The organism is Mesorhizobium sp. M1365 (assembly GCF_040317865.1).
Lineage (GTDB): Bacteria > Pseudomonadota > Alphaproteobacteria > Rhizobiales > Rhizobiaceae > Mesorhizobium.
On record NZ_JAMYLG010000019.1, the window covers coordinates 54,434 to 96,893 of the forward strand.

The window sequence follows — 42,460 nt, forward strand, 5'->3', positions numbered from 1 at the left end:
TGACCGCTGCGCGCCGGAACCTTCCCTTGCATCGGGCGTTCGGGCGCTGTATCGCGATGCCTCATATTTAGGCAGGCGGAGGAAATACGAATAAGGGCGGGTGGCAAAACAAACATGGGCCGGGGAGGAGCATCTTACCATGTCGAACCGTAAAATCGGAATGTCCCACAGTTTGGGGCTGCGCGTCGCTGACCTCAAATCCAGAATGCAAAGTGCCCAGATTACCGAGCATGAGATCAAGACGTTTCAAAAGGTTGCCGCCATTATGGGCGGCGCCAAAGGCTCACTGCGCCTCGATGCGGACGATCTGATCGCCGCGTCTTTCCTTGTCGATCCCTTGGAAGATCTCCCGCTCTCCAGTTGAAGGCGCTGAACGCAGGTCGAAATCCTATCGGGTTTGAACCTGCGATTGCCGCCGGCGGAGCATCCGCCAGCCCAAGCCGCATGCGAGGATGACGTTGGCCAGCGCTAGACCAGAAAGCGCGGCCAACGTCCCGTGCGGGCCGAAGCGCTCCAGCAGCAATGCGCCGGCCGAGGGTGCCGCCGCCTGGGCGATCAGGCTCGGCATGGCGAGGCGGCCCATCAGTCTCGCGTAGCCGTTAGAGCCGAACAGCGCGAGCGGCAACGTCCCCCGCGCGATGGATTCCAGGCCGATGCCTGCGCCGTAGAAGCCGAGCGCCAGCGGGATGATTGGCATGCCGGCCCAGAGCGTCGAAACGCCGATCGCCACAAACGTAACCGAGGCAAACTTGGTGAAAATCGGATGGTGGTAGCGCGCGATCATCATCTCGATCGCGCGCGCCGCCACCTGTGATGGACCAACCAGCACGCCGAGCCCGACGGCTGCGGCAAGCGCCATGCCGCTGCCTTGCAGGATTGTGAGCAGATGCACCGATAGTGTCGACGAGATCACCGCTGCGAGTGTCAGGGTCGCGGCCAGAACGATCATGATCGACGGATCGGCTTGGTTGTCGAGAATGGGTGCCGCCTTCTTCACTCCCGGTTTGACTGCCGGTTGCGGCGGCTCCCGGGGCAGGATCACCAGATAGAGCGGCAGCGCAATTGCCAGCTGAAAGGCGGCGTAAACCAGGCAGGTGCCGCGCCAGCCGACCTCCCCCAGCAGCAAGGCTGAGATCGGCCAGCAGATGGTGCTCGCAAGGCCGCTGAACAGCGTCAGCATGGTGATGGCGGAGCGCGCGCCCTGGCCGTAGTGGCGGCCAAGCGTCGCGAAAGCGGCATCGTAGAGCCCTGCCCCCATGCCCAGGCCGATGACCAGCCAGGCCGCGATATAGGCCGCAAGATTAGGGGCAAGAGCCAGCCCGATCTGGCCGAGCCCGATGCATCCGGCGCTGAACGCCAGAACGTTGCGGCCGCCATGCCGCTCGATCGACGAGCCGACGCGCGGAGAGATCAATCCTGCCGTGAGCAAGCCGAGAGACAGGCCGCCGACAACCCATGCCAGCGGCCAGCCGGTATCGGAGGAGACTGCCGGCGCGATGACCGCGGGAAGATAGTAGGAAGACCCCCACGCCATGATCTGCGTCAGGCCAAGCGCGGTGATGATCGCGCCGCGGCTGCGCACGATGGCCGGCGAAGGCGGCGAAAGACTCATGCCGCGACGCTGCAGCCACAGCCGCCTTTGCCGACCGCCTTCGCCTTGGCGTCGGCGACACAGCAGGCGCTCGAAGCCGCCGGCGCCGGACCGCCGCAGCACCCCTTGTCGGCAATGCCGATCCGCGGCACGGTGCAGACGCCGGTCTCGGGCAGCACGAGCTGGACATTGTCGGCCGCCACCATGTCTCCGGCGATCGCCGCCGCGACCGAGCGGACCTGCTCATACCCGGTCAGCAGCAGGAAGGTCGGTGCGCGGCCATAGCTCTTGATGCCGACTGTGTAGAACCCTTGCTCTGGATGGCTGAGCTCACCGTGGCCGTGCGGCGGCACGTCGCCGCAGGAGTGCTCGTTGGGATCGATCAACGGTCCCAGTGCCTTGACGCTTTCCAGCCATGGATCGAGCTCGAGCCGAAGCTCACGGGTCAGCGACAGATCCGGGCGTTGCCCGGTCGCGGCGATGATGCGGTCGACCGGGCCAAGCGCCTGCAAACCGTCCCTGGTCTGGCCTTCGACGACCAGCCGGCCGTTGGCATCGCGGATCGAAACAGCCGCAAAGCCCGTCACCAGCCTGACGCCGCCGCTCTCGGCGAGTTCGCGCACTTCGGCGCCGAGTTCGCCGCGTGCCGGCAATTGGTCGGCATCACCGCCACCGTAGATGCGCACCAGGTCGGTGCCGCGCGTTGTCCAGATGAAAGCGGTGCCGGCCTCCACATTTGCCAGGCTGGCGAGATCCAGCACCGCATTGGCGGCCGAATGGCCGGAGCCGGCGACCAGCGTCGTCTTCCCACCATAAAGGCTGCGGTCGCGGCCGAGAATATCGGGGATGCCGTAGGCGATGCGGTCGGCAAATTCGGCCTCGCCTTCTGCAGGAATTCCGCCGGCGCCGAGCGGGTTCGGCATCTGCCAGGTTCCCGAAGCATCGATGACGGCACGTGCGCTGTCGCGTCTTGTACCATCGGCAGTCTCGACCGCCAGCATGAACGGCCGGTTCTCGCGTCCCTTGCTCAGCACCTTGTCGGCGCCCCAGCGCGAAATGCCGACGACCCGGGCGCCGGTTTCGATCGACGGCGACAATTGCGGAAGCTTTGCAAGCGGCTCGAGATAATCAGCGACGAGGTCGTCCGCGGTTGGGAATGCCTCGGGCTCAGGCATCCGCCAGCCATGCGCCTCGAGCAGGTTTCTAGCCGCCTGATCGACGCAATAGCGCCAGGGCGTGAACACCCGGACATGGCCCCAATCCCTGAGGTTGGATGCAACCGTATTGCCGGCTTCGTAGACTTTGACAGGAATACCTTGCGCGATGAGGTGGACCGCTGCCGCCAGACCGACCGGCCCGGCGCCGATCACCGCGACCGGGAGCTTTTCGATCATTTCCATATCTTCCATCCTTCCGGTAATTTCGAATTATGGTGCCAAAAAAATCACGCCGCCGTCTTGGCCGTCGCTTCCGCCGATGCCGGCGCACAGGTGGCGTCGGCGCAGCATTCGTCCGCGAGGTATCCGATGAGCCCATTCATGGCGGGATAGTTGGCCCGGCAGATCAGCGTCGTCGCCTGCCGCTCCTGCGTCACCAGGCCGGTGTCGACCAGCCGCTTGAGGTGATGCGACAGCGTCGAGGCGGCGATGCCGAGCCTGTCCTGGATGCGCCCGACCGGAAGCCCCTCATCGCCCGCCCGGACCAGGGTGCGGTAGAGCTGCAACCGCGTCGGGTTGCCGAGGGCTTCAAGTTGCAAGGCTGCTTTTTCGAGTCTCATGGAAATAAGCTATTTCCAGAATCGCTGCACGTCAAGCGGATTTCGACAAAAATCGAAATAGGCCGATATCTAGGCGACGCGCTTGCCGCTGGCGTCGATGACGACCTCGCCGTCCTCCTTGGTGAACGGGCCGATATCCGGATTGGGCAGGATATCGAGCACGGCTTCGGAGGGTCGGGCGAGCATGGTGCCGAGCGGCGTCACCACGATCGGCCGGTTGATCAGGATCGGATGCGCCAGCATGAAATCGAGGATCTCGTCGTCGCTCCACTTCGGGTCGCCCAGGCCAAGTTCGGCATAGGGCGTGCCCTTTTCGCGCAGCAATTGGCGCGGCGTCATGCCCATCGCTGCGATCAGCTCGACGAGCTTTTCGCGCGACGGCGGATTTTTTAGATATTCGACCACCTCAGGCTCCTCGCCGGACTGCCTGATCATGGCCAGCGTGTTGCGCGAGGTGCCGCAATCGGGGTTGTGGTAGATGGTGACGGTCATTGCGCGGCCTTCATCTGTCCGATCTGTTTTGGTTCGGCGAGCAGCCACCCTGCAAAGGCCATGGCGAGCAATCGCTTTAGACCTAAAGTTGAATCAGCCGCTTACTTCACGGGTTTGCGCCGCCCCATGCCTGCTTGCTGGCGTCGTTGTAGACGGAGCGAGGGACGCTGCCTTCGACAATTTCGCAAAGCGCCAACGTTGCAAGCATGGCGCCAGCGTTGCGGCCGGGTCTATCTCCCCGTTTATGGCAGGGCTATCGCAGATGGAAAGCGGAGGCTTTCGCTCTACGCTTTCGCTCTACGAAGGACCCACCCCTAACCCCTCCCCACAAGGGGGAGGGAGACTTCCGTCGGCGCCGACCTCGGCAAATTGCCTGCTTTTCGGCGCCAAGGGGAAGTAAAGGCACGCGGCAGCGTTCCCTCCCCCTTGTGGGGAGGGGTTAGGGGTGGGGGTCCCTTCTTCGTAAGAATCCACATGCGATTTGCCCTGCCCCTACGGGAGATGCCAAGTGGGGCGAAGGAATACGAGTTTGCAATCGTTCTGAGCAGCGACCTCGGACGAGCAGGAATTCGGATTTTCTATCGCCACGGCGTATTTTGTTCTTGCTTTGTGCCGGCAGCTATGCTACTAGTTTGGGTATGGTGCTAATTGGCTCCCAACGACCCGCCTCCGAGGCGGGTTTTTCGTTTCAGGCGTTGCAGCGTTCGGTAGGTGGGTCCGTCAAGTCCATATTCGATTGCCCTGCCGTTTACGGGGAGAAACGCCCGGCAGGGCCAGAGGGGCGGCGCCTACTTCGATAACTGGCCGTCCCCAACACCAACCTGGCGCAATCGCCCGTCCAAAGCGATTGCCCGCGCCGGCGACGGCCCACCCGGCTGATCAGCCAGGCACTATGGTGGCGACCGCATCAGCGCGGCCAAGGCCGGCAACCGCTTTTCTGACCCGCTGCAAATGCGCCTGGCGTCCGGCGGCCGAGACGCTGTCCATCCGGTAGAGCGCCAGGAATTTGGTCCGGCACAGCGGATGGCAGACGGAGCGGAAGCCGCGCAGCAGGGTCCGCCGGCCGGGCTGTCCCATGATCCACGACATCAGCGGCGTGGCGCCACATGTGGTCATTGCCATCACCCGGCGTATGTGCCGCAATTTGGGCCGCGGGCCGCGTCGTGCCGTCGGCATCTCGAAAGCGAAGCCCGGCACCAGCACACGCTCCAGCCAACCTTTCAGCATCGCCGGCAGGCCATACCACCAGGTCGGATAGATGAAGACGACCGCCTCCGCCCAGAGCAGCTCCTGCGCATGTTCGTGCACCGGTTGCAGGTTCGCCGCCTTGTCGTGGTAACCGCGCCATTCCTGCGTGCGCATGACCGGATCGAAGCCGGCCGCATAGAGGTCGAGCAGGTGGACCTGGTGTCTGCTTTCGGCAAGCGTCTCCAGCACCGTGTCGCGCACGGCGCCGCTGAAGCTGTCGGCGCAGGGATGGCAATGGACGACGAGGACCTTCATCTGGCGCTCAGACCTGTCGGTCGCGAGAGGATCGCGGGGGTGCATGCAAGCGTCGCATGCAAACAAGCCACCCGCAGACGTAGTCGATCAGCTGTTTTCATGCGAAGCCCCGCAGCCCCCATATCAAGACGCAACACCTCCGGTCGCGTCAAGGCCCGTTCGTGCGCAGACGTGGGCTTGCTGGGGCCAAAACCCTAACGGTGGATTCGGTTTTCGATCAGCATTGTTGCCCGAAAGCCTGCGCCCTAGCTTCACGGCGTGTCCAAAGCGTCAGGAGAGAAAACATGCAGACAGGAAAACTGAGCGGCAAGATCGCCTTGGTGACTGGCGCCTCCTCCGGCATCGGCGAGGCCACCGCCCTGGCGCTGGCGGCCGAGGGCGCCACGCTGGCGATTGCCGCGCGGCGCGCCGAGCGGCTGGACGATCTGGCGAAGCGGATCCGTGAGACCGGCAGCGCGGCACTGCCGATTGCCGTCGACGTCGCCGACGAAGCGCAAGCCACGGCGATGGTCGAGCGGGTCCAGCAGGAGTACGGCCGGCTCGACATGCTGCTTGCGGTTGCCGGGGTCGGCGTCGCCGCGCCGTTCCGCAACACGACGCCGGAAGAATACCGCCGGATGGTCGACGTCAACATCCTGGGCCTGCTTTATCCGATCCATGCGGCACTGCCGTCGATGCAGCGGCAAGGCGCCGGCCACATCGTCGTGGTCTCGTCCGGCACCGGCCGTTACATCCACCCTTCGGTGGTCTATTCCGGCACCAAGCACGCGGTGAGCGCGATGGCGGAATCGCTGCGCCGCGAGATCGGCAAGGATGGCATCCGCGTCACCTGCATCGAGCCTGGCGCCGTCAAGACCGAGTTCACCCAGAATATGCGTGCCGATGTGCGCCAGGCGGTCGAGCAAAGGCTGGACGACATGGAGCAGCTGGAAAGCGAGGATATCGCCGCCGCCATCCTGTATGCGGTGAGCCAGCCGCCACGGGTCAACGTCAACATCCTGACGCTCTATCCGACCGAGCAGGCGTGAGGGCCGCAAAGGTGGTACCCTGCGCCGCCCCCGCAGCCCTGCAGCGTCATCCGCCGGTCATCAGCGTGAACACAAGCTGCCGCAACTTGCCGCCCGGGCCGAAGTCGACCCGGTCGAAATCGCGGCTCGCCTGCCGTTGTGCCTGCGAGATTCCGGCGAGCCGTCTCGTCACTTCGATCCTGATCTTGCTGCAGCCACGGTCATCGGCGACGGTCAGGCCAATGGTGGCCGCCTCGATCTTGTGCACCATGTCGACGATGCTGGCGCCGTGCACCTTCTCGTGGGCGGCGAGGCCGGCTGCGAAAACCTCCCAGTTCTTCTGGATTGCGCCCGGCAGCCGCGCGGCCGGCTTCGGCAAGGTGTAGGTGATGATCAGCTTCGGTCGCGCCGACACCAGCACGCAGGCGTCGCCTTGCGGCTGGTAGTCCCTCACCCAGGTCAGCTTGAAATTGGTATGCGCGATGACGCGGCGCTCGCCGAGCAGCGGCCCGCGCCCGCCGATCGAGGCATAGAGCTCCGGCCCGGATTGCCCTGAGATGGCATAGGTCTCGACCTTCTCGACCGCCTGCCAGCCGGCATGCGCCGGCGATGTCGGCAGGAAGGCGAGCAGCAGGCAAAGGCGAACGGCTGTTTTCATGCAAGTCCTCGCAGCCGCTGCGCACGACGCAAACGATATGCAGTTCCCTTCCGTGGACATAGCCGGCGGCCGGCTATAGTGGGATGCTCGTATACAAGAATCCACAGACAACGCCATGTCGCCACGACCGAACCTTGCCCGGCAACGCCCTGCCCCCGCAGCCAATCCTCCCGGCGTCAGCCTCTGTCGCGCGCTGTCGAAGCTTGGCCTGTGCTCGCGCAAGCAGGCCGAGCTTCTGGTTGCCGAGGGGCGTGTGCGGGTCGCCGGCAAGATCGTGCGCAACGGCTCGATGCGCGTCGATCCAGGCCGCGATCGCATCGAGGTCGACGGCCGCCGCGTCGCCGCCGAGCGCAAGGTCTATCTGATGCTCAACAAGCCGCGCGGGCTGGTCACCACCCGCGACGACCCGCAGGACCGCGGCACCGTCTACGACTGCCTGGCAGGCCTCGACCTGCCTTTCGTCTCGCCGGTCGGCCGGCTCGACAAGGCGAGCGAAGGCCTGCTGTTGATGACCAACGACACGCGCTTCGCGCAGCGCCTGCTCGACCCCGCCTCGCACGTCGCCAAGACCTATCACGTGCAGATCGGTGCGCTGCCCGACGAGGCCATGCTGGCGCGGTTGCGCGCCGGCGCGACCGTCGACGGCGAATTGCTGACAGCCCGCTCGATCGAGCTGCTGCGCGGCGGCACCAGCACCGCCTGGCTGGAGATCGTGCTCGACGAGGGCCGCAACCGCCATATCCGCCGGCTGCTCGCCGCCCACGATATCGAGGTGCTGCGCCTGGTACGGATCGCGATCGGATCTCTCCAACTCGGCGACCTTGCCAAAGGCAAGGCACGCCATCTGAGGGCGGAAGAGCAGGCGCTGCTTCAGGCCTGAACTGCTGGCGGCGACTCGACAGTCAGCCAGCTGCCAGTCGAAGCCCAAGTAACGCAACAAGCAGCGCGGCGGATATCAATCTCTGTCGGTATTACATCCGTCAGCACACCACAGATCGCAGCCGGCGGCTTTGATTTTCTGCATAAAAATCTTGAGCGATTCTTGGGCGGGCATGGGAGCTGGCCAACCGACGGGACAAACAAATCGATCAAAGCCTGGCGATGGTCTCGCGTGATTCAAACCGAAATGTGAGGGGTTCATCAATCTTCATTGTCGGAAGGAGCCTTGGCTTTGCCGCACTGGGCCAGCACCTTGCCGATGGCGGCGGATGAGCCGGCAAGCGGAAAGCTGTTCTCGCCATATTTGCCCGAGGCGACCGTGACCTCGCCCTTGGAGCGCAGCAGGGCCAACAGCGGGTCGGTGCTGCTCAATTCCACGGTGAAGGTGTTGTACATTTCTTCGAGTTGAAGCGTCTTGGTCACCGCCTTGCCGCCGGCCTTGAACGCGAACGAAGCGATGCCGGGTTCCAGTTGCGGACCGCTGTCGCCCAAATCATAGCTCAGCGTCGGCTTGCCGAAACAGGCCAGCGTCAGCTGGGCGCCGCCATTCGATCCGCCGCAGACCGACGCCATCAGCACTTTGCCGCCCTCCTCTTCCTCCAGTTTCGCCGTCCAGCCGCACGGCGCGGCAAACGCCGGCTGCGCCGCTTGCAGGACGACCTGAGCGGCGACGCAACCCGCCACGACGAATTTCGCCAATCCGCTTCGCATGATCTTCCCTTCCCAAGTCATCGAACCATCGTCGGCCACGTGGCATCAAGGACTATACAAAACAAATTGTCCCGTGGCATTACCGGCGACAGGGCGCTGTAGCAATTCAGGCGATTGATTTTCGATCGAGTGGAAGCGGCACCAGCACCGCCTGGCTGGAGATCGTGCTCGACGAGGGCCGCAACCGCCACATCCGCCGGCTGCTCGCCACCCACGATATCGAGGTGCTGCGCCTGGTGCGGGTGGCGATCGGCCAATTGCAGCTCGGCGAGCTTGCCAAAGGCAAGGCACGCCATCTGAGCGCCGAAGAGCTGGCGCTGCTTCAGGCCTGAAGTGCTGGCTCCAGGGCCTTCGCACCGAACGGGTGATTGACATTAACATTCCTGTTTCATATTTTCCTTTTATGAAACCGAAATGCGACAGCGCAATTGAAGGGCTGGTCCGACGCGAAGTGGCTCGGCAGCCGGAGAGAAAAGCATGAGCACGGCGTTGCGGGCGGTCCCCAGGTTCCTGGACGAATTGGGTACGTTTGGCGGCCTCAAGGGAACCGATATTGCAAACATCACCGACGTGTCCAAGGCCACGGTTTCGAGGTGGAAGGCCGGCGACATCAAGCCCCAGCCGCGCAGCGAGCTCATTCTGTCGGACCTGCACTATATCGTCGGCCGACTGCAGGAATTCTACGAGCCAAGCGGTATCCGCACCTGGCTTTACGCTCGCCACCCGCAATTGAACGGTGAAAGGGCGATAGATCTCATTCACGACGACCGCGCCCTCGACGTGCTCAAAGTCATCGACCGGCTTGAGAACGAGGTCTTTCTGTAATTGGCGATCGCCGGGCGGATGAGACGAGACAGTCGGCTCATCGATGCTATCGAGGAAATGGTTCCGGTCGAATACTCCGGGACGGTTTGGCGTGTGGTGCGCCAGGGCCGCAGCCCGATCCAGTGCTCGAGCTCCGGCGGCCGTTGGGACGATGGAACGTTCGACGTGCTCTACACCTCGCAAGAGCGCGAAGGTGCCTTGAGCGAGATGCGATTCCACCTGACGCGGGGGCAGCCAGTGATCCCTTCGCGCGTCAGATACAATCTCTTCGAGATCGATCTTGCTTTGGACCGGACGCTCAGACTGCTCGACCTGGCAGCCTTGCAGACCCTTGGCCTCGACACCGCGCGCTACGGGCAGCTTTCGTATCAGGAAAAGCACGCCGAATATCCGAGGTCGCAAGACATCGGCGAGGCCGCGCATTTCCTCGATTATGACGGTCTGATCGTGCCCAGCGCGCGATATGATTGCCTGAACGTCGTCGCGTTTTGTGATCGGCTGCCGGCCGGAGCGATGACGATCAGAACCGATCACGGGGAAATTGCCTGGGCTAGCGGCGGCCCCGCTGCCATCCATCCCCCGCACGGGTGATGCGGCCAACGGAAGTGGCGCGCTAACATTGCCTCCAAGTGCAGAGGTCTAACGCGCAAGGGAGGATCCATGCGTATGCTCCGACTGATACCGACGCTGCTGGCGCTGCTGGCCGTCTTGCCATTGAACGCTGAAGCGACCACGAAGAAGTACCCTAAGGGCCACGGCACGAATTGCGCCGAGAAGGACCAGGCGTGCCAGAAGAAATGCCAGGCTGTGCCGATCGACTACAACAGCGTCAAATCCATCCAGGGGCGCAACGAATGTCTGAATAATTGCACCATCGGCTACGATCAGTGTCTCGGGGCACCCGCCCGAATCCAGGAACAGACAATCCAGGAGGACGCCGCGCAATAGAAGCCCGCCAGAGATGGCTCCAATGCGCAAAACATAGGTGTGATCGAATGACGGCGACAGCCCGCCGGTCGCCTTCATGTGCGGCCGCCGACTTCGTCGACATGGCGCAGCATGTCGTCGGGATCTTCATAGACGCGGAACGTGCCCGATTGGCGGAGCTTCTACGGTGCCGTAGCCGCCGCTGAGCAGGCCGACATCCAGCAGGACCGTGCGATGCGTCACCCGCCGCGCGCCGCGTCATGGATTTCGGCAAAATCCAGCCCATATTCCTAGATGTGGAGCTTTGAGCGTGAAACTCGCGCGTGCGGTCCTGCTTGCCGCGGCTTTCGTGGCTGTTGCGGCCGTTTGTCCCTCTTCAGCAACCGGAGAGGCGGACGGCCGGGAGAAAATTGTGTTGCGCGTCGAGATAGACGGCGCCATCGGTCCGGCGAGTGCCAGGCAGCTCGAGGAAGCACTGGCGGTGGCCGCGGACCGAAATGCCCAGGCTCTCATCCTGCAGATGGACACGCCCGGCGGGCTGGTCACCAGCATGCGCGAGATGATCGCCGGCATTCTCGCCTCGCCGGTTCCCGTCATCGGCTATGTCGCGCCCGCCGGCGGGCACGCGGCGAGCGCCGGAACCTACATCCTCTACGCCACCCATCTGGCGGCGATGGCGCCCGGCACCAATCTGGGCGCGGCAACGCCGATCGAGATGGGCGGGCCGCTGCCATCGTTTCCCGGCGGCAAGAACGATGGCCCGGAGGCGGACAAGGACAAGAAGAACGCACCCGCGGGCGATGCGATGATCGCCAAGGCGACGAACGATGCCGTTGCCCTGATCCGCAGCCTGGCTGAATTGCGCGGCCGCAATGCCGAATGGGGAGAAAAGGCCGTGCGCGAGGCGGCCAGCCTGTCGGCCGGCGCGGCGCTGCAGCAGCATGTCATCGACTTCGTCGCCCGTGACACCCCCGAACTGCTTCAACTGGCCGACGGCCGGACCGTCGAGATCGCCGGCAAAAAAGAGGCATTGGCGACGAAGGGGCTGCCGGTCGAAACGCTCGAACCAGGCTGGCTCATCCGGCTTCTCGCCGTCATCACGGACCCGAACATCGCCGTCATCCTGATGCTGGTCGGCGTCTATGGCCTCGTCTTCGAATTCACGAGCCCGGGCGCGGTCGCACCCGGCGTGATCGGCACGATTTGCCTTCTGCTCGGACTCTATGCGCTCAATCTCCTGCCGATCAGCTATGCCGGCCTTGCCTTGATGCTGCTTGGCATCATCTTCCTGGTCGTCGAAGCCTTGAACCCGACTGTGGTCCTTGGGCTGGGAGGCGTGGCTGCGTTTCTGCTGGGCGCAGCCATGCTGCTCAGGATCGAGGGGCCCGGCTTCGAGATGTCGTGGGCCGTTATCGGCACCGCCGCCGTCCTGACGCTCGGCCTGGCGCTGCTGACCGGCAGCTATCTGTGGGCGGCCCGCAAGAACGTTCCGCGTGTTGGCGCACAGGCCATGCAGGGGCTGCCGGCGAAGGTTCTCGACTGGCAGGGCAGCGAGGGCCACGTGCTCGCCCGGGGCGAGCGCTGGCGGGCAAAAGCCGACGAACCGCTTGCAGTGGGCGACAGCGTCGAGGTGGCCGATGTCAGGGATCTTGTGCTGACGATACGGCGCCGCAATGTGAGAAGCGATGGAGCAAGGCAATGATCATCGGTTATGTGGCCTATCTGGCAGCAGCGCTCGTCGTGGTCATGTTCCTATCCGCGGCCATTCGCATCCTGCGGGAATATGAGCGCGGCGTGGTCTTCACGCTCGGCCGCTTCACCGGGGTCAAGGGCCCCGGCCTTATCATCCTCATCCCCTTCGTGCAGCAGATGGTGAAGGTCGACCTGCGAGTGGTGGTCCAGGACGTCCCGCCGCAGGACGTGATCTCGCGCGACAACGTCTCGGTGAAGGTCAACGCAGTGCTGTATTTTCGTATCGTCGACGCCGAGCGGGCGGTGATCCAGGTTGAAGACTTCATGACCGCCACCAACCAGCTGGCACAGACCACGTTACGCTCGGTGCTCGGCAAGCATGAGCTCGATGAAATGCTGGCCGAACGTGACAAGCTCAACAGCGATATCCAGGAGATTCTCGACCAGCGCACCGATGCCTGGGGCATCAAGGTCTCCGATGTCGAGATCAAGCATGTCGACCTCAACGAGAACATGGTCCGCGCCATCGCCAAGCAGGCCGAGGCGGAACGGCTGCGGCGTGCGAAAGTGATCAATGCCGACGGCGAACAGCAGGCGGCGGCAAAGCTCGTCGAGGCCGGCAAGATGCTGGCCGAAGCACCGCAGGCCATGCAGCTACGCTATTTCGAGGCTCTCCATGACATCGCCGGTGAACGCTCGTCGACGGTCGTGTTTCCGGTGCCGATGGATCTGCTCGGTCATTTCATCAAGCAGGGTGGTGGAGGCGGAGGCGGCTGAGCGCATAATCTCCCCCCTCGAGGGGGAGATCAGCACCCTCACCTCCGCCACGGCGGGACCGGCGCAAAGCGTTTGCCGATCCAGTCGGCGAAGGCACGTGTCTTGGCGGCTTGCCCCTTGGCCGAAGGCATGACGACATAGACGGCGCCCTCGTCGGCAAGCGTCCAGTCCTCCAGCACTGGCACCAGACGGCCGTCGGCGAGCTCGCGTCCGACCAGCCAATCCGTGCTCATCATCAGTCCGACGCCTTGCACGGCGGCTTCGACCAGTACCTCGGCATCATCGGTGACCAGCGGCCCGGAGACCTCGATACTGACGCGACGGCCCGAACTGTCGGTCATCTCCCAGGCCGGAAAGGTCTGGAAACCCGAGAAGCCCAGGCAACTGTGTTCCAGCAGCGCCTCCGGCGCAGTAGGCGTGCCCCGGCGGGCGAGGTAGGACGGCGCGGCGCACAGCAGCCGCCGGCGTGTAGCGACCTTGCGCGCCACCAGCCGCGAATCCTCCAGCGCGCCGAGACGCACGGCGACATCGAAATTCTCGGCGACGAGATCGACGAAGCGGTTGGAGAACTCGGCCTCGATACGAACGTCGGGAAATTCGGCGAGAAACTGGGGCAGCAGCGGGCCGATCCACATGCGCCCGAACGAGCCGGGCAGCGCCAGCCGCAGCACGCCGCGCGGCCCGCCGCCGGCATGCGCCGACGCGACAGCCTCGGCCTCGTCGACCGCAGCCAGGATGGCGCGGACCCGGATGAGAAATTCCGAACCCGCCACGGTCAGCGACACGCTTCGTGTCGTCCGGTGCAGCAGGCGCACGCCCAACCGCTCTTCCAGCGAGGCAAGGCGCCGCGACAGGATCGTCGCGTCGCGGCCGATGCGAGCGGCCGCCCTGGTGAAGGAGCGTGCTTCGGCGATGGCCGCGAAGGCGGCCATTTCGACCAATGCTGCCGGTTCGTGCGATTGCTGCATCAGGCGCAGAGCTCAAATGTAAAACACAAGGATTATATACCAATAGCGCAGCAGCTAGTTTCACTCAATCCCGGCCCGTCAATCGGCCATCAACCGGAGTGAGACATGAAAGCGATCGAACTGACTGCCCCGAGACTGGACGCGTTTCGCGCGGCCACCGTTCCCACGCCTGAACCGCAGCGCGGCGAAGTGCTGATCCGCCTGCGCGCCGCAAGCCTCAATTTTGTCGATGTCGCGATAGCGAGCGGCAACTATCCAGGTCCGAGCTTTCCGCTCATTCCCGTCGTCGACGGCGCCGGCGAGATCGTCGGCATCGGCGAGGGCGTGTCGAGGCTCGCCATCAACGACCGCGTCATCGCCCATGCAAAACCGCGCTGGATCGGCGGCCGTCCGCGGCCTTACGAGACCAGAGAGATGCGCGGGCTGACACTGCCCGGCTCGCTCGCCGAATACGTCGCGCTGCCGGCCGATGCCGTCGTGCCGATGCCGGCGCATCTGTCCTTCGAAGCGGCAGCGACGCTGCCGATCGCCGGCACCACCGCGTGGAATGCGCTTCGCGCCGCCGATGCCGGGCCGGGGTCGGTCGTCGTCCTGCTCGGTACCGGCGGTGTCTCGATCCTGACCCTGCAGCTGGCCAAGGCAGCCGGCGCCACGGTCATCATCACCTCGTCGTCTGACGAAAAGCTGGCCCGCGCCAAGGCCTTGGGTGCGGATCATCTCATTAATTATCGTGAGACGCCGGACTGGGACGCCAAGGTGCTCGAGTTGACCGACGGGCTCGGCGCCGATCTGATCGTCGAAACCGGCGGCGCGGCGACCTTCGCCCGCTCCATCAATGCCGCGGCGCCCGGCGGCACGGTGTTCGCCATCGGCTTCGTCACCGGCGCCGAGGCCACCACGAACCTGCTGCCGATCATCATCAAGGCACTCAAGGTGGTGGGCAACAACACCGGTTCGGTATCCGACCTGCGCGACGCGGCGCGGGCCATCGGCGCCGCCCGTATCGATCCGGTCATCGACACGGTCTACAGCCAGCATCAGGCGACCGAGGCCTACGCCCATATGGCGGCCGGCGGCCGGCATTTCGGCAAGCTTGCATTCAGTCTGTCGTGGTGAGCCTGAAAAAGGCAAAGCGTTGAAGCTGCCGATCTCCCCTCTCGTGGGGAGATCGGTCGTCACCTCGGCTTTTGACAATCGCCAATGCGCCGACAGTCCCAACCTCCGCCTAAATCAGCTTCTCCAGCGTGATCGGCAGGTCCCGCACCCTTTTCCCGGTGGCGTGGAATACCGCGTTGGCGATCGCCGGCGCCACGCCGACAATGCCCAGCTCGCCGACCCCCTTGCCGCCAAGCGCCGAGGAATGCGGATCGGGAATACCGACCGAGATCACCTCGATGTCGGGAATGTCGGCATTGGTGGCGATGAGATAGTCGGCGAAATTGTCGTTGACGATGCGCCCATGCCGGCGGTCGACGATGCCCTCCTCGAGCAGCGCCTGGCCGATGCCCATGATGATGCCGCCCTTCCATTGGCTTTCGGCGAGCTTGGGATTGTAGAGCCGGCCCGAATCCAGCGCCGACACCACGCGGGAGACGCGAACCGTGCCAAAGTCCTCGTCGACACGGACTTCGATGAAATGCGCGCACCAGCTGTGGCGGGAATAGTCGCCCTCGGTGTGCGGCAGCGCCATGGCTATGGTGGTGTAGTTCTTGTAGCGGTCCTCGACCGTCGAATTGGCCGGCATGGTGTCGCCCTTCGCCTCGATATGCTCGCGCCCGACGCTTCTGAGCAGTTCGGCGATGGAAACTTCAGGGCCGTTGCCGCGCGGCGAGGCGATGCGGCCATTGGCGACGACGAGCGTGTTGGCCTGCAGCGCATGGAACGGCGAAGCCGGATCGCTGATGGCGAGCCCGATCAGCTGGTCGAGCGCGGCACTCGCCGCCTTGTGGACGGCGCCGGTCATCACCCCGGCCAGCCGCGAACCGCCGGTGACGCCGGCACGGGCATAGCGGGAATCGCCAAGTTTGACGACGACGTTTTCCGCCGGCACGCCCACCACCTCGGCGGCGGTCTGCGCCAGGATCGTGTAGGTGCCCTGCCCCATGTCGATCGATGAGCTTTCGACCTCGACCGAGCCGTCGGCGAGAATACGCACGACCGCCTCGCCATAGGCGCGCCGCACCGGATAGGTACCTGCCGCGACACCCCAGCCGATCAGCTGGTTGCCGTCGCGCATCGAACGCGGCCGGGGGTTCCGCTTCGACCAGCCAAAGGCTTCGGCGCCGGCCGCAAAGGCCTCACGCAGCTGCCGTGTCGACCACGGCTTCTTCGCATGCGGGTCCTGCTCGGCATAGTTCCTGAGCCGGATTTCCAGCGGATCGATACCGACCTCATAGGCGAGCTCGTCGATGGCGCTTTCGATGCCGAAGGCGCTCGGGTTCTCGCCCGGCGCGCGCAATGCCCCCGGCACCACCGTGTTGACCCGCACGACGTTCTGCCGCGACGAGAAATTCGGCGTCGCGTACATGACCGAGGTGACCGAGCCGAGCGGCTCGACCCACATGCCGTCGACCGAGGTCTCGTTGACGCCGCGATGCACGATCGACTGGATCTGGCCCTCCGCGTTGGCGCCGAGCGCCACGGTCTGGCGCGTCGCCGCCCGTCCGCCATAGGCGGTGAAGGTCTGCGGCCTGGTGACCGCCAGCTTCACCGGCCGTCCCAGCATTTTCGCCGCGACTGCCGCTACAGCGCCGTAGCCATAGGCAAACGCCTTGGAGCCGAAGCCGCCGCCAATATAGGGCGAGACCAGTCGTACATTCTCGAACGGCACGCCGAACCATTCGGCATAGCTCCGCGCCATGCCGTCGAGCCATTGGCTCGGCTCCCAGACCGTCAGCTGGTCGCCCTGCCACTTTGCGATCAGGCCATGCGGCTCCATCGGCGCCTGGTATTCGCGCGGCGTGTTGTAGGCGTTGCAGATCCTGACCGGAGCCGAGGCGAACGCTGTCTCCGCCTCGCCCCATTCCTTGGTCATCGCATCGACGGGGATGCCGTCGCCGGCCTTTGGATCGCTGAGGTCGACGATCGCCGGCGCCTCGTCATAGGCGATCTTGACCAGCGCCGCGGCGGCGACCGCCTGCTCGAAACTCTCGGCCACCACCGCCGCGACATGCTGGCCGCTGAAGGTGATGTCGCGCGCCAGCGGGCAATAAGCGACGTCCGGCGGCGGCGTGCCCAGCCAGTCCGTTGCGGTTCTCAGCGGCAGGATATTGTCGGGCGTCAGCACCAGCAGCACGCCGGGCGACGCCTTGGCCGCGGCCGTGTCGATCGAACGCACCCGGCCGGCGGCAATGGTGCTCTCGACCAGCACCGCATGGGTAAGCCCCTCGAGCTGCTGCTCGACGGCGTATTTGGCGGCACCGGTGATCTTGGCCGGGCCGTCGACGCGCGACAGCCGGCCGCCGACCTGGTCGGCGAGGACGGCACCGTCCGAAGCGTCGCCGCGTTTGGCATCGCCGGGTCTTGTTCTCAACTCGTGAACGGTCATGCCGTTTCTCCCATTTTGAGGATGGCGCGGGCGACGACGCGCGGCGCCAGTTCGATCTTGTAGTGGTTGGCGCCATGGTCGACGGCGCCCTCGACGGCGAGCAGGCTGGCTTGCCTGACGACCTCCGGCTCGAGCACTTTGCCTTTCAGCGCCTCTTCGACGGCAAGGGCGCGCCATGGCTTGGTGGCGACGCCGCCAAGCGCGACGCGCAGATCGCGGATCGTCCTTCCGTCGGCCTCGAATTCGATGCCGACCGCGGCACTTGCCGCGGCGAATTCATAGGACTGGCGGTCGCGGACCTTGAGATAGGTCGAGCGGCGGGCGGCCGCCGAAGCGGGAATGCCGATCGCGGTGATCATCTCGCCGGGCTCAATCGCATGCTCCCTTTCGGGCGTGCTGCCCGGCAACAGGAAAAAATCATCGACGGCGATCTGACGGTCGCCGAGATGGACAATCGCGTCGAAGGCGACGAGTGCAACCGCCAGGTCGCCGGGATAGGTGGCGACGCAGGCCTCGCTGGTGCCGAGCACGGCATGGCCGCGGGTGACGCCGCCAATCGCCGAGCAGCCGCTGCCGGGCGAGCGCTTGTTGCAGGCGGGGAAATTCGCCGGATCGCGGAAATAGGGGCAGCGTGTACGCTGCATCAGATTGCCGCCGATCGTCGCCATGTTGCGCAGCTGCGCCGATGCCGCCTGCCACAGCGCCTCCGAAACGGCAGGGAACCGGCTCTTGATACCGGCATGGTCGGCGACGGTGCTCATCCTGGCCAGCGCCCCGACCGTGGCGCCCCGGTCATCAACGGCAATCGTGTCCAGTCCTTGAGATGGGTGATGTCGACCACGGTCTCGGGTTCGGCAACGCCGCATTTCGCGAGATCGACAAGCGTCGTGCCGCCGGCGAGAAGCATGACGCCGGGAAGTGCTGCTGCCTCACGGGCTGCATCGACGGAGCCGGCGCGGAGATACGAAAAGTCTCTCATGACGCGGCCTCCATGGCCGCCTGGCGCACGGCGGCGACGATATGCGGATAGGCGCCGCAGCGGCAGAGATTGCCGGCCATGTATTCGCGGATCTCCTCATCCGAGCCGGCATGGCCTTCGCGAATGCAGGCGACCGCCGACATGATCTGGCCCGGCGTGCAATAGCCGCACTGGAAGGCATCCTGTTCGAGGAAGGCGGCCTGCACCGCATGCAGCGTGCCATCCTCCCCGGCAAGCCCTTCGATGGTGGTGATGTCCCTGCTTTCAGCCTGAGTGGCAAGCGTCAGGCAGGCCAGCACGCGCTGGCCGTCGATATGAACGGTGCAGGCGCCGCACTGGCCCTGGTCGCAGCCCTTCTTGGTGCCGGTCAGCCCGAGATGGTCGCGCAAGGCGTCGAGCAGGGTAACGCGCGGTTCGACCTCCAGCTCGTGTCGATGTCCGTTGATTCGAAGTTGGATTGGAGTTCGGGTTTTGCTTGTCATGGGGCGTCTGGCTCCAGTTGCTTGACGCGGGAGGGGATGATCTGGTGCCCGGCCGGCGAGCGGCAAGGTCAGCTTATGGCTAGGTGAAGGCTATCTTCCTCTTGGGGGAAGTGCCCGGCAGGGCAGAGGGGGTCGGTTCGACTTGGCGCGAGCTCCGGGAGGGCTGCGGCTTGGGAGGTCGAAAGACGTGACATACCCGATCCCGTGATTACATGAGAAAGGCGCTCCAGAATCGGAGGCGCCTCCGCTTATTACCTAAGGGCCTGCTCCGTCCTGTTCAAGCCCAGGATCGAAAATGATCAAAATTGGAGGAAATTGGCAGGCAGCCGGCCGTCGTGCCTGGAGACAAAAAAGCACCACCGGCCCAAGCCGGTGGTGCTCTCTGAACTGTCTGTAGGGGCAGGACAGTCCAATGATCCTGAGGGGATCGTGCTCAACATGGGCTCATTTTTGCCCCACGGCATCGGCCGAACAGATGACGAGTGCCGGCCGCGAGGAAATATCCTCCGTCGTCATCCTCCGGACGTCATCCACGGGCCGTGCACTGGAGGCGGGCAAGATGCCTCGCCTGCCGGAACGCCGGCCCAGACCCGATCCTGTGATTATATTTACTTGCGATTATATTTGTCGGAGACGTAACGAAGGTGGAAGCGTCTGCGTTCTTGAAACGGGGCCTGCCTATCCGGGTATGCTTCGGATCAGCACTGGAGAAAAAATTGGCCGCGGAGCCGCCCGTCATTTCTGGAGACAAAACCGAAGCCGCCGTTGCAAAGCCGCTGCGCGCCGACGCGCAGCGCAACCGCGATGCTCTGGTCGAGGTCGCGGCAAAAGCCTTTGCCGCGCAAGGCGTCGATGCCTCGCTGGAGGAGATTGCGCGCCAGGCCGGCGTCGGCATCGGCACGCTCTACCGGCATTTCCCAACCCGCGAGCACCTGGTCGAGGTGGTTTATCGGCGCGAAGTGGAAGGACTGTGCCAGGCGGCCGACGAACTCGCCCGCGATCATGCGCCCGACATGGCGCTCGAACAATGGATGCAGCGCTTCGTCGACTACATCGCCACCAAGCGCGGGCTGTCGACAAGCCTGCGCATCCTGCTCACGACCAACTCAACCCTGTTCTCCGACGTTTCCGGCAGGGTGACGCTCGCCTTGCGGCGGCTGATCGATGCTGCGGTCGCCGACGGCTCGATCCGCGGCGATGTCGATGCCTCCGACGTGCTGCATGCGCTGGGCGGCATCTATTCGGCCCCGGACACCAAGGACTGGCGCGATCGCTCGCGCCGATTGGTGTCGCTGCTGATGGATGGGCTGCGGTTTGGAGCGGCCAAATCCGGCCCATCCAAGGAATAACGAATGCAGTGACTGTCCTTATTTCATTTCAGCGAGATGCTCATACCGCTGAGATCGGCATTGACTTGCAGGCCTACCTGCCTGCCCGTGAGTTCGAGTTGGGCACCCTTGTCATTGGTCATGACGATCACCTGGGCTCCTTTGCCGAGCGCGCCGCCACCGCCCGCTGCACCGTACACCCCCGTCACATCCCGGGCGCGGCGTATGTGGCGCACGGTACCTTTGAAATAGGTCTTGGAGGCGCCGAAGGCGAGGCCGCCCGAGATGCCGCCGACCGAGATCGGATATCGGCGACCATGGAAGGTCAGTGTGCCCTCGCCTCCGGAGCCGCCGATAAAGAAGGCCGCCTTGTAGACGGCGAAGCGGATCGTACCGCTGTCGGCATGCGCGACGCTGGCAAAGCTAACTGCCGCCGCAGCGATGACGGCAACTGCGACTGAACGAAATCTGGACGAAATCTTCATGATGAGAACTCCTCAAGATCGCCGCATGCCCAGCCGGCCGGGCACGTCGGCGTCGTATCAAAGTCATAGCTGAACAGTCTCGCCGGTCATTGGTTCCAAGCACGCGGCCTGAATCCGGCTGCGAGAAGACCGCCACGAAACGAGGCGGATGGCGAGCGTAGTCCTGGCTGTAAGAACAGTGGCCGAATGGTGGGGATGATCGTAGGTGTTGAGGCGGAATGGTATTAGTCTGCGCTGTCTGGGGTTTCGGGAGCGCGGCAAAGCAATGGACTTCAACTCACGACATGGCTACCTGCTGATCGGTGGCCTGATCCTGGTCGGCGCCGGGCTCCTGGTCGTTTCGCTGATCGTCAATCTTCGCGTGGCGCACAGTGTGCGTGACGACGTACGCCATCGTGAAAAGCTGCTGGAATATTATCGCAATATCTTTTCGCAGCTGGGCGTGATCCTGATCGGGATTGGCGTGTCCCTGTTCATCTTCTTTTTTCAGCAGAATTATCAGGACCAGCGCAAACGCGAAACGGAGCTCCAGCAGGTTCTCGCCAAACTGGCAGCGCGTGTTGCCCGCGGCAGCGCTGTCGTGGAGGCCCTCGGCGAATTCGACGCGCTGCTGGATGATGGCGGTGCCTATGTCAGTCCGGAACACGGCGGTGACAACGCCGCTGTCAGCGCCCACGGAACGGGGCTTGCCAAGCAGGTTTCCCAGATCCTTCTGGTCGAGCGCGACGTCGATGTTCAGGGGTTCGATATTCTCAATCTGTCACGCGATTTCGAAGCATCGTTCGTCGTCAACGAGCTCAACCCAATGCTTTGGTTCAACATCGTCCGGAACGAGAGCGACATCAAATATGCCACTACCCAGATCGCCCTGGATTACAAGGACCTGCAGGATGCGATCGGCGGCGAGCCGATCGAGGTTGCGATTGCCAATCCCGAAAAGGAGCGGAAGATCAAGCAGGAGGTGCTCGACGTCTTTTATGATGCCGATCTGCTGCGCCAGCGCAGCAGGCGGTTTCTCGGCCGCGCGTGCTGGCTTTTCAGCACGGGGCGCGGCTTCGTCAAGCTTGCACCGGCCAATGAAATCGAAGCCGATGCCAGATCGCACCAGGAATGGATCGACCGGTCGAAAGGCTTCCTGACGCAGTTGAAGTCGGGAAGCGGCAATTGCTTCAAATTGCTTCAGTTCGGCCCGGCATAGGCTCCCTCACCGCCGGTGGCTAATCCCCCACGCGCCGCAGCGTGCCGAGATGATTGTCGTTGAGAAAATCAACGGTCATGGCCGACGCCTTGCCGTCGGGGCCGAGGGCAAAGCTGACAGCCGAAGGCCTGTCCGGCATCTCGGCATCGGGGAAGGTCACGAAGAGGTCGCGGTTGAAATGCTTCAGTGGATAAGACCGCGCACCGGCAGGCCCGACCTTAAGGACAAGAGCGTCTCCTTCGCCCGACACAATAGCTTCGCCGAAGAAGTCGTTGAAGTAACGGCCTGCATAGGCACTGGCCGGCTCGGCCGGACTTGCTGGAGAGGGCGGCGCGGCATAGGTGGCCTTGGCCGCCGCAATCACCGGGCCGAACATGCTCGCATAGATATCATTCCATGCCTTTATCTTATCCTTGCCCAGGGTTCCGTCGAAGACGAGATCGGCGAAGCTGTCGGACAGCCCGTCCGGCACGCCTGTCGGAAAGGCGTTGGCGATGACGACGATGCCAAGCTTCTCCTCGGGGAAGAGCATCACCAGACTGCGTGCGCCGGTGCTGAAGGCGCCCGCATGACCCCAGATCAGCCCGTGCCGGCCGAATTCGATATTCCAGCCGAGGCCGTAGAAGGCCTCGCCTCCGGAGACGGGGTTCTTGCCGCGAACCATCAAGGGAATATGTGTCTGTTCCAGCGCATCGGCGGCAATGAGTCTCTTGCCGGCATAGACCCCGTTGCCGAGCACAAGGCGCATCCATTGCGAGAGGTCGCGTGCGGTGGAGCTGACGCCGCCTGCTGGCGCCTGCGCATCCGGATAGCGCTGGACCTTCGCGGTCCAGGCGCCATCGATTTTGGCGTGGAGCTCGGCGCGGTTGGCGTGCTTGATGAAGTCCGAATGACGGGAGCTGGTCGAGGCCATTCCAAGCGGACGGTAGAGCTTCTCTTCGGCGACCTCTTCCCATGATTTACCCGTCGGCTTCGCGGCCGCGACCGCACCCTCGGTCAGTCCGAAATTGCTGTAGGAATAGCCCGCACGAAAGCTCGATGACGGCGACGCGAACCGCAGCCGGCGCAGGATCTCCGCGCGGTCATAGCCGATGTCCTCGAGGTCGTCGCCGGCGGTGCCGGGAAGCCCGCTGCGGTGCGCAAACAGGTCGCGGACCGTGAGTTCGCTGGTCGGATAGGGCTGAGCGAGCCGGAAAGCCGGATCGAGGTCGGCGATCTTGGAATCCCACGAAGCGATCCCGTCGCTGACCAGCGCCGCCACGACGGTGGCGGAGACCGGCTTGGAGAGCGAGGCAATCTGGAAGACCGTGTCAGCATCGACGATCTCCGGTTTTCCGGCTTCGCGATGCCCGAACCCCTTGAGGAAGATCACCTCGTCGCCGTGCACGACGCCGATGGCCAGACCGGGCACGCTACCATCCGCGACGACGCCTTCGGCAAGCAATTCGAGCTTCGCAATGGCCGCGGCGACCCGGTCGGGCGTAATGGTGTCGGCCGACGCCGCCTTCGGCGAAAGCACCATGATTGCGATGACGGCCAACCTCCAACGGAGGTGGTTCCGGTTTGTGAATAGCCGCACGCTCAGCCCCCTCCGCCTCACCGGCGTGCACTATTGCAGCCTGACGCAGGGGAGGCCAGCCCCAAGGATCGCTTCCATCGACGGATGTTCGCTTCGCACCAGTCGAAATTCAGACAGCCGCGCCTGAGCTACGAAGCAGCGCGCAGGCGAAGGCGCCGCCTGCTGGCGCGGGCCTTCTCCGCCACCGCGGCGGTGATCTCGACCACGCCGTCTTCACGCGGTCTGGCGTTGGTGGCCTTGTGGAGCCGCTCATAGGGCAACAGTTCCTTGACCCGGGCTTGAAGCGACGCGACTTCGGCTCGCAGATCCTCGCATTCCTGCCGCTGGACGTCGAACTGTATCTGTTCGGATGCCTGCTGCAGGGAAAGCTGCGAAAAATTCGCGCTGACCGCGGAAAGGTTCATCTTGTCGTGTTCGCTCTCCTTCGTGAGAGCGGACAATTTTTGCTCGACAATTTGCTTTTCGGCCACCGCGTCGCTCGCTTGAGCCTTGAGCCTGGCGATCTCGGTGACGGCTTCGCTGTTGTGGTTGGAGGCGGCTTCCAGCCGCGATCGAAGGTCCTCGATTTCAGAACGCAAGCCGGTCATCTCCGCGACACTGCGTGCAAGCTCGGCTTCCCTGTCACCGTCCCTGAGGCGGGCCGCTTCCGTTATTTCCGATAGCTTCGTCTGCGCCATATCGAGCGATTTCTGCAGCCGCATTTCCTCTTTCTCGCTCTTGCCAAGCGCGGCCAGCAGTTCGGAAACCTGCGCGGCGTCATTGGCATGGACGGTCGAGAGTTCGTCCAGCCTGTGCCGCGCCTCGGCCTCCCGTTTCAGCGCCTTGTCGAGATCGATCGACAGACTGACATGCTTCTCCCGCAGCATCTCGTTCTCGCGCGAGCGTCTGTTGGCCTCGACCGCTCTGGCCGAGAGCGTTTTGACAAGCTCGCCGAACTCGGCCTCGCGTTTTGCGCTCGCATTGCCTGCGACGACGAGTTCCAGCCTTGCCGCAGCCAGCGCGCCGCGAAGTGCTTCCTTGTCCTCGACCAGGCTCGCCTCGTGCTGCTGCAGGGCCTCGATAGCGCTGTCGCGCTCGCGCTGCTTTCTGGTTGCATCGTGGAGCTGTTCGGACAGCACCCTTTGCTGCGCGGTCAGGCCGGTATTTGCCAGCTCCAATTCGTTGGCGCGAAGAATGTCGCCGTGAAGCAGTTTCAGGAATTCGCCCGTCAGATGATGCGAGGTCGCGATCTCCGACAGTTTCGCATTGATCTCCCCCAGATACTCCTGCGCGTCGTGAAAGAGCCCATCGACCGCATTTAAGGCAGCCAGCCGGGTTTGCGTATGGGGGGACAGCCGTCGTGCGGTCTCGAAGGCGTCCGCATTGGCTTCGAGCTGCGAGCTGTCATCCGTTGTCGCGAGATTCTCATCCGATACCGTCTCATCCGGCACAGTGACGTCGTTCAACGGCGACTGATCGTCCACATTGAGACATTCGCTAAACGCATCCGCCAAATCGGTTTCGAGCTCCTTGAACGCTCTCTCCACTGTCTCGGCACGCTTGATCAAACCTTTGAAATTCATGACCGAATATCCCTCTCGTGCAGCGCCGGCAAGGAGCGGATTTTCAATACTTGACCCTCGCCTCCCCCGAATGCGGGTTCATCTCCTGACGTGCGCTCTGGCCGACGCACGCTAGGGACAGGCTTGGCCACTGTCCTCGTGTGTTTGAATGACGCATAGCCGTGTTCTGCCGCGCTCCATACCCGAGGCGTTGGCACCGCTCGAAAAATGCCCACTCATTTCACCCGAAACGGATATGAAGCGGCGCAAGCATGAGGATCGCCTGGTGGCTGTTGTACGGATCGGCCGAGCGCCTCGGTGCTCTGCAGCAGCTACAAGTCACACTTGGACGAGGCGCGTTACGGCCGGAAGGCCTGACCTAATAAATGATTGTGTTGAATACGTTTCGCTGATTAGCTGCTGTGCATTGACCAGGGACAAGACCGATAAATGTTGTCCCGGGAGGACCGCGATGCCGGTGCTTGAGGTTTGCCACGTCTCCAAGAATTTCGGGGCTATCCAGGCCCTGACTGACGTCAGCTTCCAGGTGGAGCGAGGCGAAGTCGTTGGTCTGATGGGGGACAACGGCGCCGGCAAGTCGACGATAGTCAAGACTGTGGCCGGGAATTTTCCTCCGAGCGACGGCGAAATTGTAGTCGAGGGCGAGGTGTGCCACTTCCACCAGCCCGTGCAGGCCCGCGCCAAGGGGATCGAAGTTGTTTATCAGGACCTGGCGCTCGCCGATAATCTGACGGCCGCGCAGAACGTCTTTCTGGGGCGCGAGATCAAGAAAGGCTTCTGGCCGATCAGGATTCTTGACAAGCAGGCGATGATCGATCGCTCGGCAGCGCTGTTCAAGGAACTCAAATCGGAAACCCGGCCGCGCGACCTCGTCAGGAAGATGTCGGGTGGGCAGCGCCAGGCGGTCGCCATCGCGCGGACCCGGCTTTCAAATGCCAAGCTGGTGCTGATGGACGAACCAACGGCCGCCATCTCCGTGCGCCAGGTGGCGGAAGTACTCGAACTGATCCGACGCCTCAAAGCACAAGGAGTCGGCGTCATGCTGATCAGTCACCGAATGCCTGACGTGTTCGCCGTGGCAGATCGCATTATCGTCCTCAGGCGGGGCTCGAAAGTTGCCGACAAGCCAGCCGACAAAACATCGCCCGAGGAAATCACTGGACTGATAACGGGGGCCATCCGTGGCGAATAGTGTTCAGGAGTCAATTGGCGTTCAGGGCTCAGTCGAAGAACATGGCCGGCCGGCCATGTCGGATTTCGTCCCGACCAAGGAAAAAACAGTTCTCCAGCGTGTGATTTCAAGTCAGCCCTTCTGGGTGACGATCGCGCTCATCGCGCTCGTCATGTTGATGACTGCGATGGAGCCGAGCTTCGGCACGTCTGAAAATGTCGCCAATGTGACGCGCAATTTCGCACCTTTCGGCATCATGGCACTTGGCATGACGATCGTCATCATCACCGGCGGTATCGATCTGTCGGTCGGCTCCGTCATGGGTCTCGTGGTCATCGTCGCCGGCCTGTTCCTCACTTGGCATTATCCCTGGTACGTCGCCTTCGCCATGGGCCTTTTCTCCGGTCTGGCCTGTGGCGCGGTCAACGGATTCTTTGTCGCCTATGTCGGGATGCCGTCCTTTGTGGTCACCCTCGGTATGCTGTCCGTCGCGCGCTCGCTGGCGGTCGTATTCTCGGCCAACCAGATGCTCTACCAGTTCGGGCCCGATGCTCCGATCGTGAAGGCAATCGGTCAGTGGAAATGGCCGCGGCATGGTCCGAACGACTGGGCACCGCATTGGATACCAGAACTGTCGTCACAATTCTGGACCATGGTGATCTTGGCCCTGATTCTCGGCTTCGTATTCAACTTCACAGCCTGGGCCCGGCATCTCTTCGCCATCGGCGGCAATGAGGAGGCGGCACGGCTCACCGGCGTTCCGGTCAACTGGATTAAATTCCAGGCCTATGTCTTCTCGGCTTTCACCGCCGCGCTCGCCTCGCTCCTGCTCCTCGGCTATAACGGCTCGGCCATCAATGCCATGGGCCAGGGCTACGAGCTGCGCGTTATCGCCGCGACAGTCATTGGCGGCGCCAGCCTCATGGGCGGCGCCGGCACGGCCTTCGGTGCGATCATCGGTTCGGCCTTCCTCGAGGTGATCAGGAATGCGCTGCTGATGGCCGGTATCGATTCAAATTGGCAGGGTGCCTTCGTCGGCGCCTTCATCGTTCTTGCGGTTCTTTTGGGCATGCAAACCGGCGGCAAATCGATTCTCGCCGCGTCGCTGGCAGTCTTGATGCCCAAAAAACGCCGCTAGAAACCCGCCGGCGGGAGGCTTGCGGGATCACACCCAGGAGGAGAACGTCACATGAAAAAACATCTGCTGACGGCCGCCGTGGCGCTTGGCGCAATGGTGCTCGCCGTTTCCGGCGCCCAGGCGAAATACACCTTCGCCCTGGTGCCGAAGAACATGAACAATCCTTTCTTCGACCAGGCACGCGACGGCTGCAAGAAAGCCGAGGCCGAATCCAATGGCGCCGTGGAGTGCATGTATATCGGCCCCGGCGAACATGGTGGTGGCGACGAGCAGGTGCAGATCGTACAGGACCTCGTGGCCAAGAAGGTGGACGGCATCGCCGTGTCGCCATCGAACGCCGCGGCGATGGCGGTTGCGCTGCAGGCCGCCAAGGAAGCCGGCATCCCGGTCCTCACCTGGGACTCCGATCTCCTGCCCGAAAACAAGGATCTCCGCGTTGCCTATATCGGCACGCACAATTACGAAATCGGCGAGAACCTCGCCAAGCTTGTAATGCAGATCAAGCCCAAAGGCGGCACGATCTGCATCCAGTCCGGCGGCGCCGCGGCGGCCAACCACAACGAGCGCATGCAGGGCATTCGCGATACGCTTTCGGGCACCAAATCGGCGGCCTCGCCCGGGGATCGGCTGACGGGCCAGAACGGCTGGACCGAAATCGAAGGCTGTCCGCTCTACACCAACGATGATTTCCCGCTTTCGGTGCAACAGTTCGAGGATATCATGGCGAAAAACCCGAACCTCGACGCATTCGTCCCAACCGGTGGCTTCCCGCAGTTCATTCCCGATGCCAACCGCGCCGCGGTCGCACCGTACAAGGACAAGATCGCCTCGAAAGCCCTGGCCCTTGTCGTTGCCGACACGCTTCCGGTACAGATCGACCAGATGAAGGAAGGTTTCTCCCTTGGCCAGGTCGGCCAGCGGCCGTTCGAGATGGGCTACAAGACGATGATGGCGCTGAAGGAAATGAAGGAGGGCAAGGCTCCGCCGGCCGACCCGACCTACACGGGCCTCGATGTCTGCACTCCGGAGACAGCCGACACTTGCGTCGCCAAATAGTGCTTTTGGGCGGGAGGAAACTCCCGCCCTTTTCACAGGGGATCTCAATGCCGGAATTGTTCTCGCTCAAGGGCCGTGTCGCATTGGTCACGGGTGCCTCGCGTGGTCTTGGTTTTGCCATGGCCAAGGCACTTGCGGAAAACGGCGCGACGGTGATCGTCAATGCGCGCGACATGGCCGCCCTTTCCGCGGCCGCCGAAAGGATCGGTGCAGAAGCCCTGCCGTTCGATGTCACCGACGCGGCGATCTCAAGGGCGTCGCTCGAAGGAATCGTCGAACGCCACGGCCGCCTCGATATTCTGGTCAACAACGCCGGCATCCAGCATCGTAAACCGCTGGTCGAATGGCAGGACGAGGATTTCAACCATGTGGTTGCCGTCAATCTGTCGGCTTGCTTCCGCATGATGCGCGACGCGGTGCGCCTGATGCTGCCAAACAAGTTCGGGCGCATAATAAACACCGGATCGGTCGCAGCGAACCTTGGCCGTCCCACCATTCACGCCTATGTGGCGGCAAAGGCGGGCCTGCACGGGCTGACACGCTCCACTGCCGCTGAGCTGGGCCGTCACGGCATCACCGTCAACGCGATCGCCCCCGGCTATTTCGCCACCGAGCTCAACACCGCACTTATGCGCGACGAGGCCTTCACCAAATGGGTCGAGGCACGAACCCCCGCGGGCCGCTGGGCCCAGCCTGAGGAGCTCGGCGGAGCCGTGGTGTTTCTCGCCTCCGACGCTGCCGCTTACGTCAACGGGCACGTGCTGGCGGTTGACGGCGGGCTATCGGTTTCCCTGTGATTTCAACCGGCGACACCGTGCCGGCAGGGCGTGCCTGCTAGCCGCCTGAAATGACGACTTGCCGCATGCGCTGCTGGCCCGGTCCCCTGCGCGGACGCCGACGCCACACGATTGGATGCCGCGCCGTGTTGCAGCCGCCGACTATCGATTCGCAACGGGTTATTTCGACGTCCGGCGGCATCGATGCTTGATGCCGCCAATATTTCATTCCACACACCGGTCATGATGAGAAACGACATACGGGATCAGCGCCGGGTTTTCGGGTGGGCCTTGCCTGCCTCCGCGGTCGTGCATTTGCTCGCCGCCGCGCTTCTTTTGTCCGCACTGCCGCTGTCGCCCCCGCAGCCGCAGAAGGAGCAGCCCATCGCAGTTGATATCGTGCCGCCGCCTAAACCGCCGGAAAAAACCAAACCTCCGTCCCCCGCTGAACCGCCCAAGCCGGAAAAGCAGCCGGAAGCCAAGGTCGAGACGCCGACGAGCCGTGAGGTCACCGCGCAGAGACCTGTCTTCCAATTCGGTGAGAAGGACGCCGGTCCTCGCAAGTCTCTGGACGGCAACAGTGCGGAGGATGGTTCGGAACAACCGCCAGCGCCGCAAGTTCCCAGTAACCAGGATCTTGCACAGCCACCTGCCGTGACAGCGGTCGAGGGGAAAGACCAGGCTCCGTCGCCTGGCGCATCACCGCCGCCGAAGCCCAGGCCAGCGGATGTCAAGGAGCAAAAACCCTTGAAGCTTCAGCAAGCCAAGACGTTGTTCTCGGAAGCAGCAACCGGTGATCCGATAGCGACAAGCGCAATGGGCAATATACCCCGCCCCGTGCGGATCGGTCAGCTCTGCCTCACGGAATTGCGCGAACAGTTGCGCCGCGCCTCGCCCCCCTATTTTCCCGACCTCTTGCGTTCATTCAGGCTGAAGGAAGGCACTATCATGCAAGTTCCCAGGACCGCCTTCCGTGCCAACGGGCAGTGGTACGATTTGAGCTATCGTTGCGAGGTCGATCCGGACGCGACGAAAGTCATTTCCTTCGCCTTCCGTGTCGGAGATCCGGTGCCGCGCAGCGAATGGAAGCGCCGCGGGTTGCCCGCCGAATAGGTGGTCGAGGCCACGGAGGCTGGCTGGTCGGCGCCGTCAAATCCGGCCGGCGATGTCTTCGCGCGCTCCGGGCTGCCGAACCAACACGCGCCAAAAGTGGCTTTCGTCAGCGGCCGCCGAAGTCTAGCATACGGCTTTGGGAGGAGGCTTCGATGACTTCAAGTTTCAATGTTCATCATGCTGCCGGCTATGAGCAGCTCATGGGCCGCTGGAGCCAAAGACTCGCGCCGCTGTTCATCGACTTCGTGGGGCTTGCCGACGGCGAAAACATCCTCGACGTCGGTTGCGGTACCGGCAGCCTGACCTTCGCGCTCGTCAAGGCCGCTGACCTCGGCGAGGTCGCGGCGATCGACTTTTCGGCCGTTTTCGTCGAGGAGGCAATCCGACGCAACACCGATCCGCGGATAAAAATCCGTCAGGCGGATGCCTGCGCCCTGCCCTTTGAGGATGGCGCGTTCGACCGTGCCCTAGCCCTGCTCGTGCTCCATTTCGTGCCCGAAGCCGGCAAGGCAGTCGCCGAGATGCGCCGCGTCGTGCGGCCGGGCGGCGTCGTCGCGGCGACGGTATGGGACCATCTCGGCGGCATGCCGGGGATGCGCATGATGATCGACACGGTGGCGGTGCTCAGTGAAGGCGGACGCCAGTTGCGTGCCCGCTATTGCACGCAGCCGATGATGCAGCCGGGTGAAATGAAACGGACCTTTGTCGAACAGGATCTCCGCGACGTTACGGAAACCCAGTTGATGATCCGCATGGACTACCAAAATTTCGATGATTACTGGGCGCCGATTGCCGCCGGCGAAGGGCCGCTCGGCAAGTATGTGGCCGCGCTCGACCCGGAAGAGCGGGCGCGCACCGACGCCGCCATGCGCGACGCCTATGAGGCCGGCCGGCCCGACGGCCCGAGGTCCTTTGCCAATGTCGCCTGGGCCTGCCGCGGCGTCGTTGCCTGACGTTGGCGCTAATGCATGCCGTGTAAAAAGCGCATCGCATGAGGCCGATCGAACGCGACGCGCTTTAGCCGATCCCGTAGACCAGCCCAACGCGGCCGTCCGAAAGCTGTTCGACCTTGCGCAGTTCGAGCCCACGACGATTTTTCGCCGTCCCAAACAGCGCCTTTCCTTCACCGGCGAGCAGCGGATAGACGATGAGCCTGAGCTCATCGACCAGCCCGGCATCGATAAGGCTCGCGGTAATTCGGGCGCCGCCCATAAGGTAGATGTCCTTGCCGGGCTGCTGTTTCAGTGCAGCGATATCCTCGAAATTCCGCACGAAGCGCGTCTTTGGCCAGGCCGCCGAAGTCATTGTGTTCGACAGCACATAATGCGGGGTCTGCGCGGCGAAGCGGGCCCATTCGAGCTCGGCCGGCTTCGGCAATTTGCCGGTCATCGGCAGCGGCTTGTCGGGCTCGTTCTGGATGGCGCTCCAGTAGCGCTCGTAGCCGGCATACATGACGCTGCCAAGCAGGCAAGCGTCGATTTGCGGCGTCAGGCCGTATTCGTCCGACCACGCGTCGACCCAATCGGCGTAACCCTCGGGCCCCTCCATCTTGCCGTCGACGGAAATTTTCATTCCAGCGATTAATTTGCGCATGACTTCCTCCATCAGGCTTGCGGGATGCAAGCACGTTTCATCGGTTCAGCGTTGCTTCGTGTTGCTGGCGGCGACCTCAGGGATGGCCGCCGCGAGTTACATCAGGCCGGCAGGCGGCGGTCGTATTCTTCCCGCAGGCGGCTCCAGCCGTCCCAGAACGAGGTCGGCGTCTTGCCCGCCAGGCGGGCGGCCAGCAGGTCGAGGTGTATGTGCCAGCCGGCCGTGATGTTGAGCTGGATTGCACGTTCCGGCAGGCGGCGATGAACGACGGTGAGCAGCACATCGTTACCCTTCGCCTCCAGCAAGAAGGAGACGCCGCCGGTGTTTCCCCAGGTGATGGAAAGCTTGCGCGGCGGATCGAGTTCGGTGATCCGGCCCTCCATCCGATGCTCTTCGGGAAAGCCCGCTGGTCGCTGGCCAGGCGGGTCCGTCAGCTCGTCGTTACGCCAGACCAATTCGAACGAGCTGCCGGCCTTCATTTCCATCTGGCCCGCGGCCATCCATTGCCGGCGCAAGTCACTCTCGGTGAGATAGGCCCAGACGCGCTCGATGGGGCCGGGCAAGAGGCGCTGAATGGTGAACGTGGCGGGCTCGCTCAGCTCGCCATAGGCGTCGATGGTTCTCATCTGGTTCATTGCTCGTCTCCTTCTTCTGAGTTGGGCGATTTCCTGGGCTCTTCCTGGGCTTTGCGTGCGTCCTCTTCGCGAAGAAGGCGTTCGAGAACATCGAGACGACCGGTCCAGAAGCGCTCGTAGAAGCTGAGCCACTGATGGGCGCTGGCCAGCGGTCCAGGGGCTAGTCGGCACAGATGCGTTCGGCCCCTCACCTCTCGACGAATAAGCCCTGCGTTCTCCAGCGCCTTGATGTGCTTGGAGGCCGCCGCGAGCGACATCGCGAAGGGTTCCGCCAGCTGGCTTACCGTTTTCTCGCCATCGGCGAGATCGCGAAGCATGTGCCGCCGGGTGGCGTCGCCAAGGGCGTGAAAAACCGCGTCCATCTTGGGTGTCTCTAATTCAACCATGTAGTTGAATATAGACGCACGCTTTGAGATAGTCAACCATTTGGTTGAATAATTTATGCGAAGCGTCGCGGGACCGTTTGCGCCATCGAGCTTGTCGTGACGGGAGATGCGGACGCGCCCCGCGACAGTAAGGGCGAGGCCCTTATTTGCCGTCGAAGAAACGGTGGATCGCGGCTTCCAGCTTTTCGATAAGCTGAGGGTTGTGGCAGCTGCCAGCCCAGATCAGGGCGTTTAGCCTCATCTCTTTGTTGATAAAGCTCACTTTCCCAGAATCCAGCAGGTATTCCGCGATCTCGTAGTGCCGCCCCTTGATAGCCTCGATGAGCGCGTTGTTTCTGCCCGTCTTGTCGGTCAGATTTACTTCCGCGCCATTCTCCACGAGCAACTTGACGACTTCGAGATGCCCGTTCTTCGCCGCCTCGATAAGAGCCGTTCTGCCGTAGTAGTCAGCTCGCGCGTTGATCTCTATTTGGGGGTGTCTCACGAGGACTGCGATACACGCGTAATGTCCCTTGGCCGACGCAAGGCTCAAGGGCGTGCTCTTCCACTTGTTTCTGGCATTCACGTCGATTTCCGGGTCTTCGATCAGCGCCTCCACCACAGCTGTGCGGCCATTGAGGGCTGAAAGGTGAAGTGCAGACCAGCCGCCGTCGTCCGACTGATTGATGTCGGCGCCAGCCGCCAATTCCGATCGAACCGCCTCCGCATCGCCTTGTTCTGCCGCGACCAGCAGGGGCGACCAGTCTCTTGCCCCTTCGGCTTCCAAGCTGTTGGTCAACGCAGTCGCCTCCTCGGATCGTCCACAGAATACCACAGAATCCGCGATAGTGGGGTCGTCCTGTATAGAGTTCCCTGGAGTCCGTGGGTCGCAGAGAGCTGTCGGCCCGAAGCGGAGGATCAGCGCTTCACGTCCGTCTCCTCACATTCTCCTGAGATCGACTGGCTTTGGCGGCCATTCAGACTAGATAGAGCCTGCGCCGGGCGGAACGATGCAGAAGGACCTGAACATGCCTGAACAGATTACCCTGAATAGACCTGAACAAATCAGATTGAACGACGGCTCCGCCATTCCGCAAATCGGCCTCGGCGTGTGGCAGGTCGATCCAGCCATCACCGCCAAGGTGGTGCGCTGGGGAATCGAGGCCGGCTACAGGCTGATCGACACCGCCGAAGGCTATCAGAACGAGGAAGGTGTCGGGCAGGCGATCCGCTCGGCCGGCGTGCCGAGAAGCGAGTTGTTCATCACCTCGAAACTGCGCAACGGCGCGCATCAGCGCGACGCCGCCTTGCGCGCCTTCGACGAGACGATGAGCAAGCTCGGCATCGAACAGATCGACCTGTTCCTGATCCACTGGCCGGTGCCCAGCCAGGACAGATATGTCGAGGCCTGGAAGACGCTGATCGAACTCAGGCAATCAGGCCGGATCAAGTCGATCGGCGTTTCGAACTTCAACCAGGACCACCTCGAACGGATCATCGGCGAGACCGGCGTCACGCCGACCGTCAACCAGATCGAGCTCCACCCCCGCTTCCAGCAGCGTGACAAACGTGAATTCCACGACAGGCACAACATCCGCATCGAGAGCTGGAGCCCACTGGGCAGCGGCCGGCTGTTGAGCGATCCGACGCTTGAAAGCATCGCCAGGAAACACGGCAAGTCGGTGGCGCAGACGATCGTCAGGTGGCACCTTCAGGAAGGGCTGATCGTCATTCCAAAGTCGATCCACCAGGACCGCATCGCCGCCAATTTCGATGTCTTCGATTTCGAGTTGGAAGCGAAGGACCTCGAGCTTATCCGGGGCATGGATTCGCCCGACGGCCGCACCGGCCCGAACCCCGCCACGGCCGCATTCCTGTTCTAACGAGGCGGGCCAACCGGGACGTTGGCATTCCTTCACACCCCCCTCTGTCCTGCCGGACATCTCCCCTTCAAGGGGGAGATCGGCAGCTTCAATAGCCGCGCCCTTCTTGCAGCGTCGGAGATTAGCGAAGGCCGCGATGAGGGCCAATCTCCCTCCTTGAGGGGGAGATGGCCGGCAGGCCAGAGGGGGGCGCTGTCCCGCCAGCGATCAAAACTACCCTTCCCGCTCGCTCATATCCCGGAGCCATCCACCAGCGGCACATCTTCGCCCTCCCAGGGGCTAGGCATCGATCCCTTGCTGAGATTGGCCGACGGCAGCGGCATCCAGCACTTCAGTTCGGGTTCGGCATATTCGACGATGCGTCCTGGAGACGAGTCGGAGGCGCGCCAGCCTTCGCTGCCGAACTGATCGGCGCGGGCCCAGTAAGCCATGTCGACCTCGGCCGGACCCTGTTCGGACGGCCGAACCGTGACAAGGATTCTGCTGCCGTCCCTTGGCGCGCTCGACATGTGGCGCCACTGACCGGGCTCGTCCATTGCATTTCCTCCTGCGATCTTCGCCTCGAACGGATAGTCGCTTCGCGTTCGGAAGCGGTCAACCCGAACTTTTTTGCCTGAGACAAAACCCCTGTCCCGTCGTCGCGGAACAAGTCATGGCACGCCGGGTTTGGGCAAGTTGTTGAAGGAAGCAAAATGAGACCAGCGCCGCGACCGATCCTTACCATTATTGCATGGCAGGCCGCGTCTTTCGTTCGCAACCCGGTCCCGTCGCAATGAGGCAGGCCGGTTCCGATCATTCCATCCCACCGAAGGAGGGCAAAGGCGGCATAGGACGAGCGCTCGGCCTCGGACTGATAACAGGGGCGGCCGACGACGATTGTTCCGCAATAGGCACCTATGCCAGTGCCGGCGCCCGTTTCGGACCCGACCTGCTCTGGACGGCTCCGGTGACGTTGCCGATGATGTACGCGGTCGTCTACCTGTCGTCGAAGCTCGGCCAGGTGTCGGGGCGCGGATTGTTCCACGTCATCAAGGACTTCTACCCGCGGTGGCTGCTCTGGTCGGTGCTGTTGGGTGTGCTCGTCGGCAACACCATCGAGGCAGCGGCAGATCTTGGTGGAATGGCGGCGGCGATCAACATATTCGTGCCGCTTCCCATTCCGCTGATCGTGCTGTTCGTCGCCGCCCTCATCTTCGCCCTCCAGGTCTTCGGCTCCTATACTTTGATTCGCAACATCTTTCGCTGGCTGGCGTTGGCGCTGCTCGCCTATGTCGGTGCCGCCATTCTGGCCAAACCGAACGCCGCGGCGGTGCTGCGCGGGACGTTGCTCCCCAGGATCGAATTCAATCGCGAGTTCCTGTCGATCCTGGTCGCCATCATCGGCACGACGCTGTCCGCCTATCTCTATACGTGGCAGTCCAATGAGGAGGTGGAGGAGGAGATTGCCCAGGGGCGCACAACGCTCAGCCAAAGGAAGGGCGCTACCGACAGCGAACTCCGCCGCTCGCGCCGGGACATCCTCATCGGCATGATGTTTTCAAATCTCATCATGTATTTCATCATCCTGTCGACGGGGGCGACGCTCTACAAGGCGGGGCATCACGATATCGACACGGCCGCGCAAGCGGCGGAGGCGCTGCGGCCGCTCGCCGGCCAGGCCGCAAGCGTTCTGTTCGCCGCAGGTGTGATCGGCGTCGGTTTCCTAGCGGTTCCTGTCATGACCACCGGCGCTGCCTATGACGTGGCACAAGCCATCGGCTGGAAAAACAGCCTGCACGCCCGGGCTCGAGAGGCGCCCAAATTTTACCTCGCCATCGGATTTTTTACGGCGATCGCCGCTGGCCTGAACTTTCTCGGCTTCAATCCGATGAAGGCGCTGGTCTGGTCCGGCATCGTTCAAGGCTTCTCGACACCGCCCTTGCTGCTGCTCATCATGCTGATGACGAACAGCCGCAGGATCATGGGCGATCAGGTTAACAGCCGCAGCACCAACATACTCGGCTGGGCAACGACCGTCGCCATCTTCTCGGCGACGATCGGCCTGGTGGCAACCTGGTTCATGTAAATCCGGCAGGACAAGGGACGCCGCCAGTTGGACTACCCGTTCCCGCTTGCGGATTGCCCCAGCTTTGCCGGCCTTGGAAACTCCACAACATCTCCCACCGGCCGCTTGTATTGCGCTGCGACAATTGCATCGATCAGGAGATCCAGAGCCGCACGAGCCGTGCGGCTCGTCTCGTCCTCGCCGCTCAAATAGTGGCAGGCTCGTTCAAGGTGCAGGTGTGCGGCGGCAAAGTCGCTTGTCATAGGCATCTCCCTGTTGCCCGCCCGCCGGCAAGATGACCGCCTCGATTTAGCTAAAAGCAAATATCCACAGCCGGATTTGAATCAAATTGGCCTGACTCACTGCGTGCCGCGGAGCCACTCCAGCGCCGTGGCCTGTGCCTCGCTTGCATCCTCCCCGAGGACCGCTAGGCCGTCGAGGATCGTGGTATCGGGACATAGTTCCTCGACGTCGCGCCGGGAGCGTCCGAGGGCGACTTGCCTTATATGTCCGGCCGGCTTCATGCGCTCTGTCCGACGCGCTGCGCCATCGCGGCTGAAGGCGCTGTGGCGGGTTTTCAGCGCGCTGCGGCGCATTGAATGAACCAATTGTGGGCGATGTGCCGCAAACTCCGTTCGCGCAATGCGCTACTTTTGAAATTTTCTCACTCTCTTAATTCTACAAACTCTCTAGATTTAACATAGATCGCTAGACCCAAGATCTTAAAATAGAGCGCTTGAGAGGGAGCCAGGAATGTCGAAAAAGCTCGTGGTGGGGCTGTCGGGCAATTTGACCCGGCCCTCGAAGACCAAGGCGTTCGTCAGCCACATTGTCGGGCAGGCCGCCGAAAGCATCGGCGCGGCCTCGGCCGTCTTCGATATCGAGGATCTCGGCGCTTCCCTGCCGCAGGCAAGGCGCCTCGGCGACCTCGACCCGGCGGCGCGCAACATTGTCGAACGGCTGCTGGGCGCCGACATCCTGGTGGCCGGCTCGCCGACTTTCAAAGGCAGCTATACCGGGCTTTTCAAGCATTTCTTCGACCTGCTCGATCCGTCGTCGCTGAGGGGCAAGCCCGTCATTCTCGCCGCGACCGGCGGCGGCGAGCGCCATTCGCTGATCGTCGAGCACCAGTTGCGGCCGCTGTTCGGCTTCTTCGAGGCGCTGACCGTGCCGACCGCGATCTACGCCTCCGACAAGGATTTTGCCAATGGCGTGCTGGTGTCGGAAGCCATCCACGCCCGCGCCCGGCAGGCGGTCGCCGAGGCATGCCGTGTAACCGGGGTGCCCTACGGCGTCGGCCTTGCCGCCTGAACGCACCACTGACCCGAGATCCCCTCTCCGATCCGTCCAGGAGCACGCCGCGATGACCAGATCCACCAAATCCAGGCAAATCAAACTGGGCGCTTTCCTGCCCGGCGGCGGACAGCATATCGCCGCCTGGCGCCACCCCGAGGCGCCGGCCGACGGCGCCACCAATTTCGAGTTCCACAAGCAGCTCGCCCTGACCGCCGAGCGCGGCCTGTTCGATGCCTATTTCCTCGCCGACAATCTGACGGTCGGGCTCGGCGCCCGCGAAGGCGGCAATGCCAAGATCGCCGGCTTCGAGCCAGTGACGCTGTTTGCAGCGCTGGCGCCGCTCACCACGCATCTCGGCTTCATCGCTACCGCCTCGACCACCTACGAGGAGCCCTACACGCTCGCCCGCAAATTCGCCTCGCTCGATCATCTGTCGAATGGCCGCGCCGGCTGGAACGTCGTCACCTCGGCCGGCGACGAAACCGCGCGCAACTTCAATCGCGAGACGCAGCCTGCCCACGCCGAGCGCTATGCCCGCGCGCATGAGCACGTCGAGACGGTCAAGGCCCTGTGGGACAGCTGGGAGGACGATGCCTTCATCCGCGACAAGAAATCGGGGCGCTTCTACGACAAGGACAAGCTCCACGACATCGACCACAAGGGAGCGCATTTCAGCGTGAAAGGGCCGCTCAACGTGCCGCGCCCGGTGCAGGGGCACCCGGTCGTGGTGCAGGCGGGGCAATCGGAAGACGGTCGCAAGCTCGCCGCCCACTCGGCGGAAGTCATCTTCACCGCCCATCAGAACCTGGCGTCGGCGCAGGAATTCTATCGCGATATCAAGGCGCGCGTGGCGGCCGTCGGCCGCGATCCCGAGCAGGTGCTGATCATGCCGGGCGTGGCACCCTTCGTCGGCCGCACCGAAGAAGAAGCGCGCGCCAAGTACCAGCAGCTGAACGATCTCATCCTGCCCGAAGACGGCGTCGCCCTGCTCAACGGGCTGGCCGGCCAGACGCTCGACATCACCGGCTATCCGCTCGATGGACCGCTGCCGCCGAGCAAGGAGACCGAAGGCATGAAGAGCCGCCAGGCGCTGATCCGCCAGATTGCCGACGAGCACAACTTCACCATCCGACAGCTTTACCAATGGGTGGCAACGGCCCGCGGCCATTATACCGTCATCGGCAGCGCCACGCAGGTCGCCGATCAGCTGGAGGAATGGTTCGGCAACGAAGCCGCCGACGGCTTCAACATCCTGCCGCCCTGGCTGCCCGGCGGGCTCGACGACTTCGTCGAGCTGGTGATCCCCGAACTGCAGCGCCGCGGCCTGTTCCGCACCGCCTATGAAGGCAGGACCCTGCGCGAGAACCTCGGCCTCAGGCGGCCGGAAAACCCCTGGACCGCCGCCCGCTCGGCGGTGCTGGCCGCCGAATAATCCCGAGAAGCCCGATATTTTCCAAGCAGGAGGCAACACGATGACCTTGCAGCACATCGAACAGGCCGCCAGCCTCGGCACGCCTGACAGCACGACAAGCCTCGGCACGGATTTCCTGCGCCTCGGTGGCCGGGCGGGCATCCGCTTCCTGTCGCGCTACGGCGTCCTCATCGCTTTCCTCGCAATCTGGCAAGTGTCGAGCAGCGCGGGCTGGGTCAACGCGGCCGTGCTGCCGCCGATCGACATGATTGTCGCGGCACTTTGGAAGGGGCTGGTCGGCGGCACTCTGCTCGGCGACATCGCCATCAGCCTGCAGCGCGCCGGTCTCGCTTTCGCGGCCGCCGTGCTGGTCGCCATCCCACTTGGCCTGTTCATGGGTCAGGTGCGCACGGTCGAAACCGCGCTCGATCCCATCCTGCAGGTTTTCCGCCAGACCTCGGCGCTGGCGCTCTATCCCGTATTTATCCTGCTGCTTGGGCTCGGCGAGGCCTCCAAGGTGTTCGTCATCTTCTGGGCGACGCTGTTCCCGTTGCTGCTCAACACCATCGGCGGCGTCAAGCAGGTCGATCCGAAACTGCTGGAGATGGCCCGCGTCTATGGTGCCAGGCAGCTCACCGTCTTCCGCCGCGTCGTGCTGCCCGGCGCCGTGCCGTCGATCTTCGTCGGACTGAGGCTCAGCGCCACCACGGCGCTGCTGCTGTTGATCGCTTCCGAAATGATCGGCGCAAACAAGGGCATCGGCTTCCAGGTGATGAACGCGCAATACAATTTCCAGATCCCGCTGATGTTTGCGGCAATCGTCATCCTCGCCGGCCTCGGCCTGATTGCAAACCAGGCGCTGGTCAGCCTGCAGCGCCGGCTCTGCCGCTGGAGCAATGCCGTCGACTGACCACCCGCCCTTACCAATCTCAACCAGGCCAGAACTCAAATCAGGAAAGACCCGGACCATGAAAATCTCCCGCCGTTCCCTGCTTGCCGGCGCGCCCTTCGCCGCCGGCCTTCTCGCCGCGGGCCTGCCGCGCTTCGCCTTTGCCGAAGCGGAACCAGTGAAGTTCCGCTCCCTCGCCAGCCGTGGCAGCATCTCTCCGCATGAGCTGGCCGGCGAGCTCGGCTATTTCAAAGGCCTCGGTATCGAGGTCGAGAATGTCGGCTATTCCGGCGGCGGCCCGGAATCATTGTTTGCGCTGGCCTCCGGCAGCGTCGATATCGGCTCGGCTGCAACCGCAGCCGTGATCAACTCGATCTCCGGCGGCAACGACTTCGTCGCCGCCTATCCGAGCAACGGCATCAATAGCAAGGTGCGTAGCGTCTTCTACGTGCTGGACGACAGCCCGATCAAATCGATCGCCGACATCGCCGGCAAGACCATCGCCGTCAACACGCTCGGCGCCCATCTCGACTACACCGTGCGCGAGGCGCTGCACAGCGTCGGCCTGCCGCCGGATGCTGCCAATCTCGTCGTCGTGCCCGGACCGCAGCTCGAACAGACCTTGCGCTCCCGTCAGGTCGACATCGCGGCGCTCGGCTACTGGCAGGCGACGTTTGCCGGCGCCCTCGTGGACAACGGCGGCGTGCGTGGCGTGTTCAACGACACCGACGTGCTGGGCGAGCTGGCCGGCGGCTTCGTCGTGCTCAGGCGCGACTTCATCGCCGCGCATCCGGACGCCGCCCGCAACTTCGTCGAACAATCGGCGCGCGCCTCCGACTGGTCGCTGCAGAACCCCGACGAAGCGCGCAAGGTGCTCGCCACAATCCTCGACAAGCGCGGCGAAAACGGCGAACTGGCGCGTTACTGGACCGGCTTCGGCCTGCGCCAGGGGGCCAAGGCGACGGACCGCGACATCGACTTCTGGGTCAGCGTGCTCGAGCGCGACGGCCGCCTGCCAAAGGGCAAGCTGAAGGCAACAGACATCCTCTACCGGCCGGGCGAAACCAAGACCAACTGACAAAGGCAACCGACCAACCAGTTGGGAGACGCGCGCGATGAGCAGCACAAGCGGCGGTCAGGTCAGCATACGCGACCTGTCCAAATCGTTCAGCATCAGTGGGCGCTCGCTCGCCGTTCTGAGGACCCTCAATCTCGACATCCGCTCGGGCGAATGCCTTGTCATCGTCGGCGCCAGCGGATCGGGCAAGACCACGCTGCTGCGCATCCTTGCCGGGCTGGAGGCCGCCGACAGCGGCGGCGTCGCCATCGACGGCAAGCCGGTGCACGGCGTCGGTGCCGAACGTGCGGTGATCTTCCAGGAACCGCGCCTGCTGCCCTGGTTGACCGTGCTCGGCAATGTCGCCTTCGGTCTCGAAGTGCGCGGCGTGCCAAAGGCCGAGGCCGAGGAACGGGCGCGCTTCTATATCGCGCTCGTCGGCCTCGCCGAATTCAGCGATGCCTTTCCCCGGCAGCTGTCGGGCGGCATGGCGCAGCGCGTCGGCATCGCCCGCGCCTTGACCGTGCAGCCCGAAATCCTGCTGCTCGACGAGCCGCTGGGCGCGCTCGATGCGATGACCAAGATCGGCATGCAGGAGGAACTGGCGCGCATCTGGAGCGAGGAGAACGTCACCATGGTGATGGTGACGCACGACCTCGAGGAAGCAATCTACCTCGCCGACCGGGTGCTGATCCTGCCCAAGGAGAAAGGCGGCGCGGCGCGGCTGATCGACATCGACCTGCCCCGCCCGCGCGAGCGCAGCGAAAGCCGCTTCGTGCGCTACCGCGAGGAATTGCTGCGCGAATTCGGCCTGCACTGAAAGCCGCCTAAGGAGCCTTGGGTCCTCGCCCCGCAAAGCGGGAGAGGTGTATCGGCGCAGCCGAGACGGAGAGAGGGGTCCTCCTTTAATTGGCCTGGCCCCACCCGCTTACTTGTACCCGATACAACACCCCCGCATTTGAGTTAACGAGACGCGAATGAGCGCCGGCTGGAAGCGCTCGAGGGT

The 42,460-nt window shown here is 63.5% G+C and carries 42 protein-coding genes and 3 pseudogenes; 25 read left to right on the top strand and 20 right to left on the bottom strand.

What is annotated here, in order from left to right; translation table 11 throughout:
• Positions 1 to 139 precede the first annotated feature (139 nt).
• Complete coding sequence (locus NKH04_RS20315) at positions 140 to 364, top strand: hypothetical protein (protein WP_031213090.1); 225 nt, start codon at positions 140 to 142, stop codon at positions 362 to 364.
• Between the two features lie 24 nt (positions 365 to 388).
• On the opposite strand, the gene NKH04_RS20320 is transcribed toward NKH04_RS20315, so the two are convergent.
• The 5 genes from NKH04_RS20320 to NKH04_RS20340 form a co-directional block, all read right to left on the bottom strand.
• On the bottom strand, positions 389 to 1,612 hold the full coding sequence (locus tag NKH04_RS20320) for an MFS transporter (RefSeq protein WP_353044826.1): 1,224 nt from the start codon (positions 1,610 to 1,612) through the stop codon (positions 389 to 391).
• Positions 1,609 to 2,985, bottom strand: a complete 1,377-nt coding sequence (locus NKH04_RS20325) for an FAD-dependent oxidoreductase (RefSeq protein ID WP_353044827.1) — start codon at positions 2,983 to 2,985, stop codon at positions 1,609 to 1,611. Before NKH04_RS20325 ends, NKH04_RS20320 begins: the two co-directional genes overlap by 4 nt.
• Before the next feature lie 50 nt (positions 2,986 to 3,035).
• Positions 3,036 to 3,368, bottom strand: a complete 333-nt coding sequence (locus tag NKH04_RS20330) for an ArsR/SmtB family transcription factor (RefSeq protein WP_352920255.1) — start codon at positions 3,366 to 3,368, stop codon at positions 3,036 to 3,038.
• A 69-nt stretch (positions 3,369 to 3,437) separates the two neighbouring features.
• Complete coding sequence (gene arsC / locus NKH04_RS20335; RefSeq protein ID WP_352920257.1) at positions 3,438 to 3,860, bottom strand: arsenate reductase (glutaredoxin); 423 nt, start codon at positions 3,858 to 3,860, stop codon at positions 3,438 to 3,440.
• Positions 3,861 to 4,739: 879 nt separating this feature from the next.
• Positions 4,740 to 5,363 carry an NAD(P)H-dependent oxidoreductase gene (locus NKH04_RS20340; protein WP_352920260.1) on the bottom strand — a complete coding sequence of 208 codons (624 nt, stop codon included), beginning with the start codon at positions 5,361 to 5,363 and terminating at the stop codon, positions 4,740 to 4,742.
• A 284-nt stretch (positions 5,364 to 5,647) separates the two neighbouring features.
• Here NKH04_RS20340 and NKH04_RS20345 point away from each other — a divergent pair, with 284 nt between their 5' ends.
• Positions 5,648 to 6,391, top strand: coding sequence for an SDR family oxidoreductase (locus NKH04_RS20345; RefSeq protein ID WP_352834112.1), 744 nt, complete (start codon positions 5,648 to 5,650; stop codon positions 6,389 to 6,391).
• Positions 6,392 to 6,437: 46 nt separating this feature from the next.
• On the opposite strand, the gene NKH04_RS20350 is transcribed toward NKH04_RS20345, so the two are convergent.
• On the bottom strand, positions 6,438 to 7,028 hold the full coding sequence (locus NKH04_RS20350) for a DUF922 domain-containing Zn-dependent protease (RefSeq protein WP_352834109.1): 591 nt from the start codon (positions 7,026 to 7,028) through the stop codon (positions 6,438 to 6,440).
• A 115-nt stretch (positions 7,029 to 7,143) separates the two neighbouring features.
• Between NKH04_RS20350 and NKH04_RS20355 the strand changes: the two genes are divergently transcribed.
• Positions 7,144 to 7,908 carry a pseudouridine synthase gene (locus NKH04_RS20355; RefSeq protein ID WP_352920263.1) on the top strand — a complete coding sequence of 255 codons (765 nt, stop codon included), beginning with the start codon at positions 7,144 to 7,146 and terminating at the stop codon, positions 7,906 to 7,908.
• 260 nt (positions 7,909 to 8,168) lie between these two features.
• On the opposite strand, the gene NKH04_RS20360 is transcribed toward NKH04_RS20355, so the two are convergent.
• Positions 8,169 to 8,678, bottom strand: a complete 510-nt coding sequence (locus NKH04_RS20360) for a hypothetical protein (protein ID WP_352920266.1) — start codon at positions 8,676 to 8,678, stop codon at positions 8,169 to 8,171.
• 134 nt (positions 8,679 to 8,812) lie between these two features.
• Between NKH04_RS20360 and NKH04_RS20365 the strand changes: the two are divergent.
• The 4 genes and pseudogenes from NKH04_RS20365 to NKH04_RS20380 form a co-directional block, all read left to right on the top strand.
• Positions 8,813 to 9,010, top strand: a pseudogene (locus tag NKH04_RS20365) (pseudouridine synthase); the annotation flags it as partial.
• 145 nt (positions 9,011 to 9,155) lie between these two features.
• A complete protein-coding gene (locus NKH04_RS20370; RefSeq protein WP_353044828.1) occupies positions 9,156 to 9,503 on the top strand; it encodes a hypothetical protein in 348 nt (115 codons plus the stop codon).
• Positions 9,504 to 10,094, top strand: coding sequence for an RES family NAD+ phosphorylase (locus tag NKH04_RS20375; RefSeq protein ID WP_352579470.1), 591 nt, complete (start codon positions 9,504 to 9,506; stop codon positions 10,092 to 10,094).
• A 69-nt stretch (positions 10,095 to 10,163) separates the two neighbouring features.
• Complete coding sequence (locus NKH04_RS20380) at positions 10,164 to 10,451, top strand: hypothetical protein (protein WP_352472174.1); 288 nt, start codon at positions 10,164 to 10,166, stop codon at positions 10,449 to 10,451.
• A gap of 74 nt (positions 10,452 to 10,525) precedes the next feature.
• Here the strand turns inward: NKH04_RS20380 and NKH04_RS20385 are convergent.
• Positions 10,526 to 10,652, bottom strand: a pseudogene (locus NKH04_RS20385) (HAD family hydrolase); the annotation flags it as partial.
• Positions 10,653 to 10,740: 88 nt separating this feature from the next.
• Here NKH04_RS20385 and NKH04_RS20390 point away from each other — a divergent pair.
• Together NKH04_RS20390 and NKH04_RS20395 are read left to right on the top strand one after the other, a co-directional pair.
• Positions 10,741 to 12,132 (top strand): NfeD family protein, encoded by a 1,392-nt coding sequence (locus tag NKH04_RS20390; protein ID WP_352920269.1) that lies wholly within the window; start codon positions 10,741 to 10,743, stop codon positions 12,130 to 12,132.
• The gene (locus tag NKH04_RS20395) at positions 12,129 to 12,899 is read left to right on the top strand and encodes a slipin family protein (RefSeq protein ID WP_023680344.1); all 771 of its coding nucleotides are present in this window, start codon (positions 12,129 to 12,131) and stop codon (positions 12,897 to 12,899) included. The genes NKH04_RS20390 and NKH04_RS20395 overlap by 4 nt, the downstream gene beginning before the upstream one ends.
• 38 nt (positions 12,900 to 12,937) lie before the next feature.
• Here NKH04_RS20395 and NKH04_RS20400 read toward each other — a convergent pair whose 3' ends face one another.
• Complete coding sequence (locus tag NKH04_RS20400) at positions 12,938 to 13,867, bottom strand: LysR family transcriptional regulator (protein WP_352920272.1); 930 nt, start codon at positions 13,865 to 13,867, stop codon at positions 12,938 to 12,940.
• A gap of 105 nt (positions 13,868 to 13,972) precedes the next feature.
• Here NKH04_RS20400 and NKH04_RS20405 point away from each other — a divergent pair, with 105 nt between their 5' ends.
• Entirely contained in the window at positions 13,973 to 14,983 is a 1,011-nt protein-coding gene (locus NKH04_RS20405; RefSeq protein WP_352564187.1) for a zinc-dependent alcohol dehydrogenase family protein, read from the top strand.
• 109 nt (positions 14,984 to 15,092) lie between these two features.
• Here the strand turns inward: NKH04_RS20405 and NKH04_RS20410 are convergent, their stop codons facing one another.
• From NKH04_RS20410 to NKH04_RS20420, 3 genes and pseudogenes are all read right to left on the bottom strand, one after another.
• Positions 15,093 to 17,414: a xanthine dehydrogenase family protein molybdopterin-binding subunit gene (locus NKH04_RS20410; protein WP_352837847.1), complete on the bottom strand. Its 2,322-nt coding sequence runs from the start codon at positions 17,412 to 17,414 to the stop codon at positions 15,093 to 15,095.
• A pseudogene (locus NKH04_RS20415) lies at positions 17,411 to 18,393 on the bottom strand (FAD binding domain-containing protein). The gene NKH04_RS20410 and the pseudogene NKH04_RS20415 overlap by 4 nt, the downstream one beginning before the upstream one ends.
• Positions 18,390 to 18,875 carry a (2Fe-2S)-binding protein gene (locus NKH04_RS20420; protein ID WP_352451438.1) on the bottom strand — a complete coding sequence of 162 codons (486 nt, stop codon included), beginning with the start codon at positions 18,873 to 18,875 and terminating at the stop codon, positions 18,390 to 18,392. Before NKH04_RS20420 ends, NKH04_RS20415 begins: the two are co-directional and overlap by 4 nt.
• Positions 18,876 to 19,591: 716 nt before the next feature.
• Here NKH04_RS20420 and NKH04_RS20425 point away from each other — a divergent pair.
• Entirely contained in the window at positions 19,592 to 20,224 is a 633-nt protein-coding gene (locus tag NKH04_RS20425; protein WP_023677324.1) for a TetR/AcrR family transcriptional regulator, read from the top strand.
• Positions 20,225 to 20,247: 23 nt separating this feature from the next.
• On the opposite strand, the gene NKH04_RS20430 is transcribed toward NKH04_RS20425, so the two are convergent.
• Positions 20,248 to 20,688, bottom strand: coding sequence for a lipid-binding SYLF domain-containing protein (locus tag NKH04_RS20430; RefSeq protein WP_352451439.1), 441 nt, complete (start codon positions 20,686 to 20,688; stop codon positions 20,248 to 20,250).
• Positions 20,689 to 20,953: 265 nt separating this feature from the next.
• Between NKH04_RS20430 and NKH04_RS20435 the strand changes: the two genes are divergently transcribed.
• A complete protein-coding gene (locus NKH04_RS20435) occupies positions 20,954 to 21,886 on the top strand; it encodes a hypothetical protein (RefSeq protein ID WP_352472182.1) in 933 nt (310 codons plus the stop codon).
• 19 nt (positions 21,887 to 21,905) lie between these two features.
• Here NKH04_RS20435 and NKH04_RS20440 read toward each other — a convergent pair whose 3' ends face one another.
• Both NKH04_RS20440 and NKH04_RS20445 read right to left on the bottom strand, forming a co-directional pair.
• On the bottom strand, positions 21,906 to 23,408 hold the full coding sequence (locus tag NKH04_RS20440; RefSeq protein WP_352472204.1) for a serine hydrolase: 1,503 nt from the start codon (positions 23,406 to 23,408) through the stop codon (positions 21,906 to 21,908).
• A gap of 185 nt (positions 23,409 to 23,593) precedes the next feature.
• Positions 23,594 to 25,027 carry a coiled-coil domain-containing protein gene (locus NKH04_RS20445; RefSeq protein WP_352472183.1) on the bottom strand — a complete coding sequence of 478 codons (1,434 nt, stop codon included), beginning with the start codon at positions 25,025 to 25,027 and terminating at the stop codon, positions 23,594 to 23,596.
• 451 nt (positions 25,028 to 25,478) lie between these two features.
• Between NKH04_RS20445 and NKH04_RS20450 the strand changes: the two genes are divergently transcribed.
• From NKH04_RS20450 to NKH04_RS20475, 6 genes are all read left to right on the top strand, one after another.
• On the top strand, positions 25,479 to 26,219 hold the full coding sequence (locus tag NKH04_RS20450; protein WP_352451444.1) for an ATP-binding cassette domain-containing protein: 741 nt from the start codon (positions 25,479 to 25,481) through the stop codon (positions 26,217 to 26,219).
• A 55-nt stretch (positions 26,220 to 26,274) separates the two neighbouring features.
• Positions 26,275 to 27,336 carry an ABC transporter permease gene (locus NKH04_RS20455; RefSeq protein WP_352472185.1) on the top strand — a complete coding sequence of 354 codons (1,062 nt, stop codon included), beginning with the start codon at positions 26,275 to 26,277 and terminating at the stop codon, positions 27,334 to 27,336.
• Between the two features lie 51 nt (positions 27,337 to 27,387).
• The gene (locus NKH04_RS20460) at positions 27,388 to 28,392 is read left to right on the top strand and encodes a sugar-binding protein (RefSeq protein ID WP_023677316.1); all 1,005 of its coding nucleotides are present in this window, start codon (positions 27,388 to 27,390) and stop codon (positions 28,390 to 28,392) included.
• Between the two features lie 47 nt (positions 28,393 to 28,439).
• A complete protein-coding gene (locus NKH04_RS20465) occupies positions 28,440 to 29,189 on the top strand; it encodes an SDR family oxidoreductase (RefSeq protein WP_353044829.1) in 750 nt (249 codons plus the stop codon).
• Between the two features lie 183 nt (positions 29,190 to 29,372).
• Positions 29,373 to 30,281: a DUF930 domain-containing protein gene (locus NKH04_RS20470; RefSeq protein WP_353044830.1), complete on the top strand. Its 909-nt coding sequence runs from the start codon at positions 29,373 to 29,375 to the stop codon at positions 30,279 to 30,281.
• A gap of 152 nt (positions 30,282 to 30,433) precedes the next feature.
• Positions 30,434 to 31,234, top strand: a complete 801-nt coding sequence (locus NKH04_RS20475) for a class I SAM-dependent methyltransferase (RefSeq protein ID WP_352472187.1) — start codon at positions 30,434 to 30,436, stop codon at positions 31,232 to 31,234.
• 64 nt (positions 31,235 to 31,298) lie between these two features.
• Here NKH04_RS20475 and NKH04_RS20480 read toward each other — a convergent pair whose 3' ends face one another.
• From NKH04_RS20480 to NKH04_RS20495, 4 genes are all read right to left on the bottom strand, one after another.
• Positions 31,299 to 31,874 carry a dihydrofolate reductase family protein gene (locus NKH04_RS20480; protein WP_352472188.1) on the bottom strand — a complete coding sequence of 192 codons (576 nt, stop codon included), beginning with the start codon at positions 31,872 to 31,874 and terminating at the stop codon, positions 31,299 to 31,301.
• Positions 31,875 to 31,975: 101 nt separating this feature from the next.
• The gene (locus tag NKH04_RS20485; RefSeq protein WP_352472189.1) at positions 31,976 to 32,509 is read right to left on the bottom strand and encodes an SRPBCC family protein; all 534 of its coding nucleotides are present in this window, start codon (positions 32,507 to 32,509) and stop codon (positions 31,976 to 31,978) included.
• Positions 32,506 to 32,895 carry an ArsR/SmtB family transcription factor gene (locus tag NKH04_RS20490; protein ID WP_352472205.1) on the bottom strand — a complete coding sequence of 130 codons (390 nt, stop codon included), beginning with the start codon at positions 32,893 to 32,895 and terminating at the stop codon, positions 32,506 to 32,508. The genes NKH04_RS20485 and NKH04_RS20490 overlap by 4 nt, the downstream gene beginning before the upstream one ends.
• 142 nt (positions 32,896 to 33,037) lie before the next feature.
• Positions 33,038 to 33,673, bottom strand: a complete 636-nt coding sequence (locus NKH04_RS20495; protein ID WP_352472190.1) for an ankyrin repeat domain-containing protein — start codon at positions 33,671 to 33,673, stop codon at positions 33,038 to 33,040.
• Positions 33,674 to 33,902: 229 nt separating this feature from the next.
• Between NKH04_RS20495 and NKH04_RS20500 the strand changes: the two genes are divergently transcribed.
• Complete coding sequence (locus tag NKH04_RS20500; protein ID WP_352451452.1) at positions 33,903 to 34,757, top strand: aldo/keto reductase; 855 nt, start codon at positions 33,903 to 33,905, stop codon at positions 34,755 to 34,757.
• A 230-nt stretch (positions 34,758 to 34,987) separates the two neighbouring features.
• On the opposite strand, the gene NKH04_RS20505 is transcribed toward NKH04_RS20500, so the two are convergent.
• Positions 34,988 to 35,293, bottom strand: coding sequence for a hypothetical protein (locus NKH04_RS20505; RefSeq protein WP_023677305.1), 306 nt, complete (start codon positions 35,291 to 35,293; stop codon positions 34,988 to 34,990).
• A gap of 236 nt (positions 35,294 to 35,529) precedes the next feature.
• Here NKH04_RS20505 and NKH04_RS20510 point away from each other — a divergent pair, with 236 nt between their 5' ends.
• The 6 genes from NKH04_RS20510 to NKH04_RS20535 all read left to right on the top strand — a co-directional run bounded on the left by NKH04_RS20510 (position 35,530) and on the right by NKH04_RS20535 (position 42,274).
• Positions 35,530 to 36,822 carry an Nramp family divalent metal transporter gene (locus NKH04_RS20510; protein ID WP_352472192.1) on the top strand — a complete coding sequence of 431 codons (1,293 nt, stop codon included), beginning with the start codon at positions 35,530 to 35,532 and terminating at the stop codon, positions 36,820 to 36,822.
• 732 nt (positions 36,823 to 37,554) lie between these two features.
• A complete protein-coding gene (gene msuE / locus NKH04_RS20515; RefSeq protein ID WP_023677302.1) occupies positions 37,555 to 38,112 on the top strand; it encodes an FMN reductase in 558 nt (185 codons plus the stop codon).
• Between the two features lie 52 nt (positions 38,113 to 38,164).
• Positions 38,165 to 39,529, top strand: coding sequence for an LLM class flavin-dependent oxidoreductase (locus NKH04_RS20520; protein ID WP_352472194.1), 1,365 nt, complete (start codon positions 38,165 to 38,167; stop codon positions 39,527 to 39,529).
• Between the two features lie 40 nt (positions 39,530 to 39,569).
• Positions 39,570 to 40,418 carry an ABC transporter permease gene (locus NKH04_RS20525; RefSeq protein WP_352472196.1) on the top strand — a complete coding sequence of 283 codons (849 nt, stop codon included), beginning with the start codon at positions 39,570 to 39,572 and terminating at the stop codon, positions 40,416 to 40,418.
• A gap of 58 nt (positions 40,419 to 40,476) precedes the next feature.
• Positions 40,477 to 41,475, top strand: a complete 999-nt coding sequence (locus NKH04_RS20530; RefSeq protein WP_352472197.1) for an ABC transporter substrate-binding protein — start codon at positions 40,477 to 40,479, stop codon at positions 41,473 to 41,475.
• A 37-nt stretch (positions 41,476 to 41,512) separates the two neighbouring features.
• Complete coding sequence (locus NKH04_RS20535; protein ID WP_352472198.1) at positions 41,513 to 42,274, top strand: ABC transporter ATP-binding protein; 762 nt, start codon at positions 41,513 to 41,515, stop codon at positions 42,272 to 42,274.
• Positions 42,275 to 42,460 lie beyond the last annotated feature (186 nt).

Bases quoted from the DNA above. Each gene is read 5' to 3' on its own strand.
- arsC (WP_352920257.1), bottom strand. From the start codon at position 3,860: ATGACCGTCACCATCTACCACAACCCCGATTGCGGCACCTCGCGCAAC.
- NKH04_RS20455 (WP_352472185.1), top strand. From the start codon at position 26,275: ATGTCGGATTTCGTCCCGACCAAGGAAAAAACAGTTCTCCAGCGTGTG.
- NKH04_RS20500 (WP_352451452.1), top strand. From the start codon at position 33,903: ATGCCTGAACAGATTACCCTGAATAGACCTGAACAAATCAGATTGAAC.
- NKH04_RS20465 (WP_353044829.1), top strand. From the start codon at position 28,440: ATGCCGGAATTGTTCTCGCTCAAGGGCCGTGTCGCATTGGTCACGGGT.
- NKH04_RS20320 (WP_353044826.1), bottom strand. From the start codon at position 1,612: ATGAGTCTTTCGCCGCCTTCGCCGGCCATCGTGCGCAGCCGCGGCGCG.
- NKH04_RS20420 (WP_352451438.1), bottom strand. From the start codon at position 18,875: ATGACAAGCAAAACCCGAACTCCAATCCAACTTCGAATCAACGGACAT.
- NKH04_RS20355 (WP_352920263.1), top strand. From the start codon at position 7,144: ATGTCGCCACGACCGAACCTTGCCCGGCAACGCCCTGCCCCCGCAGCC.
- NKH04_RS20345 (WP_352834112.1), top strand. From the start codon at position 5,648: ATGCAGACAGGAAAACTGAGCGGCAAGATCGCCTTGGTGACTGGCGCC.
- NKH04_RS20460 (WP_023677316.1), top strand. From the start codon at position 27,388: ATGAAAAAACATCTGCTGACGGCCGCCGTGGCGCTTGGCGCAATGGTG.
- NKH04_RS20535 (WP_352472198.1), top strand. From the start codon at position 41,513: ATGAGCAGCACAAGCGGCGGTCAGGTCAGCATACGCGACCTGTCCAAA.
- msuE (WP_023677302.1), top strand. From the start codon at position 37,555: ATGTCGAAAAAGCTCGTGGTGGGGCTGTCGGGCAATTTGACCCGGCCC.
- NKH04_RS20505 (WP_023677305.1), bottom strand. From the start codon at position 35,293: ATGGACGAGCCCGGTCAGTGGCGCCACATGTCGAGCGCGCCAAGGGAC.
- NKH04_RS20400 (WP_352920272.1), bottom strand. From the start codon at position 13,867: ATGCAGCAATCGCACGAACCGGCAGCATTGGTCGAAATGGCCGCCTTC.
- NKH04_RS20470 (WP_353044830.1), top strand. From the start codon at position 29,373: ATGCTTGATGCCGCCAATATTTCATTCCACACACCGGTCATGATGAGA.
- NKH04_RS20380 (WP_352472174.1), top strand. From the start codon at position 10,164: ATGCGTATGCTCCGACTGATACCGACGCTGCTGGCGCTGCTGGCCGTC.
- NKH04_RS20370 (WP_353044828.1), top strand. From the start codon at position 9,156: ATGAGCACGGCGTTGCGGGCGGTCCCCAGGTTCCTGGACGAATTGGGT.
- NKH04_RS20330 (WP_352920255.1), bottom strand. From the start codon at position 3,368: ATGAGACTCGAAAAAGCAGCCTTGCAACTTGAAGCCCTCGGCAACCCG.
- NKH04_RS20450 (WP_352451444.1), top strand. From the start codon at position 25,479: ATGCCGGTGCTTGAGGTTTGCCACGTCTCCAAGAATTTCGGGGCTATC.
- NKH04_RS20520 (WP_352472194.1), top strand. From the start codon at position 38,165: ATGACCAGATCCACCAAATCCAGGCAAATCAAACTGGGCGCTTTCCTG.
- NKH04_RS20530 (WP_352472197.1), top strand. From the start codon at position 40,477: ATGAAAATCTCCCGCCGTTCCCTGCTTGCCGGCGCGCCCTTCGCCGCC.
- NKH04_RS20490 (WP_352472205.1), bottom strand. From the start codon at position 32,895: ATGGTTGAATTAGAGACACCCAAGATGGACGCGGTTTTTCACGCCCTT.
- NKH04_RS20325 (WP_353044827.1), bottom strand. From the start codon at position 2,985: ATGATCGAAAAGCTCCCGGTCGCGGTGATCGGCGCCGGGCCGGTCGGT.
- NKH04_RS20360 (WP_352920266.1), bottom strand. From the start codon at position 8,678: ATGCGAAGCGGATTGGCGAAATTCGTCGTGGCGGGTTGCGTCGCCGCT.
- NKH04_RS20315 (WP_031213090.1), top strand. From the start codon at position 140: ATGTCGAACCGTAAAATCGGAATGTCCCACAGTTTGGGGCTGCGCGTC.
- NKH04_RS20510 (WP_352472192.1), top strand. From the start codon at position 35,530: ATGAGGCAGGCCGGTTCCGATCATTCCATCCCACCGAAGGAGGGCAAA.
- NKH04_RS20480 (WP_352472188.1), bottom strand. From the start codon at position 31,874: ATGCGCAAATTAATCGCTGGAATGAAAATTTCCGTCGACGGCAAGATG.
- NKH04_RS20435 (WP_352472182.1), top strand. From the start codon at position 20,954: ATGGACTTCAACTCACGACATGGCTACCTGCTGATCGGTGGCCTGATC.
- NKH04_RS20395 (WP_023680344.1), top strand. From the start codon at position 12,129: ATGATCATCGGTTATGTGGCCTATCTGGCAGCAGCGCTCGTCGTGGTC.
- NKH04_RS20440 (WP_352472204.1), bottom strand. From the start codon at position 23,408: ATGGTGCTTTCGCCGAAGGCGGCGTCGGCCGACACCATTACGCCCGAC.
- NKH04_RS20445 (WP_352472183.1), bottom strand. From the start codon at position 25,027: ATGAATTTCAAAGGTTTGATCAAGCGTGCCGAGACAGTGGAGAGAGCG.
- NKH04_RS20405 (WP_352564187.1), top strand. From the start codon at position 13,973: ATGAAAGCGATCGAACTGACTGCCCCGAGACTGGACGCGTTTCGCGCG.
- NKH04_RS20525 (WP_352472196.1), top strand. From the start codon at position 39,570: ATGACCTTGCAGCACATCGAACAGGCCGCCAGCCTCGGCACGCCTGAC.
- NKH04_RS20340 (WP_352920260.1), bottom strand. From the start codon at position 5,363: ATGAAGGTCCTCGTCGTCCATTGCCATCCCTGCGCCGACAGCTTCAGC.
- NKH04_RS20410 (WP_352837847.1), bottom strand. From the start codon at position 17,414: ATGACCGTTCACGAGTTGAGAACAAGACCCGGCGATGCCAAACGCGGC.
- NKH04_RS20430 (WP_352451439.1), bottom strand. From the start codon at position 20,688: ATGAAGATTTCGTCCAGATTTCGTTCAGTCGCAGTTGCCGTCATCGCT.
- NKH04_RS20475 (WP_352472187.1), top strand. From the start codon at position 30,434: ATGACTTCAAGTTTCAATGTTCATCATGCTGCCGGCTATGAGCAGCTC.
- NKH04_RS20485 (WP_352472189.1), bottom strand. From the start codon at position 32,509: ATGAACCAGATGAGAACCATCGACGCCTATGGCGAGCTGAGCGAGCCC.
- NKH04_RS20350 (WP_352834109.1), bottom strand. From the start codon at position 7,028: ATGAAAACAGCCGTTCGCCTTTGCCTGCTGCTCGCCTTCCTGCCGACA.